This is a genomic window from Collimonas sp. (assembly GCF_039923675.1).
GTDB lineage: Bacteria > Pseudomonadota > Gammaproteobacteria > Burkholderiales > Burkholderiaceae_D > Collimonas.
Genome location: NZ_JBDTCG010000017.1, coordinates 113,503 through 171,173, shown reverse-complemented (window position 1 = coordinate 171,173; position 57,671 = coordinate 113,503). Strand labels below are relative to the sequence as shown.

51 protein-coding genes (2 of these 51 only partly in view) are annotated in these 57,671 nt (G+C 60.0%); 35 read left to right on the top strand and 16 right to left on the bottom strand.

Going from position 1 to position 57,671, the window contains the following annotated elements; translation table 11 throughout:
• The 18 genes from ABI171_RS04565 to ABI171_RS04480 all read left to right on the top strand — a co-directional run.
• Positions 1-526 carry the 3' portion of a 2-hydroxychromene-2-carboxylate isomerase gene (locus ABI171_RS04565; RefSeq protein WP_348091420.1) on the top strand. It extends 80 nt beyond the left edge of the window, so only the last 526 of its 606 coding nucleotides appear in the window; its start codon lies off the left edge, out of view; it ends in the stop codon at positions 524-526.
• Positions 523-933, top strand: coding sequence for a YchJ family metal-binding protein (locus ABI171_RS04560; protein WP_348091419.1), 411 nt, complete (start codon positions 523-525; stop codon positions 931-933). Before ABI171_RS04565 ends, ABI171_RS04560 begins: the two co-directional genes overlap by 4 nt.
• A 44-nt stretch (positions 934-977) precedes the next feature.
• Positions 978-2,672: an AMP-binding protein gene (locus ABI171_RS04555; RefSeq protein ID WP_348091418.1), complete on the top strand. Its 1,695-nt coding sequence runs from the start codon at positions 978-980 to the stop codon at positions 2,670-2,672.
• Positions 2,673-2,768: 96 nt separating this feature from the next.
• Positions 2,769-4,391 carry a carboxyl transferase domain-containing protein gene (locus ABI171_RS04550; RefSeq protein WP_348091417.1) on the top strand — a complete coding sequence of 541 codons (1,623 nt, stop codon included), beginning with the start codon at positions 2,769-2,771 and terminating at the stop codon, positions 4,389-4,391.
• A 34-nt stretch (positions 4,392-4,425) separates the two neighbouring features.
• Positions 4,426-5,280 (top strand): hypothetical protein, encoded by an 855-nt coding sequence (locus ABI171_RS04545; RefSeq protein WP_348091416.1) that lies wholly within the window; start codon positions 4,426-4,428, stop codon positions 5,278-5,280.
• Positions 5,281-5,305: 25 nt separating this feature from the next.
• Entirely contained in the window at positions 5,306-6,229 is a 924-nt protein-coding gene (locus ABI171_RS04540) for an alpha/beta fold hydrolase (protein WP_348091415.1), read from the top strand.
• Positions 6,226-6,741, top strand: coding sequence for a DinB family protein (locus tag ABI171_RS04535; protein ID WP_348091414.1), 516 nt, complete (start codon positions 6,226-6,228; stop codon positions 6,739-6,741). Before ABI171_RS04540 ends, ABI171_RS04535 begins: the two co-directional genes overlap by 4 nt.
• Positions 6,738-7,523, top strand: coding sequence for an enoyl-CoA hydratase/isomerase family protein (locus ABI171_RS04530; RefSeq protein ID WP_348091413.1), 786 nt, complete (start codon positions 6,738-6,740; stop codon positions 7,521-7,523). The genes ABI171_RS04535 and ABI171_RS04530 overlap by 4 nt, the downstream gene beginning before the upstream one ends.
• Positions 7,524-7,620: 97 nt before the next feature.
• Entirely contained in the window at positions 7,621-8,901 is a 1,281-nt protein-coding gene (locus tag ABI171_RS04525) for a cytochrome P450 (protein ID WP_348091412.1), read from the top strand.
• Positions 8,894-10,081 (top strand): 8-amino-7-oxononanoate synthase, encoded by a 1,188-nt coding sequence (bioF, locus tag ABI171_RS04520; protein WP_348091411.1) that lies wholly within the window; start codon positions 8,894-8,896, stop codon positions 10,079-10,081. Before ABI171_RS04525 ends, bioF begins: the two co-directional genes overlap by 8 nt.
• Positions 10,082-10,101: 20 nt before the next feature.
• Positions 10,102-11,472 (top strand): adenosylmethionine--8-amino-7-oxononanoate transaminase, encoded by a 1,371-nt coding sequence (bioA, locus tag ABI171_RS04515; protein ID WP_348091410.1) that lies wholly within the window; start codon positions 10,102-10,104, stop codon positions 11,470-11,472.
• Positions 11,465-12,220, top strand: coding sequence for a dethiobiotin synthase (gene bioD, locus ABI171_RS04510; protein ID WP_348091409.1), 756 nt, complete (start codon positions 11,465-11,467; stop codon positions 12,218-12,220). The genes bioA and bioD overlap by 8 nt, the downstream gene beginning before the upstream one ends.
• A 32-nt stretch (positions 12,221-12,252) precedes the next feature.
• Positions 12,253-13,308, top strand: a complete 1,056-nt coding sequence (gene bioB / locus ABI171_RS04505; protein ID WP_348091408.1) for a biotin synthase BioB — start codon at positions 12,253-12,255, stop codon at positions 13,306-13,308.
• 19 nt (positions 13,309-13,327) lie between these two features.
• The gene (locus ABI171_RS04500) at positions 13,328-15,346 is read left to right on the top strand and encodes an acetyl/propionyl/methylcrotonyl-CoA carboxylase subunit alpha (protein WP_348091407.1); all 2,019 of its coding nucleotides are present in this window, start codon (positions 13,328-13,330) and stop codon (positions 15,344-15,346) included.
• Positions 15,347-15,365: 19 nt separating this feature from the next.
• Entirely contained in the window at positions 15,366-16,307 is a 942-nt protein-coding gene (locus tag ABI171_RS04495) for a glyoxylate/hydroxypyruvate reductase A (RefSeq protein WP_348091406.1), read from the top strand.
• A 10-nt stretch (positions 16,308-16,317) separates the two neighbouring features.
• Positions 16,318-17,229 (top strand): hydroxymethylglutaryl-CoA lyase, encoded by a 912-nt coding sequence (locus tag ABI171_RS04490; protein ID WP_348091405.1) that lies wholly within the window; start codon positions 16,318-16,320, stop codon positions 17,227-17,229.
• A 48-nt stretch (positions 17,230-17,277) separates the two neighbouring features.
• A complete protein-coding gene (locus ABI171_RS04485) occupies positions 17,278-18,030 on the top strand; it encodes an alpha/beta hydrolase (protein WP_348091404.1) in 753 nt (250 codons plus the stop codon).
• A 53-nt stretch (positions 18,031-18,083) separates the two neighbouring features.
• Entirely contained in the window at positions 18,084-18,578 is a 495-nt protein-coding gene (locus tag ABI171_RS04480) for a YbaK/EbsC family protein (protein ID WP_348091403.1), read from the top strand.
• Positions 18,579-18,587: 9 nt separating this feature from the next.
• On the opposite strand, the gene creD is transcribed toward ABI171_RS04480, so the two are convergent.
• From creD to creB, 3 genes are all read right to left on the bottom strand, one after another.
• Entirely contained in the window at positions 18,588-19,919 is a 1,332-nt protein-coding gene (gene creD, locus ABI171_RS04475) for a cell envelope integrity protein CreD (RefSeq protein ID WP_348091402.1), read from the bottom strand.
• Between the two features lie 153 nt (positions 19,920-20,072).
• Entirely contained in the window at positions 20,073-21,524 is a 1,452-nt protein-coding gene (gene creC / locus ABI171_RS04470) for a two-component system sensor histidine kinase CreC (protein WP_348091401.1), read from the bottom strand.
• Entirely contained in the window at positions 21,521-22,225 is a 705-nt protein-coding gene (gene creB / locus ABI171_RS04465; protein ID WP_348091400.1) for a two-component system response regulator CreB, read from the bottom strand. Before creB ends, creC begins: the two co-directional genes overlap by 4 nt.
• A 98-nt stretch (positions 22,226-22,323) precedes the next feature.
• Here creB and ABI171_RS04460 point away from each other — a divergent pair, with 98 nt between their 5' ends.
• From ABI171_RS04460 to ABI171_RS04450, 3 genes are all read left to right on the top strand, one after another.
• Positions 22,324-22,539, top strand: coding sequence for a DUF1289 domain-containing protein (locus ABI171_RS04460; protein ID WP_348091399.1), 216 nt, complete (start codon positions 22,324-22,326; stop codon positions 22,537-22,539).
• Entirely contained in the window at positions 22,536-23,459 is a 924-nt protein-coding gene (locus ABI171_RS04455) for an MBL fold metallo-hydrolase (RefSeq protein WP_348091398.1), read from the top strand. Before ABI171_RS04460 ends, ABI171_RS04455 begins: the two co-directional genes overlap by 4 nt.
• A gap of 111 nt (positions 23,460-23,570) precedes the next feature.
• On the top strand, positions 23,571-24,530 hold the full coding sequence (locus ABI171_RS04450; RefSeq protein WP_348091397.1) for a nitronate monooxygenase family protein: 960 nt from the start codon (positions 23,571-23,573) through the stop codon (positions 24,528-24,530).
• A gap of 55 nt (positions 24,531-24,585) precedes the next feature.
• On the opposite strand, the gene ABI171_RS04445 is transcribed toward ABI171_RS04450, so the two are convergent.
• The 6 genes from ABI171_RS04445 to ABI171_RS04420 all read right to left on the bottom strand — a co-directional run bounded on the left by ABI171_RS04445 (position 24,586) and on the right by ABI171_RS04420 (position 30,566).
• Complete coding sequence (locus ABI171_RS04445; protein ID WP_348091396.1) at positions 24,586-25,407, bottom strand: FkbM family methyltransferase; 822 nt, start codon at positions 25,405-25,407, stop codon at positions 24,586-24,588.
• Between the two features lie 12 nt (positions 25,408-25,419).
• The gene (locus ABI171_RS04440) at positions 25,420-26,157 is read right to left on the bottom strand and encodes an alpha/beta hydrolase (protein ID WP_348091395.1); all 738 of its coding nucleotides are present in this window, start codon (positions 26,155-26,157) and stop codon (positions 25,420-25,422) included.
• Positions 26,157-26,912, bottom strand: coding sequence for an META and DUF4377 domain-containing protein (locus ABI171_RS04435; RefSeq protein ID WP_348091394.1), 756 nt, complete (start codon positions 26,910-26,912; stop codon positions 26,157-26,159). Before ABI171_RS04435 ends, ABI171_RS04440 begins: the two co-directional genes overlap by 1 nt.
• Positions 26,913-27,076: 164 nt before the next feature.
• A complete protein-coding gene (locus ABI171_RS04430) occupies positions 27,077-28,228 on the bottom strand; it encodes an MFS transporter (RefSeq protein ID WP_348099220.1) in 1,152 nt (383 codons plus the stop codon).
• A gap of 93 nt (positions 28,229-28,321) precedes the next feature.
• The gene (gene hisC, locus ABI171_RS04425; protein ID WP_348091392.1) at positions 28,322-29,410 is read right to left on the bottom strand and encodes a histidinol-phosphate transaminase; all 1,089 of its coding nucleotides are present in this window, start codon (positions 29,408-29,410) and stop codon (positions 28,322-28,324) included.
• A gap of 160 nt (positions 29,411-29,570) precedes the next feature.
• The gene (locus tag ABI171_RS04420; RefSeq protein ID WP_348091391.1) at positions 29,571-30,566 is read right to left on the bottom strand and encodes a proline dehydrogenase family protein; all 996 of its coding nucleotides are present in this window, start codon (positions 30,564-30,566) and stop codon (positions 29,571-29,573) included.
• Between the two features lie 213 nt (positions 30,567-30,779).
• On the opposite strand from ABI171_RS04420, the gene ABI171_RS04415 reads away from it, so the two are divergent.
• The 7 genes from ABI171_RS04415 (at position 30,780) to ABI171_RS04385 (ending at position 40,274) form a co-directional block, all read left to right on the top strand.
• Positions 30,780-31,631: a mechanosensitive ion channel domain-containing protein gene (locus tag ABI171_RS04415; RefSeq protein ID WP_348091390.1), complete on the top strand. Its 852-nt coding sequence runs from the start codon at positions 30,780-30,782 to the stop codon at positions 31,629-31,631.
• A gap of 297 nt (positions 31,632-31,928) precedes the next feature.
• Positions 31,929-32,978, top strand: a complete 1,050-nt coding sequence (locus ABI171_RS04410; protein ID WP_348091490.1) for a type II asparaginase — start codon at positions 31,929-31,931, stop codon at positions 32,976-32,978.
• A gap of 197 nt (positions 32,979-33,175) precedes the next feature.
• Positions 33,176-34,147: a glycosyltransferase family 2 protein gene (locus ABI171_RS04405; protein ID WP_348091389.1), complete on the top strand. Its 972-nt coding sequence runs from the start codon at positions 33,176-33,178 to the stop codon at positions 34,145-34,147.
• 129 nt (positions 34,148-34,276) lie between these two features.
• Positions 34,277-36,406 carry a DUF6311 domain-containing protein gene (locus tag ABI171_RS04400; RefSeq protein ID WP_348091388.1) on the top strand — a complete coding sequence of 710 codons (2,130 nt, stop codon included), beginning with the start codon at positions 34,277-34,279 and terminating at the stop codon, positions 36,404-36,406.
• Between the two features lie 72 nt (positions 36,407-36,478).
• Positions 36,479-37,459: an acyltransferase gene (locus ABI171_RS04395; protein ID WP_348091387.1), complete on the top strand. Its 981-nt coding sequence runs from the start codon at positions 36,479-36,481 to the stop codon at positions 37,457-37,459.
• 31 nt (positions 37,460-37,490) lie between these two features.
• Positions 37,491-39,617 (top strand): DUF6311 domain-containing protein, encoded by a 2,127-nt coding sequence (locus ABI171_RS04390; protein WP_348091386.1) that lies wholly within the window; start codon positions 37,491-37,493, stop codon positions 39,615-39,617.
• 78 nt (positions 39,618-39,695) lie between these two features.
• Positions 39,696-40,274: a DUF4337 domain-containing protein gene (locus tag ABI171_RS04385; RefSeq protein ID WP_348091385.1), complete on the top strand. Its 579-nt coding sequence runs from the start codon at positions 39,696-39,698 to the stop codon at positions 40,272-40,274.
• A gap of 92 nt (positions 40,275-40,366) precedes the next feature.
• Here ABI171_RS04385 and ettA read toward each other — a convergent pair whose 3' ends face one another.
• The 4 genes from ettA to ABI171_RS04365 all read right to left on the bottom strand — a co-directional run bounded on the left by ettA (position 40,367) and on the right by ABI171_RS04365 (position 44,018).
• Positions 40,367-42,034, bottom strand: a complete 1,668-nt coding sequence (ettA, locus tag ABI171_RS04380; RefSeq protein WP_348091384.1) for an energy-dependent translational throttle protein EttA — start codon at positions 42,032-42,034, stop codon at positions 40,367-40,369.
• Positions 42,035-42,155: 121 nt separating this feature from the next.
• Entirely contained in the window at positions 42,156-43,046 is an 891-nt protein-coding gene (gene rarD, locus ABI171_RS04375; RefSeq protein ID WP_348091383.1) for an EamA family transporter RarD, read from the bottom strand.
• A 154-nt stretch (positions 43,047-43,200) separates the two neighbouring features.
• Entirely contained in the window at positions 43,201-43,899 is a 699-nt protein-coding gene (locus ABI171_RS04370) for a diphthine--ammonia ligase (RefSeq protein ID WP_348091382.1), read from the bottom strand.
• Positions 43,896-44,018, bottom strand: coding sequence for a hypothetical protein (locus ABI171_RS04365; RefSeq protein ID WP_348091381.1), 123 nt, complete (start codon positions 44,016-44,018; stop codon positions 43,896-43,898). The genes ABI171_RS04370 and ABI171_RS04365 overlap by 4 nt, the downstream gene beginning before the upstream one ends.
• A 446-nt stretch (positions 44,019-44,464) precedes the next feature.
• Here ABI171_RS04365 and ABI171_RS04360 point away from each other — a divergent pair, with 446 nt between their 5' ends.
• From ABI171_RS04360 to ABI171_RS04330, 7 genes are all read left to right on the top strand, one after another.
• Positions 44,465-45,505, top strand: a complete 1,041-nt coding sequence (locus ABI171_RS04360; RefSeq protein WP_348091380.1) for a LacI family DNA-binding transcriptional regulator — start codon at positions 44,465-44,467, stop codon at positions 45,503-45,505.
• Positions 45,506-45,698: 193 nt separating this feature from the next.
• Positions 45,699-47,489: a hypothetical protein gene (locus ABI171_RS04355; RefSeq protein WP_348091379.1), complete on the top strand. Its 1,791-nt coding sequence runs from the start codon at positions 45,699-45,701 to the stop codon at positions 47,487-47,489.
• 155 nt (positions 47,490-47,644) lie between these two features.
• On the top strand, positions 47,645-48,796 hold the full coding sequence (locus ABI171_RS04350; protein WP_348091378.1) for an ATP-binding cassette domain-containing protein: 1,152 nt from the start codon (positions 47,645-47,647) through the stop codon (positions 48,794-48,796).
• Between the two features lie 101 nt (positions 48,797-48,897).
• Positions 48,898-50,136 (top strand): extracellular solute-binding protein, encoded by a 1,239-nt coding sequence (locus ABI171_RS04345; RefSeq protein WP_348091377.1) that lies wholly within the window; start codon positions 48,898-48,900, stop codon positions 50,134-50,136.
• A 110-nt stretch (positions 50,137-50,246) separates the two neighbouring features.
• Positions 50,247-51,191, top strand: coding sequence for a sugar ABC transporter permease (locus ABI171_RS04340; RefSeq protein ID WP_348091376.1), 945 nt, complete (start codon positions 50,247-50,249; stop codon positions 51,189-51,191).
• On the top strand, positions 51,191-52,042 hold the full coding sequence (locus tag ABI171_RS04335; RefSeq protein WP_348091375.1) for a carbohydrate ABC transporter permease: 852 nt from the start codon (positions 51,191-51,193) through the stop codon (positions 52,040-52,042). Before ABI171_RS04340 ends, ABI171_RS04335 begins: the two co-directional genes overlap by 1 nt.
• A gap of 15 nt (positions 52,043-52,057) precedes the next feature.
• Entirely contained in the window at positions 52,058-54,208 is a 2,151-nt protein-coding gene (locus tag ABI171_RS04330; RefSeq protein ID WP_348091374.1) for an alpha-galactosidase, read from the top strand.
• Between the two features lie 68 nt (positions 54,209-54,276).
• On the opposite strand, the gene ABI171_RS04325 is transcribed toward ABI171_RS04330, so the two are convergent.
• The 3 genes from ABI171_RS04325 to alr all read right to left on the bottom strand — a co-directional run.
• A complete protein-coding gene (locus ABI171_RS04325) occupies positions 54,277-55,515 on the bottom strand; it encodes a Bcr/CflA family multidrug efflux MFS transporter (protein WP_348091373.1) in 1,239 nt (412 codons plus the stop codon).
• A 210-nt stretch (positions 55,516-55,725) separates the two neighbouring features.
• The gene (locus ABI171_RS04320) at positions 55,726-56,964 is read right to left on the bottom strand and encodes an ArgE/DapE family deacylase (RefSeq protein ID WP_348091372.1); all 1,239 of its coding nucleotides are present in this window, start codon (positions 56,962-56,964) and stop codon (positions 55,726-55,728) included.
• 92 nt (positions 56,965-57,056) lie between these two features.
• Positions 57,057-57,671, bottom strand: the 3' portion of a protein-coding gene (gene alr, locus ABI171_RS04315; RefSeq protein ID WP_348091371.1) for an alanine racemase. Its footprint extends 489 nt past the window's final position; the window shows 615 of its 1,104 coding nt (coding positions 490-1,104); its start codon lies beyond the right edge, outside the window — the gene reads right to left on this strand; the stop codon is at positions 57,057-57,059.

Genomic DNA, 57,671 nt, shown 5'->3' with positions numbered 1-57,671 from the left:
GGCAAAGTACAAGCGCGATGTCGAATGGCATCCGATCCTGCTCGGGCCGGTATTCAAGACCACCGGCTCGGCGCCGTTGACGCAAGTGCCGATCAAAGGCGATTACGCGTTTCACGATTTCGAACGCAGCGCGCGCTTTCACGGCATTCCTTACAACCGTCCGAACGCCTTTCCGATTTCTACCCAGGCTGCGGCGCGCGCCGTGCTGTGGGTGCGCGGCAAGCAAGGCGAGGACAAGGCCAACAAGTTCGCCAAGCAGATTTACAAAGCCTATTTTGTCGATGGCGTCAATATCGGCGAACCGATGCACCTGCTGGAAGTCGGCCATCACAGTAGTGTCGACACCACCGGCATGATGGATGGCATCAACAGCCTGCCGATCAAGAACCAGCTGAAAGCAGAAGTGGATCTGGCGATGGCGCGCGGTGTGTTCGGCTCGCCGTTCATGATCGTTGACGGCGAAGCGTTCTGGGGTTTCGACCGTTTCGACCAGCTTGAAGCGTTTATGCGGGATGGCAAGATTTGACGGCTGCAATCATTGACTGCCCTTGCGGCGACGGCAAATACACGCAATGTTGCGGCCGCTATCACAACGGCGGCGAGATAGCGCCAACCGCGCAGGCGCTGATGCGCTCGCGCTATAGCGCCTACGTGATGGACCTTGGCGACTATCTGCGGGCGACATGGCACGGAAGCACTCGTCCGGCGGAGCCTGTCGTGGCGGAAGCCGGGGTCAAATGGCTGGGGCTGGAGCTGCGCAGGCATGCGGCTGACGGAGACAGCGCAACGGTAGAGTTCGTGGCGCGCTACAAGATCGGCGGCCGCGCTGAACGTTTGCACGAAGTGAGCCGCTTCGTGCGCGAGTGCGAAGCCGGCGCGGAAGGACCGTCGCGCTGGTTCTATGTAGATGGCAGTTTTCCCGGGAAAAAATAAAGCAATCGTGGAAAACATCAGCAACGCTAACAGGGGACAAGACGATGACGCATTTGGATTCCAGCATTGATCGCGGCAGACAGGACACGCCGCTGATCGAACAGACTATCGGTGATTTTTTTGACGATATGGCGGTGCGCGTTGCCGATCATGACGCGCTGGTGTCGCGTCATCAACATATCCGTTTCAGCTATCGCCAGCTGCAGCATGAAGCGCGGCGGCTCGCCAGCGCCATGCTCAAGCTCGGCCTGCAACCGGGCGACCGCATCGGCATCTGGTCGCATAACAATGCCGAGTGGCTGCTGACGCAGCTGGCGACCGCCTATGCCGGCATCGTCCTGGTGAACATCAATCCGGCCTATCGCGTCAGCGAGCTGGAATATGCGTTCAACCTCGTCGATTGCAAGGCTTTGATCTCGATGACCAGTTTCAAGACCAGCGATTACCTGGAAATGATCCGCACGCTGGCGCCGGAACTGGCGACGGCCAAGCCTGGCGAGTTGCAGGCGGCACGGCTGCCGACGCTGAAGACCGTGATCCAGCTTGGCAACGATGCTGTGCCAGGCATGCTGCGTTTTTCCGACCTGATCGCCGGCGGTGACGCCGCCGATCCGCAACTGGCCGCCATCGGCCCGACCTTGCGCGCCACCGACCCGATCAATATCCAGTTCACCAGCGGCACCACCGGTTTTCCGAAAGGCGCGACGCTGACGCACCGGAATATCCTCAACAACGGTTTTTTCATCGGCGAAGCGATGAAGCTGACCGCAGCCGACCGCCTGTGCATCCCGGTGCCGCTGTATCACTGCTTCGGCATGGTGCTCGGCAATCTCGCTTGCCTGACGCACGGCGCCGCCATCGTCTATCCCAACGACGGTTTCGATCCGCTCTCGGTATTGCAGGCGGTACAGGAAGAACGTTGCACCGGCTTGCATGGCGTGCCGACCATGTTCATTGCCGAACTCGATCATCCGCGTTTTGCCGAGTTCGATCTGTCGACCCTGCGCACCGGCATCATGGCCGGTTCGCCCTGCCCGATCGAAGTGATGAAGCGCGTGGTGCGCGACATGCATCTGGAACAGATCACGATCGCCTACGGCATGACGGAGACCAGCCCGGTCAGCTGCCAAAGCATGACTGACACGCCGCTGGAGAAGCGGGTGTCGACAGTCGGCACCGTGCAGCCGCATCTGCAGGTAAAAATCGTCGATCCGGAATCCGGCGCGATCATGCCGATCGGCAGCTCCGGCGAACTGTGCACCCATGGCTATTCGGTGATGCACGGTTATTGGGGCGATGCCGAAAAGACCCGTGAAGCGATCGATGACGAAGGCTGGATGCATACCGGCGACCTGGCGGTGATGGATGTCGAAGGCTATGTCAACATTGTCGGCCGCATGAAGGACATGGTGATCCGCGGCGGCGAAAATATCTATCCGCGCGAGATCGAAGAATTCCTGTACCGTCATCCGGCGATCCAGGATGTGCAGGTGGTCGGCGTGCCCGACCAGAAATACGGCGAAGAACTATGCGCCTGGATTATCCTGCGCCCCGGGCACAGTGCGGATGAACAATCGGTGCGTGATTTTTGCCAAGGCCAGATTGCGTATTACAAGGTGCCTCGCTACATCCGTTTTGTCGACGCCTTTCCGATGACGGTCACCGGCAAGATACAGAAATTCAAGATCCGTGAAGCGATGAAGGACGAGTTGCACCTCAACGATATCCACACGGCGTAAGGCAACTAAGAATTCCGTCATTCCCGCGTTCGCGGGAATGACGCAGCAGGACTATTTGAAATTGTTTGAATAATTAAACGAACAAAGGACATCGCAATGCCCCAGTTAGAAAGCAAGCTGAATCCACGCAGCGAAGAATTCCAGCAAAACACCAGCGCCCTCAACCTGCTGGTGGACGACCTGCGCCAGAAAGTCGCGCAGATCGCCGAAGGCGGCGGCGAAGCTGCGCGCAGCAAGCATGTGGCGCGCGGTAAATTATTGCCGCGTGACCGGGTGCAGATGCTGCTCGATCCCGGCACGCCGTTCATGGAATTTTCCCAGCTTGCCGCCTACCACGTCTACAAGGACAAGGACGGCCGCGACGCCGCCCCGGCCGCCGGTGTGATTACCGGCATTGGCCGCATCGCCGGCCAGGAATGCGTGGTGGTCTGCAATGACGCAACCGTCAAAGGCGGCACCTACTATCCGCTCAGCGTAAAAAAACATTTGCGCGCCCAGGAAATCGCCGAGCAGAATAACCTGCCTTGCATCTATCTGGTCGACAGCGGCGGGGCCAACCTGCCGAACCAGGATGAAGTGTTTCCCGACCGCGACCATTTCGGCCGCATCTTCTACAACCAGGCCAACTTGTCGGCCAAGGGCATTCCGCAAATCGCCGTGGTGATGGGCTCGTGCACCGCCGGCGGCGCCTATGTGCCAGCGATGAGCGATGAATCCATCATCGTCAAGAACCAGGGTACGATTTTCCTGGCCGGGCCGCCGCTGGTGAAGGCCGCCACCGGCGAAGTGGTCAGCGCAGAGGACCTGGGCGGCGGCGACGTCCACACCCGGCTCTCCGGCGTTGCCGATCACCTGGCGCAAAACGATATGCATGCGTTGTCGCTGGCGCGCACCATCGTTTCCAACCTGAATCGCCAGAAGCCGCAAGGTCCGTTGCTGCGTCCCGTGGTGGAACCCAAGTATCCGGCGCACGAACTGTATGGCGTGATTCCGGTCGATACCCGCAAGCCATTCGATGTGCGCGAAATTATTGCGCGTGTTGTCGACGGCAGCGAATTCGACGAATTCAAGGCACGCTACGGCACCACGCTGATCTGTGGTTTTGCGCATATCTACGGCATGCCGGTCGGGATCATCGCCAACAACGGCATCCTGTTTTCGGAAGCGGCATTGAAGGGCACGCACTTCATCGAACTCTGCTCGCAACGCAAGATCCCGCTGGTATTCCTGCAAAACATCACCGGCTTCATGGTCGGCCGCCGCTACGAAAACGAAGGTATCGCCCGCAACGGCGCCAAGATGGTGACGGCGGTGGCCACCACGTCCGTACCCAAGCTGACCGTGATCATCGGCGGCAGCTTCGGCGCCGGCAACTACGGCATGTGCGGCCGCGCCTACTCGCCGCGCTTCCTGTGGATGTGGCCAAACGCCCGCATCTCGGTAATGGGTGGCGAACAGGCCGCCGGCGTGCTGGCGACCGTCAAGCGCGATGGCATCGAAGGCAAGGGCGGCAGCTGGAGCGCCGACGAGGAAGAAGCTTTCAAGAAGCCGATCCGCGACCAGTATGAACATCAAGGCCATCCGTACTATGCCTCGGCACGTTTGTGGGATGACGGCGTGATCGATCCGGCGGATACGCGCAAGGTGCTGGGCCTGGGTTTGAGCGCCGCGTTGAATGCGCCGATAGCCGAGACAAAATTTGGTGTGTTCCGGATGTAAATCAGTAACTTAAAACAGGGATAAAAAAATAATCATGCTCACATTTTCAAACGCACGTTTTTTACTGCCGGCGCTTGCCTGCGTTGTGGCGGCCATGGTGTTGCCGACGGCGGCGCAGGCACGCAATACCAAACTGCTGTTGCCGGTGAGCGAGGCCGTCTCGCAAAAGGTGGTGCAACAGGCGGTCAGCAGCGATCTGTCGATTGTCTTCGGCGCCGCAGTGCCGCCAGGGACGACCTTGCTGTCGCAGGAGATCTTCGCCCGGGGAGAGGGCTATCCGAACTATCGCGGCATCGCTACAGACGATGCGGTCACCTGCAGAATCGCCTTGCAGAATGCGTTGCTCAATCTGGTCAAGCAGGCGCGCAATGCCGGCGCTAACGCAGTGGTTGGCATCGTCAGTTTCTATGACCATATCAGCGTCATGGACAGCACTACCCAATATGAATGCCATGCAGGCATGACGCGCTCTGTGGTCGATCTCAAGGCCAGCCTGGCCAAGACCGACCGCGTGTTTGGCGGCTATGCGGGAAGCGCTGCGCGGCTGATGCCGCCGGCGTCCGGTTATGCGGATATCAATGATGTGCAGCAGGTGCCGTTCCTGGATCAGCACGGACGTGAAACTTACCAGCTGTGGCTGACCAGGACCGGCCCGAGGGCCTTTGTGGTGGCGGAAGACGGCTATGTATGGCAGTCATGGGGCACTCCGCCCGACCCGGCCCTTCCGAAAGATCCTGCTTTGCGCGCCTTGCAGAATTGCTATAACCACGGTGCCAAGAACTGCCAGTTGTATGCGGTCGACAACACCGTGGTTTACCGTCCGTCCGGCGCTGCCGGACAAATGCAGCAATCGAATATACCGGCTGCCCGCGGCCAGGTTGGAGAATAAAACCAGTGTCAATCGAGGACTGATCATGGACCAATCCACACCGTCATATATCAAACGGACAACGCCGGTCATCGCGCGTTGCTTCGCCGTGTGCCTATGTGTATCGATTGGGCATGCTTCGGCGCAGCCTCTGGCGCAAGATATCAATGAGACGGTCACCAAGCTGCCGGTGACCGTCAAGAATTTATATGGCCGCGATGTGACCGGCGATATCATCGTGACGCAATTCAAGCCGGCCGGGCCGGGACCGTTCCCGCCGGTGATCATCAATCACGGCCGCAGCGGCACCGACCGTTCCAAGCCGCCGCGTTTCCGCTATACCCAGCAGGTGCGTTTCTTCACCGAACGGGGTTTCGCAGTGTTTGTGCCGACCCGGCTTGGCTATGGCGATACCGGCGTCGAGCCCGATCCGGAGGACAGCGGCGGCTGTGCGCAAAAGGACTATGGGCCGATGGCAGAGGCAGCCAGCACGGAAGTGCTGGCGGTGCTCGATTACGCCAAGCGGCAGTCTTACGTGAACCCGGAGCGGGTGCTGCTGGTCGGCCAATCGGTTGGCGGTTATACCACCACGGCTACTGCGGCCAGGATGCCGCAGGGCCTGGTGGCGGCGATCAATTTTGCCGGCGGCGCCGGTGGCGACCCGGACAAGCATCCGGGCGTGCCTTGCCAGGACGGCAAGCTGGAGAGCATGTACGCACAGTTCGGCAAGACCAGCAAGGCGCCGATGCTGTGGATCTACACGGAAAACGATTTGTACTTCGGTCCCAAGTACAGTCAGGAATGGCATGCCGCTTTTACCAAGGCCGGCGGCCACGCCGAATACAAACTGATGCCGGCCTATGGCAAGAATGGCCATCTTCTGTTCTCGTCAGGTACCACGGTGTGGGCGCCGGTGGTTGCCGATTTCCTGGACCGGGTGGGATTTTCAGCGGAGCCAACGGGTAAATGATGCAACACTATTTTGAATCGCTGGCCGGTTACCATGTCTGGGCCACAGCGAAATTGCTGGCACATGTCGATGCCATCGGCGAGACTGAATATCGCCGGGATTGCGGACTGTATTTCGCATCGATCCATGGCACGCTTAACCACATGCTGGTTGGCGAACGCAACTGGTATGCCCGCGTTGCGCGAGAAAATTCCAGCATTTCGCCGCTTGATGCCGAACTTGAAAGCCGACGCGATGTGCTTGGCCAAGCCCTGGGCGCGGCATCCAAACGCTGGGGCGACTGGCTAAGCATGCACCCGCAACAAAAATATGACGGCGATCTGCAATACACCCGAGCGTCCGGAGAGCCTGCCGTTGCGCCATTCGCGGCCGTGCTCGGCCACGTATTCAATCATGCCACCCATCACAGGGGCCAGATCACGGCGGCATTGACCGCCATGGGCCATCCATGTCCGGAACTCGATTTCATCTATTGGGCGATAGCCAAGCAACAAACGGAGAACAACCAGTGACTTACCAGACTTTAGCAATACAACAGGCCGCACAAGTGGCCACCATCACCCTCAACCGGCCTGAGGTGCGTAACGCCTTCAATGAAACCATGATCGCCGAGATCACCCACGCTTTCCTGGAACTGGGCCGCAGCGCCGAGGTGCGGGCGATCGTGCTGGCCGCGGACGGGCCGGCATTTTGCGCCGGCGGCGATCTTAACTGGATGAAGGCGATGGCGGATTACACGCCAGAACAGAACCGTGCCGATGCGGCGCAACTGGCGAGCATGCTGCGCACCATTTATCAATGCCCCAAGCCGGTGATCGCGCGGGTGCAGGGCGATTGCTATGCCGGCGGCCTCGGCCTGGTTGCCGCCTGCGATATCGTGGTCGCGGTGGAGGCGGCGCAGTTTTGCTTGTCGGAAGTGAAAATCGGCTTGATTCCGGCCACCATCTCGCCCTATGTCATCAAGTCCATCGGCGAGTCTGCTTCGCGCCGTTACTTTATTACCGCAGAACGGTTTTCCGCCGAAACCGCGCAGCGGCTTGGCCTGGTGCACGAGGTGAGCAGCGCCGAGAAGCTTGATGAAAATGTAAGCCTGTTGCTCAAGGCCTTGTTGGCGGCCAGCCCGAACGCCGTTACCGAAGCCAAGCGTCTGGTGCGTTCGATTGCGGGTCAGCCGCTGACGGAAGTCCTGATCGCCGACACAGTCGAAGAGATCGCAAAAATCCGTGCTTCCACCGAAGGAAGAGAGGGCGTACGGGCCTTCCTGGAGAAGCGTAAACCGTCCTGGTTGTTGTGATCGGATGGTGATCGCGCCGCGATCACATACAATCTCGTCCTTGCAGAGACGATTTTGCCCTGGTTGTTGCCCTGGTAGGTGCTGGAAATAATATTAAATGATTAACGAAGATTTTTTGAACGACCCCTATCCCGCCTATCACGCCTTGCGTGCCGAGGGCGCGCTGCATTGGAGCCCTGAGTTCTGCGGCGGCGCCTGGTTGTTGACCGGCCACGCCGACGTCGCCAGCGTGTTGCGCGATCCGCGCTTCTCGGTGCGGCGTGCCGGCGGCTGGGCCAACAGCAGCGGGCCGGGAGCGGTGACAGAATTGCGCGAATTCAAGCGCATTTTTTCGCGCTCGCTGTTGTTCGTCGATGCGCCTCAGCATACGCGCTTGCGGCAGGTGATGAATGCCGGTTTCAAGCCGGTGGCTTTGCAAGAACTGGCGCCGCAGATACAAGTTATTGTGGATCGTTTGCTGGATGAGGTGCTGGCGAAAGCTGGCCCGACCGCAGCCGGACAGTGCGCGGAATTTGTGCAGTTTGACTTCATGCGTGATTTTGCCCGTCCGCTGCCGGCACTGGTCATCGCCAGCATGCTCGGCATCGCCGCTGAAGACCGCAGCGACTTCGTCGCCTGGTCTGACGATATCGCGGCATTCATCGGCAGCCCGACGCCGACCCTGGAGATCGCCCGCGCGGCCCAGGTCAGCCTGATCGCGATGAACGAGTATTTCCGCCAGCTGCTGCCGCAACGCCGCGCCGCGCTGGGCGACGACCTGATGAGCCAGCTGATCCGCGCCGAAGCGAGCGGCGGCATCATCACTACCAAGGAATTGCTGGCGCAATGCTGCACCTTGCTGTTCGCCGGCCATGAAACCACGCGCAACCTGCTCGGCAACGGCATGCTGGCGCTGCTGCAGCATCCGCAGCAATGGCAAGCTTTGCAAGCCACGCCGTCTTTGCTGCCGTCAGCATTAAAGGAATTGCTGCGCTTCGACAGTCCGGTGCAATACACCGGCCGCCGGCTCAAGGTCGACGTCGAGATGCACGGCCAGCTGATGAAGAAAGGCGACCTGGTGATTCCGCTGATCGGCGCCGCCAATCGCGATCCCGCCAAATACACCGATCCGGACCGGCTCGATATCCAGCGCAACGAAGGCGCGCACCTGTCCTTCGGCTACGGCCCGCATGTCTGTATCGGCGCTACGCTGACTTATCTGGAAGCGGAAATCGCCATGCGCAGTGTGATGCAGCGTCTGCCGCAACTGCGTCTGGCAAGTAGTACGCAATCCTGGGGCGTGAATGCGGTATATCGCAGCCTGAACGCCTTGCCTTTGCAATTCGCCCACCCTGCGCCGGCTGTCAAACCGTCTGTAGTGGAAGCCGCATATGTCTGAGCTGCTGAACCAGATTCGGGAGCAACTGGCGGCGCTGCAAGAGCAGAAGCTGTTGCGCAAGCGGCGTATCGTCGACGGTCCGCAAGGTCCATTGCTGGAGGTCGACGGCCGCCAGTACCTGGCTTTCTGCAACAACGACTATCTCGGCCTGGCCAATCATCCGGCCTTGCATACGGCGGCGCAGGCCGGACTGGATAAATACGGCGTCGGCGCCAGCGCTTCGGCGCTGATCAGCGGCCACACCAGCGTGGTCGAAGAACTGGAACTGGCCCTGGCGGAATTCGTCGGCATGCCACGCGCGCTGCATTTTTCGACCGGCTACATGGCCAATATGGGCACCATCCCGGCGCTGGTCGGCGCCGGCGATGTGGTGTTTTCGGACCGGCTGAACCACGCTTGCCTGATCGATGGCGCGCGCTTGTCGGGCGCGCAGTTCCGCATCTATCCGCATGGCGATGTCGCCAGGCTGGAGCAATTGCTGGCGAAGAGCGAGCACCCGCGCAAGCTGGTGGTCACCGATGCGATCTTCAGCATGGATGGCGATATCGCACCGTTGCCGGAACTGTTGGCCCTGTGTGAAAAGTGCGATGCCTGGCTGCTGGTCGACGATGCCCACGGTTTCGGCGTGCTGGGACCGCAAGGACGCGGCAGCGTGTCGCATTTCGGGTTGAAATCGGAGCGTATCCTGTACATGGGAACGCTCGGCAAAGCCGCCGGCGTGGCCGGGGCGTTTGTCGCCGGCGATGCGATCCTGATCGAATGGCTGCTGCAACGCGCGCGCACTTATATATTCACCACCGCCAGCCCGCCGATGCTGGCCAGCGCCTTGCTGGCAGCAGTCAAGCTGATGCAGACGGAAGACTGGCGGCAAAGGCACTTGCAGCAGTTGATTGCGCGTTTGCGCAGCGGCCTGGCCAGTCTGCCGTGGCCATTGCTGCCATCGGAAACGGCGGTGCAAGCCTTGATCGTTGGCGATAACCAGCTGGCGCTGGATCTGATGGAGGGTTTGCGCGAACAGGGAATCTGGGTGCCGGCCATCCGGCCGCCGACTGTGCCGAAAGACACGGCGCGCCTGCGCATCTCGTTGTCGGCGGCGCACAGCAACGAACAAGTAGATCAATTGATCGGCGCACTGCATGTATTGGCAAAAAATATGCCGGCTTCGATGCGCGCAGCATAATAAGGTAATAAGGAAAACCGTTGAATAAAAACACCATCGCACCCAAGCCGGACCTGGTTCAGCGCAGCCTGAACAGTGTCTGGCATCCGTGCACCCAAATGCAGCATCATGAGTCGGTGCCGCTGATCCCGGTTAGCCGCGGGCGCGGCGCCTGGCTCTACGACACGGAAGGCAAGCGCTATCTGGACGCGATCAGTTCCTGGTGGGTCAACCTGTTCGGCCACGCCAATCCGCGCATCAACGCCGCCTTGAAGGATCAGCTCGACCAGCTGGAACACGCGATGCTGGCCGGCTTTACCCATGAACCTGTAGTGCAGCTATCGGAACAACTGGCGGCGCGCACCGGCCATGTGCTGGGACATTGTTTCTATGCCTCGGACGGCGCTTCGGCGGTCGAGATTGCGCTGAAGATGAGTTTTCACGCCTGGCGCAATGCAGGCTATGGCGACAAGCAGGAATTCGTTTGTCTCAAAGGCGGTTATCACGGCGAAACCATCGGCGCGCTGGCGGTCACCGATGTGCCGCTTTTCCGCGACGCCTATGGCCCCTTGCTGCGGCAGGCGCATGTGGTGGCGTCACCCGATGCGCGCGCCGCGCGCGACGGTGAAAGCGCCGCCGACGTCGCCCATCGCGCGGTGTCGACGCTGGAAAAGCTGCTGCAGCAACGCTCCAGCCATATCGCCGCCGTCATCATCGAGCCGCTGGTGCAATGCGCCACCGGCATGGCGATGCATGATCCGGTGTATTTGCGTGAATTGCGCGCCTTGTGCGACCGCTACAAAGTGCATCTGATTTTTGACGAGATTGCCGTGGGTTGCGGCCGCACCGGCACTTTCTTCGCCTCCGAACAGGCTGCAGCTCCTGGGGAATCGCCGATCTGGCCGGATTTCCTGTGCCTGTCCAAGGGCATCAGTGGCGGCTATCTACCTTTGTCACTGGTGATGACGCGCGACGACATCTACCAGGCTTTCTACGATACCGAGGTTGCGCGCGGCTTCCTGCATTCGCATTCCTACACTGGCAATCCGCTGGCATGCCGTGCGGCGCTGGCGACCCTGGCGATCTTCGAGGAAGACGATGTGCTGAATGCCAATCGTCGGCGGGCGGAGAAAATCACGGCAGCGCTGGCGCCATTGGCGCAACATCCGAAGGTAAGGCACTTCCGCCAGCGCGGCATGATCTGGGCGTTTGACGCCATCGTCGATAACAAGGCGCATGCGGCCACTTTTTCACGACGCTTTTTCAGTAGCGCGGTAGAACACGAATTGTTGATGCGACCGATTGGCAAGACTGTGTATTTGATGCCGCCGTACATTCTTGACGATGAAGAAATCGCCCTGCTAGGCGCGCGCACCGCTGCAGTATTTGAAAGCGTGATCGGCCATGACTGACGCTAATCCGGATCAACAGAAAGCCGCCTGGTTCATCGCCGGCACGGATACCGAAATCGGCAAGACGCTGATTGCCGGTGCGATGTTGCATGCGCTGACCGAAATCGGCGTGCGCAGCGTCGGCATGAAACCGGTGGCCGCCGGCGCGGAATTGCGCGACGGCGTCTGGCACAACGACGATGCAGACATCTTGGCGGCAGAAGGCAGCGTGGCGTTGCCACAGGAGCTGACGACACCGTATCTGCTGCGCCAGCCGACCGCTCCGCATATCGCTGCCGTACAAGAAGACCGGACCATCGAGATAGCGCACATTCTTTCATGCTATCACCAGCTCACCGGCTTGGCCGATGCGCTGGTGGTTGAGGGCGTCGGCGGTTTCCGCGTGCCGCTCAACGATCATCAGGATACCGCCGATCTGGCGCAGCAGCTCGGTTTGCCGGTGGTGCTGGTGGTCGGCTTGCGGTTGGGCTGCATCAACCATGCGCTGCTGACGGCCGAAGCGATTGCCGCGCGCGGTTTGCAGCTTGCTGGCTGGATCGCCAATACGGTCGACGTCCACATGCTCAACGGCGACGCCAATATTGCAGCGCTGAGCAGCCGTATCGCCGCACCTTTTCTGGGCCACGTGCCGCGCATGGACCCGTTGCCCGCCAAGGCGCTGGTCAAGGCGGCCGCGGGCCATTTGAATTTTTCATGTTTGCCGGGGTGGCCTGAATCCAGGTCTCAACTACGCGGCAGCCACTCTTAAACCTATTCCCTCAATACAAAGGAAATCTGATCATGTCATCGCAACCAATTACCTTCCAGCCAGCAGCCAAAGCCATGGTGTTTCCGGACGACGCCAAATGGCCGGTAGAAAAAGTACTGGACCTGTTCAACCTGCCGTTCAATGAACTGATCTTCAAGGCGCAGCAAGCGCATCGGGAAAATTTCGATCCGAACGAAGTCGAGCTGGCCACGCTGCTATCGATCAAGACCGGCGGTTGCCCGGAAGATTGCGGCTACTGTCCGCAAGCTGCGCGTTACGACACTGGCGTCACTGCGCAAAAAATCCTGCCGCTGGACACCGTACTGGAAGCCGCGCGCCAAGCCAAGGCCCACGGCGCCACCCGTTTCTGCATGGGCGCTGCCTGGCGCGAGCCGAAAGACCGTGACCTGGAAAAGGTCGAAGAAATGGTGCGTGAAGTCAAGGCGCTCGGCCTGGAAACCTGCGCCACGCTGGGCATGCTGGGCGAAGGCCAGGCGGAACGCCTGAAGGGCGCCGGTCTCGATTATTACAACCACAACCTCGATACCGCACCGGAAATCTACGGCGACATCATCACCACCCGCGACTACCAGAACCGCCTGGACACGCTCGACAGCGTGCGCGGCGCCGGCATCAAGGTCTGCTGCGGCGGTATCGTCGGCATGGGCGAATCGCGCTTGCAACGCGCCGGCCTGGTAGCGCAACTGGCCAATCTTGAGCCGTATCCGGAATCGGTGCCGGTCAACAACCTGGTGCAGGTTGAAGGCACGCCGTTGCACGGCATCGCACCGCTCGATTTGTTCGAATTCGTGCGCACCGTGGCGGTCGCGCGCATTACCATGCCAAAGGCGCGGGTGCGTTTGTCGGCTGGCCGTCGTCAAATGGGTGACGCAATTCAAAGCCTGTGTTTCCTGGCCGGCGCCAATTCGATTTTCTACGGCGACAAGCTGCTGACCACTGGCAATCCGGAAGTCGAGGAAGACCGTGCACTGCTGGAAAAGTTGGGCATGCATTCGCGTTCGTCAACCTTCGACGCACGTTGCGAAGTGACCGCGGATACCGATACCAATAACACCCAGCCACAATAAATATAGAGGGGGAGACAGTATGTTTACCAAGATCCTGATTGCCAATCGCGGCGAGATCGCTTGCCGCGTGGCAGCCACCGCACGACGCATGGGCATCAAGACCGTGGCAGTGTATTCCGACGCGGACGCCGGCGCCAAGCACGTCGCGGTGTGCGACGAGGCGGTATTGATCGGCCCGCCGGCAGCCAAGGAAAGTTATCTGCGCGCCGACAAGATCATCGAAGTGGCGCTGGCGACCGGCGCCCAGGCGATTCATCCCGGCTACGGCTTCCTGTCCGAGAACGCCCGGTTCGCCGAGGCTTGCGCCAAGGCCGGCCTGGTATTCATCGGCCCGCCGGCCAGCGCGATTTCGGCCATGGGTTCGAAATCGGCTGCCAAGGAATTGATGGAAAAAGCCAAGGTGCCGCTGGTGCCCGGTTATCATGGCGAAAACCAGGACGCCGATTTCCTGCAGATGGAAGCTGACAAAATCACCTATCCGGTGCTGCTGAAAGCCAGCGCCGGCGGTGGCGGCAAGGGCATGCGCATCGTCGAGAAAAGCGCAGACTTCAAGTCGGCACTGGCATCTTGCAAGCGCGAGGCGATCAACAGTTTCGGCGACGACAAGGTGCTGGTTGAACGTTATCTGACCCGCCCACGGCATATCGAAATCCAGGTGTTTGCCGATACCCAGAGTGATTGCGTCTACCTGTTCGAGCGCGACTGCTCGGTGCAACGGCGTCATCAAAAGGTACTGGAAGAAGCGCCGGCGCCGGGCATGACGGCGGAGCGCCGGCGCGCCATGGGCGAAGCGGCGGTGGCGGCGGCCAAGGCGGTCGGCTATGTCGGCGCGGGTACGGTGGAATTCATCGCCAACCAGGACGGTTCTTTCTATTTCATGGAAATGAACACGCGCCTGCAAGTCGAACATCCGGTAACCGAAATGATCACGGGTCTTGATCTGGTCGAATGGCAATTGCGCGTGGCTTCGGGCCAGCCGCTGCCATTGAAACAGGATCAGCTGAAACTCAGCGGCCATGCATTGGAAGCACGGATTTACGCAGAGAATCCGGACAAGGGCTTCTTGCCATCGATCGGCACCCTGCGCCATTTGCGGACACCCGCAGCAAGCGCCTTTGAAGTCAGCCAATCCAGCGCCAGCATCGTACGGATCGATTCCGGCGTACGCGAAGGCGACGCCATTTCTCCATTCTACGACCCGATGATCGCCAAGCTGATCGTCTGGGGCCAGGACCGCCAGCAAGCGCTGGCGGCGATGGCGAAGGCGCTCGCTGAATATCAGATTGTCGGCCTCGCCAGCAACGTCAAGTTCCTGCAGCGCCTGATTGGCAGCAAGGCATTTTCGGAAGCGGATCTGGATACCGGTTTGATCGAACGCCATCACGACGCTTTGTTCCCTGCCGCCGCGCCGGTGGCAATCGAAGTATTGGCGCTGGCTGCCGCATCGCTGCTGCTGTCCGAGCGCAATGCGGTGCATAACGCCGGCAGCGATCCCTGGACCAGCACAGATGGCTGGCGTCTTAACAGCAACCTGCAACGCCGGCTGGCGTTTGTCGACGGCGACAAACCGGAAGCGCTGGACGTCATGTACGAAACCGGACGCTGGTTGCTGCACCATGAACAATTGCAGGGACAGAATTTCCGCCAGATGAAAGTCTTGCATCAAACCGGCAGTGCAATTGAAATCAGCCTGGGCGAGCGCACCGTGGCTGGCACCGTGGTGCGCGAAGGCGAACAATTCCACGTTTTCTACGCCGGCAGCCAGTACACGCTGGGCTATGTCGATCCGCTGCTGCACGCGGGTGACGCCGAAGCCGAAGGCGGCCGTCTCACCGCACCGATGCCAGGCAAGATCGTCGCGCTGCTGGTAACGCAAGGCGAGCAAGTTAAAAAAGGCGCGCCATTGCTCATCATGGAAGCGATGAAAATGGAGCACACCATCGCCGCCCCGGCCAACGGCCTGGTAGAAGAATTGCTGTACGCAGTAGGCGATCAGGTCAGCGAATCGGCGCAACTGCTGGTATTCAAGCCAGACTGAATACGTTGAGGACCACACCTTGAAACTCTTGTGTTACGTACCACCGGGCAGCGACTTTGAAAACTGGATAGCCGACTTCAGCAAAGCCCTGCCGCAAGCCGAAATCCGTTTCTGGCAGGAAGGCGATGACGCCCCGGCCGATTACGCCCTGGTCTGGCGTCCGCCCGCAGTCATGCTGCAGGGACGCCATGATCTCAAGGCGATTTTCAACCTGGGCGCCGGCGTCGACGCTATCTTGAAACTGGGCGATGCGCTGCCGGCCGGAGTGCCGCTGATCCGTATCGAAGACGGCGGCATGGCGGTCCAGATGGCTAGCTATGTGACGCACGCGGTGCTCGGTTATTTCGGTCGCTATGACATCTATCGGCAACAAGCCGTGCGTCGTGAATGGCGGCCCTTGCCGGAACCGGACAAGCGCGAATTCAGCATCGGCATTCTCGGCCTGGGCGTGCTTGGATCGCGCATTGCCGCCGCATTGACGCATTTCGATTTTCCCGTGAATGGCTGGAGCCGAACGCCCAAGGATTTGCCGGGTGTGCGCAATTTTGTCGGCGACGGCGCGCTCGACGGTTTCTTGCGGGCGTCGCGCGTGCTGGTCTGCATCCTGCCGTTGACCGACGCCACGCGCGGCATCGTCAATCGGGAGAATCTGCTGAAACTGCGGAAGGGCGCGGAAGGCGCATACTTGATCAACGTTGCCCGCGGCGGCCACGTAGTCGAGGCCGATTTGCTGGCGCTGATCCAGGAAGGACAGATCGCAGCCGCAACGCTGGACGTGTTCGAGCAAGAACCGCTGCCGCCGGATCATCCATTCTGGCAGGAACCGCGAATCGACATCACGCCGCACATTTCTGCCATCACCGTCGACGAAGATTCGGTACAGCAGATCTGCGCCAAGATACAGTTGCTGGAACAAGGCAAAGCGGTGAGCGGCATCATTGATCGCAGTAACGGTTACTAAGAGGCAAACCATGACATTTCCCAGCAAAGTCAAAATCGTTGAAGTCGGTCCGCGCGACGGCTTGCAGAACGAAAAGGAAACCATTCCGGCCGACGTGAAAATTGCGCTGGTCGACCAGCTCACCAACGCCGGTTTCGTCAATATCGAAGCGGCGTCATTCGTGTCGCCGAAATGGGTGCCGCAGATGGCCACGTCGACCGAAGTGATGGCGGCCATCCAGCGCAAGCCGGGCGTGATCTATTCCGCCCTGGTGCCCAACATGAAGGGGCTGGAAGCCGCGCTGGCGGCCGGCGCCGACGAGATGGTGATTTTTGGCGCGGCGTCCGAAGCTTTCTCGCAAAAGAATATCAATTGTTCGATTGCAGAATCGATCGAGCGCTTCCGCGATGTCGCCAAGCTGGCCAAGCAGGAAGGCAAGCGCCTGCGCGGTAGCATCAGTTGCGTGTTCGGCTGTCCGTATCAAGGTGAAGTCGGGGTCGATTCGGTGGTCGATGTGCTGCATCGCTTGCGCGATCTCGGCTGCGATGAAATCGATATTGCCGATACCATCGGCGTCGCTACCCCGAATAAAGTCCATGCAGTGATGCAAAGACTGGTGCAGGAATTTCCAATCGAACGCTTGTCCGGGCATTTCCATGATACCTACGGCCAGGCATTGGCGAATATCTACGCCAGCCTGGAAGTCGGCATTTCGATCTATCATTCCTCGGTTGCCGGACTGGGCGGCTGCCCGTACGCCAAGGGCGCGACAGGTAACGTGGCCTCGGAAGACGTGTTATATCTGATGCAAGGCCTGGGGATTGAAACCGGCATCGACCTCGACATGGTGGTAGACGCCGGCCAGTTCATCTCGCGTCACTTGGGCCGTAAATCCGCCAGCCATGCCGGCAATGCCATTGCGGCCAAGCGCGCAGCGAGCTAATCTTTACAGCAAGACGCCAAGTTGGCGGGCAGCCTCGAAAGGAACATCTTGACTGAAGATCTCTCGGTATTGACGCGGCCCGCAAGTCCGCCGGACCAGGTTCTGGCATACGGCGCCGATATCGATCAGGTAGCGGAGCTGCGCTTTGGCGGCGAGGGTGCCGTCAAATTGCCGCTGTTGGTGGTGGTGCACGGGGGATTCTGGCGGCAGCAATACGATCGCAAGCATGCCGCATCCATGGCGGCCGCGTTTGCCGCGCTAGGCTGGACGGTGGTGACCGTAGAGTACCGCAGGATTCCGGGTAATCCTGATGCCAGCTTGCAGGATGTCGTGCGCGCAGTGCAGGTGTTGCCGGCGCTGCCAGCGTTGATTGCGCAACACAATGGCAAGGTGATCATGATCGGTCATTCAGCCGGTGGGCATCTGGCCCTGTACACAGCCGGGAAATACTTGCTACCGGCGTTGCACGGCGTGCTGGCGCTGGCGCCGGTCGCCGATCTGCGCCTGGCGCATGCACTCAGGCTTGGCAATGGCGCGGTCAGGGATTTTCTCGGGGTTGAAGCGATAGAACGCCCGGGCGCCGATCCGAAACTGCTGGGAACGCCGCCTGTCTTGGTCACCATTGTGCATGGCGTCGAGGACGCCGTCGTGCCGCAGGCGATTTCAGAATCTTATCTAGCGGCTTATCCGAAGACGCGGCTGGTGCGGCTGCAAGGCAGCGGCCATTTCGCCCTGATAGATCCTCTTAGTACAGCATGGCCGACAGTCGTCGCCGAATTGCAGCGACTGTGCGAGCAGTGAAGCAGCAGCGGCCTGGTTGTAGAATATTTGTTCAACCGTTGTAGAAAAAGCAAATGCAAATGCAAAACGACAAACTTCCCGACACCGCACAGCGCGTGGCCGACCTGCTGGCGCAGATAGGCCATGACAAGCAGGTTGTCATGCTGTCAGAAACCGGCAAGACTTCAGCCGAAGCCGCCGCGGGTCTAGGCTGTAGCGTGGCTGAAATCGCCAAGTCGATCGTGTTCCGGCGGCTGTCCGATGACGCCGCCGTGATGGTGGTCGCCAGTGGTAGCAATCGCGTCGATGAAGCCAAGGTTGCCGCTATCGTCGGGCCGCTAGGCAAGGCCGACGCGCGCTTTGTCAAGGAACGTATCGGCTACGCGATTGGCGGCGTTTGCCCGATCGGCCACGTCGGCAAGACCGTGATGCTGATCGATGAGGATTTGCTGCGGCTGGCCAGCGTCTGGGCGGCGGCCGGCCATCCGCACGCCGTGTTCAACCTGACGCCGCAGCAACTGGTGGCGATGACTGCGGCGCCGGTGGCGGATGTGGCGCTACGGGCCTGATCGGCCGGATCAATCGTCTTGCGCGATTTTCAGCGTGGCGGTCTGATACCAGTCGATCTTGCGGGTCACTGCCATGATCACGGCCAGGATAACGAACAGCATCAAGGCGCCCAGCAATAGCGCATTGTCTTCCGAGATCAGCAAACCGTATAAGGTTCCGTACAGCAGCGTCAGCATCGCGCCGAAACCCAATGCGCGCAGAAAGCTGCGTAATACCTGCGTCAGATAGAAAGTCAGCAAGCCGATGCAGGCGCCGCTGGCGATCAGATACGCAATCCAGAAGGTAATGTGCTCGGAAAGGCTGACCAGCAGCAGGAAGAATATCGCCAGTCCCAAACCGACCAGCAGATACTGGATCGGATGGATGGGTAACTGTTTGATGGTTTCAAAAATGAAAAAGCCGACGAAGGTGAGCAGGACGAACAGTAACCCGTACTTGGTCGCGCGGTCCGCTTGCGAGTAGATGTTGACCGGTTCCGCCAACTGGATTTCCAGGCTTTCTATTGCAGCTTTGCCGTCGCCGCCTGTACGTAATTCACGTTGCGCGCTGGACGCCAGCGACGATACCTCCCACAGTGCGTGGAATCCCTTGTCGGATATACTGCGTTCGCGCGGCAAAAAGCTGCCGCCGAACTGCGGGTGCGGCCAGCTCGATGTCAGTTCTATCCGGTTGTTGCCGGCAATCGGCGTGATTGCCAGTGTTTCCGTTCCGGCCAAAGTCATGTCCAGCGAAAAATCCAGGCTGCCGTTCGCGCTGATGTCGGCTTTCGGCAGGCTTGCATGCATGCCTTTGCCGAACGAGCCGGCGCCTTGCTCCAGCAGTAATGCCTGTGTTCCGGTTTTGATCGAGGGCGAGCCGACCAGGCCGCGCACGTCGCTAATGCCGATCGCCAGATAGGGCGTCAGTAGGCTTATCTGATCGGCAGCCAGCTTTTCCGGCGTCGGCAATTGGTAATCGATACTACCGCTGGCATGGCTTTGCAGCTCGTAGACATGGACTTTGTGCAAGCCGCGATAGCGTTCGGTGGGCAGCAGTTTTCCTTGCATCTGCAAATCCTTCGGGAAGAACCGGTACTCGCGCTCCTCGGTGCGGCTGCTGTAGGTTTTTTTGCCGTTGGTGTCCTGGCCTACCAGCTCGTCGATCTTGATTTTATACGGCACCACCAGCACCGGCCCGGTAACGGTCTGGCTGCCGGCATAGCTGGCGGCAATCGAGGCGATCGCTTCCTGCCGATGCAGTTGGCGGTCTTGCACGGTGTCGCGGATCAGGCTCAAGGGAATCAGGATCAGCAACGTCAAAATGAAGATTGCCAGCAATTTGAGTAGCAAAGGTCGGTTCATGGTCTCTCTCGGTTGGGTCACAGTGACGGACGGTCACGCTGGATCCCAGTGTAAGAAGAGTGTGTGAATCGATGACGGCGGGGTTGCGTGGCCGCTGTGGCGGCAATGTGAAGCGAGTGTGAAGTTGAGCCGGGCGCAGAATCAGGCGCAGAGTCAGGAGGAGTCCGCCGGCAGCGACAATTGTGCTTCGACGCCACCTTCGCCGCGGTTGTGCAGGCCGATCCGGCCGTGATGCAGCTGCGCTACCTGCTGCACGAAACAGAGGCCGAGGCCGGTGCTTTTTTCGTTGCTGTCCGGCCGCGGCAGGGAATAAAAGCGCTCGAATACGCGGCTCAACGCATAGGATGGAATGCCGGGGCCGTCGTCCAGCACCGACAGTTTGACGATTCCCGGGGTCGAGAAATCCGTCTGTAGCGTAATCACGCTACCCGCCGGCGAGAAATCGATAGCGTTCTCAAGCAGGTTGATCAGCGCCTGGCGCAGCAGAAATACCTCGCCGCGGATCTTCGGCTGCGCCTTGGGTCCTAGCTGTGACCTGCCGATGTGGATGCGCAAGCCTGCCTTTTGCAAGCGCGGTTCCAGCAGATTGACCACTTCATCCAGCAAGCCGCCGAGATCGATGGCGACGACATTGTCCAATGCCTGCCTGTGCTCGATGGCCGCCAGCGCCAGCATTTTTTCTATCAATTCCGCCAGCCGCTGCGACTGGCTGCGGATGTTGTGGGCGAAGCGCCGGCGCTGGGCATCGGGCAAATCTTCATCGAGCAATTCCGCCGCGCCTTGGATTGCCGCCAGCGGGCTTTTCATTTCGTGCGTCAGGCTGTGGATGTATTGTTCGACGTACTGCTTTCCTTCCAGTTTTTGCCGCATCGATTCCAGCGCCTGGCCCAGTTCGACGATTTCGCTTGCCCCGTTGGCCGGCGGCTGGGCGCGTTCGCCGGCAGTCACTGCACGCGCATAACGTTGCAAGGCGCCTAGCGAGCGGCTGATCCACAAGGTAACGGCGAGCCCCACCGCGAGCGACAGGAACAGCAGCAAGCCGCCCCAGCGCAGGATGGTTCTTTCGCTTTGCGAAATCGCCGGCTGCAAGGTGTTGTTGGGCTTGGCTACGGTCAATACGCCGATCATCTTGCCATCGTCGATGATCGGCGCTGCCACATGCATCACGGTGCTGCGTTCATCGCTGTCGACGTCGCGCGTCGAGCGCACGCCGTAGCTGCCTTGCAAGGTCAGGTAAACATCGTTGCGGCGCGAGTAGTCCTGGCCGACCGCGCGGCCGGTGGAATCGAACAGCACGATGCCCTTGAGATCGGTGACGTAGATGCGGTAATCCAGCGTGGTCTTGCGGAAGCTCCAGATCTTGGCGTTGATGTCGCGATGCGCGTATTCGCGCACGCGGCTGGCGAAGTTGCCGTCGGCGATGTGGTTCTGCTTCATGTCGTCGGCGGCCAGCTCGGCCAGGATATTGGCGGTGTCGACCAGCGTATCCTCCATCGCTTGCCGCACCGCCGGCTTCACTTCCGCCAGGAACACGCGTTGGATAAAGACGCCAGCCAGGCCGACGATCAGGAAGTAGCCGAGCAGGATGCGGACGCCGAGCTTCATGTTGCAGCGAGTTCCAGCGAATAGCCGAGGCCGCGATGGGTATGGATCGGATCGGCTGCGGGAGTCACGGCTTTCAGCTTGATGCGCAGGGTTTTGACATGGGTATCGACGGTGCGGTCGGTGCTGTCGGGCGCATCGTGCCAGATCGAGTCCATCAACTGGTTGCGAGTGAAAATGCCACCCGGCCGGCTCAGCAACATCTTCAGCAGCAGGTACTCATAGCGTGTCAATTGCAAGGTCTGCCCGGCGTAGCGGATCCGCATGCCGGCCTGGTCCACTTCAAAAGCACCCAAGGCGCCGGCTGCAGCTGTTGCTGCGCCGGCTTCGGCCGCTGGCGCATGGCCCAGCCGGCGCAGCACGACCCGGATGCGGGCCGCCAGCTCGCGCGGCGAAAACGGCTTGACCATGTAGTCGTCGGCGCCGATCTCAAGGCCGATCAGACGATCGATCTCGCCGCCGCGCGCGGTCAGGAAAATTACCGGCAGCGATGAAAACTTGCGCAGCGCGCGGCAGACGTCGAAACCGCTCATGTCCGGCAGGCCGACATCCAGCACCGCCAGGTCGAACCGGCCGCTACGGGCCTGTTGCAAGGCGGCGCTGCCGAGCAGGCAGTGATGGACCTGGAAGCCTTCGCTGCCAAGCGCATAGATGACCGTGTCGGCGATCGCGCTTTCGTCTTCGGCCAGTAGAATATTCAGCATGCAGATGATCGCTATGGAGGGCTGGGATGTCGCTTATTATAGGGACAAGCGGGATAAGCAGGAAAAATGACACAATCAACAGCATAATCAGAGACATAGTGAAAAACCTGCAAACCAAGACTGCCATCGCCATGCTGCAACCGCTGGACTATGGCGCCTCGCCGTGCATCAACGTCTGCGTGATGAATGCGGAGAGCGGCTTGTGCGACGGCTGCCAGCGCACCCTGGATGAAATCGCGCTGTGGGGCGGCGCCAGCGACGCGCAAAAGCGGACGATCTGGCAATTGATCTTGCAACGGCGCGGGGCTTCATGAGCGCGCCGTCATTGCCATCGACCATGCGGGTGTTGGAACGCGGCTGGCTGTCTTCCAACAACATCCTGTTTCTCGGCAGCGGGCAAACCGCGCTGGTCGACAGCGGCTATGTCACGCATGCGCCGCAAACCCTGGCGCTGGTGGCGCATGGCTTGCAGGGCCGGCCGCTGGACCGTTTGCTGAACACCCACCTGCATTCCGACCATTGCGGCGGCAACGCTGCCTTGCAGCAGGCTTATGCCTGCCGCACCTCGATTCCGGCGGGACAGGCCGGACAAGTGCAAGATTGGGACGGGGATGCGCTGACCTACAACGGCACCGGGCAGCAATGCGCGCCTTTCAGTTTTGACGATACCTTGCAAGCGGGCGATCTGCTGACTCTCGGCGACCTGGAATGGCAAGTGCTGGCGGCCGCCGGCCACGATCCGCATTCGCTGATTTTTTATTGTCCCGAGCAGGCCATCCTGATTTCCGCCGATGCCTTGTGGGAGAGCGGCTTTGGGGTAATTTTCCCGGAGCTTGACGGCGACTCCGGCTCGGGTTTTGCCGAGGCGCAGGCAACGCTGGAGTTGATCGCCAAGCTGGACGTCAGGCTGGTGATTCCAGGCCACGGTAGTCCGTTCACCGGCGTCGCCGCTGCGCTCGATACCGCGTTTTCACGGCTCGCCTATCTGGCCGCCGATCCGCAACGCAATGCCCGCAATGCGATCAAGGTCTTGCTCAAATTCCTGCTGCTGGAACGACAACGGATCAGGCTGGCGGATGTCGCGCAGCTGCTTTCCGGCTTACCTTTGGTAGCGGCCGCCAACCGGCTTTATCTGCAGAGCAGCGAAGCGGAGCTGGCCGAATGGACCGTCGCCCAACTGGTGCGCGCCGGGGCGGCGGAAGTACGAGACGGTTATTTGTTAAATAGTCAATAAAGCGCCATGGCCGATGACTCGGTTTAGAGGACAAAATCTAGCACGATCGTACTTTTTATTCCGGGCTTCCCCCTATAATCAAGGACTCCATTCCCAATTCAAGAGGTTGTTATGGCACTGCCAGCTGCGTTGCAAAACCTGAGCCTTCCCGTCATCGGTTCGCCGATGTTCATCGCCAGCGGTCCGGCCCTGGTGGCCGCGCAATGCAAGGCGGGCATCGTCGGCTCGTTTCCGGCGCTTAACGCCCGTCCGGCCGAATTGCTGGATGTCTGGCTGACCGACCTGCAGGCCGAGCTCGCCGTCTATCAGGCCGAGCATCCGAATGCCAAGGTAGGGCCGATCGCGGTCAACCAGATCGTCCATCAATCGAATGACCGGCTGGCGCACGACGTCGCCGTCTGCGTCAAACACAAGGTGCCGATCATCATCTCCAGCCTGCGCGCGCCGCCGCCGGAAATGATGGATGCGATCCACGGTTATGGCGGTATCGTGCTGCATGATGTGATTTCTATCCGCCATGCGCAAAAGGCGCTGGAAGCGGGCGTCGACGGCTTGATCCTGGTGGCGGCCGGCGCCGGCGGCCACGCCGGACCGCTGTCGCCGTTTGCGCTGGTGGGCGAAGTACGCAAGTTCTTCAAGGGCGTGATCGCCTTGTCGGGCGCCATCGCCACCGGCGATGCGATCCTTGCAGCGCAAGCCATGGGCGCGGATTTTGCCTATATCGGCTCGCGCTGGCTGGCGACCAAGGAAGCGCACGTCGACGATGCCTATCGCCAGGCGATAGTGGAATCGACCGCGGCTGACGTGGTGTACACCAACCTGTTCACCGGCGTGCATGGCAACTACCTGAAAAAATCCATCGTCAATGCCGGCCTCGATCCTGACAACCTGCCGGAAGCGGACAAATCAAAGATGAATTTCGGTTCCGGCGGCACCGGCGCCAAGGCCTGGCGCGATATCTGGGGCGCCGGCCAGGGCGTGGGCTTGATGGATGACGTGCCGAGCGTGGCGCAGATGGTGGATCGCCTGCAGACCGAATACCAGGCGGCGCGCAAACGTCTGGCGCTGTAGGCTTTATTGAAAGCGGATCAGGCTGGTTCAGTCTGATCCGATGAAAGCCAGGTCCTCAAGCGGTCAACAGCACCTGGCCATCTGTCACTGAAATATGCGCCAGCGTCGGGTCGCTTGCATGCACCGCAATGGTGTTCAGGCCAGCCGGGAACAACCGATAGCCAAGTTCTTTGAGGAAGGCTTCGATGGCCGCCGGATCAGACTTGAGGACCTCGATGATCATCGCCGGCCGGCATTTCTCTATGACCGAACGGGCTCCGCGCAACACGTCCAGTTCCATTCCCTCCACATCCAGTTTTACCAGGTCCAGCCGTTCCAGTCCCAAAGAATCCAGCGTGACCATCGGCACCGCCGCGCCGGCCGCACTATCGTAGGAAACCTGTTGGCCGATGAATTCGGTATTGGAGCGCTGGCGCAGCTCCAGGCTGCCGAAACTGGCAGGTTTGAGGTAATCCGGCTGCGGAACCATCAATTCACCGCACACTTCGCCGAGAGCGGACAGTTTCACCCGCGCGTTCAGGCAATTGTTCAAGACCACATTGCCTGCCAGGGCATAGAACACGACCTCCTGTGCTTCGAAGGCGGTTACCCGGCCCCAGCCATGCATGTGGCGCGCCCATTCAATCGTATGCACGCCGATATTCGCGCCGCCGTCGATGGCGACAACGCCGTCACCGAAATGACGGCGTCGGCAGGTGAGCAACGCCAGCGCGAATCCTATCTCGCCGGCGTCAAAGCTTGAATTGCTGAGGATCTGATAACCGACCCCGTAGCCGCCACCTTCGCTGAAGGTGTGATGGTCATTGCGGTTCACGATCATGCTGCCGTGATTGGATGCGGCCAAGACAAAGGCGATAGGGCGAAGTGGAAAAGACATGGCGGGTAATCCTTAAGGTGGCGTTACATCTTCATCAAGCTTTCCTATCCATTCGGACAGAATGTGCAGCAACTCTACCGGTTTTTCCATCGGCGTCATATGCCCGCAGTTTTCAATCACCACCATCTCGGCAGTTGAAATCTGATCCAGCATCTGCCGGGACTCAGCGACGCTGCTGAGCTGGTCGTTGCTGCTGGCGACGATCAGCGTCGGGCACCGGATTTCCTGTAGCTCGGCATAGCCGTCGCTGCGCAAGGCAGACAACTGGCGGATAAAGACTTCCTTGCCGTTGCGTAGCGCCATCGCTTGCAAGCGGTCCAGCAGGGTACGGTCGTGCGCCAGGTCAGGATGTAGCGAAGAGGCCAGCGCACGGCTGGTCAAACCTTTGAAAGGCACTTGCCGGGCCAGTTCCAGCTGTACCTTGTTGCCGGCAATTTCACGCGGATTCTGCTGGCGCGCCGAGGTGTTCAGCAGCGCCAGGGAAATCACCCGCTCAGGCGCCTGCTGCATGATGGCTTGCGCCACATAGCCGCCCATCGAGAAGCCGATCAGGACAAACCGTGGCGGCGCCAGTTGCAGCACCCGCGTCGCCATCGCGCTGATCGACTCATCCTGGCCGAGATCGCCGAAGTGCAGCCGGCCCAGTTGCTGCAAGCCGTCGCGCATGTCGTCCCACAGTGTCTGATCCAGCATGAAGCCGGGTAGCAGCAACAGTTGCTGCTGATCATTATTGTTCGCTGTTGACGCCATTATTTCTTGACCACTTCCTGTTCTACGATCATGTCGAGAGTCCATTTGATCGAGCTGGCGTCGGCGGGAGGATTGACAACCGGCTCTTCCAGGATGCGCAACCGATAACCGATGCCGGGCTCGAAATGGAAGCCTTCGATATTGCCATACCAGAGCTGCCACGGATCTTCCTTGCGCTCGCGGATCTGCAGGCAGGTGGTGCGCATCACGCCGGCGCTGCAAGGCGCTTTTTGCGCGGCCACGTAGACGAACTTGATTTTGGCCGAAGCGCTCGGTTTTTCGCGGGCGTAGAAGCTGAGCGTCTGGCCGTCCAGGGTTTGCATTTCCAGCACCGGACCGGCAATCTGGTAGTGATTGACCGCTTGCAGCTTGTCGAGGAAATCGGCTTCGAAATGCATCGCCGGCGGCGGGCAAGCCATGCGGGTCGTCACTGCTTCGACGATGCTGAGCCGGCCTGCGGCGCGTACCGAATAGGGCGCTGAAAACTGGTTGCAGCCGGCGCGGCCGCTGACTCTTCCCAAGCCGTTCTGTACATTGAAATTCAGGATTACCGGTTCGCCATTGTCGCCGTGCGGCACCGTATGGCCGGTCCAGCTGGTCAGTTCCCAGCGCGATGCCGACAGCGCAGGATCATTGCTCGCGACCGGATTGGACGGCGCGCCGGCGCAAGCCGCCAGGGTAAAGCCGACCGCGGCGCTCATGGCCAGGCAGCGGAACAGGGAACGTGACAGAAAAGAAGTTGTGACAAGCGTCATATGGATTCCATGTTCAAGGGGGCGTACAAACGCAAGCACCTATTCTAACTTAGAGGCTGTTGCAAAATTAACCTGGCGTTGTTGCACCTCCTAGCCGTACTACTCGTACTGTCTTCGTCGGCGCGCCTAGCCATCTTAATTTTGCAACAGCCTCTTAATGATATTTACTCAAGCCATTTGGCGCGGCTGGCCGCCACCGCCACCGCCGCGCACAGCACCCCGACCATGGACAGCGCCGCCGTCAGCCCGAAGCCATGCGCGATAAAGCCGATGGCGGGCGGACCGATCAGGCCGCCGGTATAACCCATGGTGGTGACGCCGGCCAGCGCCGTCGGACCATGCCGGCCGGCGGCGCTGAAGAGGAATGGAAACACCGTGGCGACGCCGACACCGGTCAGCGCGAAGCCGGCGATGGCGAGCGGGATGTCGCTGGCGACCAGGGCAATCAGCATGCCGATCCCGGCCGCTGCGGCGCCGCTGGCGACTATGCGGCGGGCGCCGAAGGCTTCCTTCAGCTTGTCGCCGACTATCCTGGTCAGCAACATCATGCCCGAAAAGAAAGCGAAGGCGAGCGGCGCCACGCCATCGCTGGCGAACAATTGGTCTTTCAGGTAAACCCCGCTCCAGTCGGCCACCGAACCTTCGACAATGGCGCCGCCAAAAGCCACCGCGCCGAGCGCGATAAGGGGACCGTGCGGCATCGCAAAATGCTTCTTGCCGGCGATGTATTGCGGCCGGTCGTTAGGCAAGCTGCGATAGCAAAGGCGCAGTGGAATCAGTGCGCAAATGGCAACCACGCAAAAATGCAGCAGGGGGCCAATGCCCATGCCCGCGATGGCGCTGCCGAGCAGGGCGCCGCACAGCGTGCCGACGCAATACCAGGCGTGCAGTTGCGACATGATCGAACGGCCGGCGACTTTTTCGGCTTCGGCGCCGAGCGTGTTGATCGCGACATTGAAGCAGCTGGAGCAGACTCCGAGGCAGAGCATCGCCAGCATCAGTATTGGCAGGCTGGGCGCCAGCGCCAGGCACGGGATGGTCAGCAGCAAGGCCACGCCGGCATACCAGCAGGCGCGGCGCGCACCGTAATGGCCCACCAGCCAGGCGGCCAACGGAAACGAGCTGACGGCGCCGATGCCGCCGCCCAGCAAGAACAGGCTGAGGCTGGCCGGATCCAGTTGCAGATGATCGCGCAGCGCAGGGATGCGCGAGACCCAGCTGGCGAAGATCACGCCTACCAGCAAGAACAGGAGCGGCAGGGCTACCCGGCGCATGCGCGTGTCAGTGGCAAGAGGTGGTGCGATTGAGTTGGACATTAGGTGATGAAAAAGGCACTGCCGCTACAGGATCAGGCGGTGCGGATTGTGAAATCAGCGCAGCCGGGAAAATCCGGCCACGCCGCTGCGGGATCAAAAATCGGCAGGCAAGGTTTTCAGATGCAATTGCAAAGCGTCCAGCAAGGCCTGGCAAGCGTCATCCGTGCCGACCGTGATGCGCAAGAACTGGGCAATCCGGGCGCTGCTGAAATGGCGCACGATGATGCCGTCGCCACGCAGAGTGGCTGCCAGCCTGGCGGCGTCATGGCGTGGATGGCGGGCGAAGACGAAGTTGGCGGCCGATGGCAGCACTTCGAAGCCGAGCGCGGCCAGTCCCGCCACCATTTGCTCGCGGCTGGCCATCACTGCCTGCCGGGTACGGTCGAAGTGTGCCTGGTCCTTGATCGCAGCAGTGGCGCCGGCGATCGCCATGCGGTCCAGCGGATAGGAATTGAAGCTGTTCTTGACCCGCTCCAGCGCCGTGATCAGGTCTGGATGGCCGATCGCAAAGCCGACCCGCAGACCGGCCAGCGAACGCGATTTGGACAGCGTCTGCACCACCAGCAGATTGGGATAGCGCGCCACCAGCGGAATCGCGCTGTCGCCGCCGAAATCGACATAGGCTTCATCGACGATCACCACGCAATCGGGTTGTCCCGCCACCAGCCGTTCGACTTCGGACAATGGCAACAAGCAACCGGTAGGGGCATTCGGATTCGGAAAGATGACGCCGCCGGCCGGGGTATTCAGATAATCGTCGACGCGCAAGGTGAAATCGGCGGCCAGCGGCACGGTGCGGTGGGCCACCTGGTACAGACCGCAATAGGTCGGATAAAAACTGTAGCTGATGTCCGGGAACAGGATCGCCTCTTCATGCTGCAGCAAGGCCTGGAAGGCATGCGCCAGCACTTCGTCGGAGCCGTTGCCGACGAACACATGGGCGGTAGTGATGCCATGGGCGGCATTTTGCTCCGCCAGCGCCCGCTTCAGCGCATCGGCTTCCGGATCAGGGTACAGCCGCAGGCTGTCGCCCGCCTCGGCGGCAATCGCCGCCAGCGCCAGCGGCGACGGTCCGTACGGATTCTCATTGGTGTTGAGCTTGACCAGCTTGCTCAGCTTGGGTTGTTCGCCGGGGGTGTAAGGCGTCAGGCGGCTGACGATGGGACTCCAGAATTTGCTCATGATGGTGACTGAATGCAGTGGCTAAAGAACGTAAGTGGGAACTGCGCCATGCGCTCGAGGCATGGCGAATCAGCCATATGGTAGCAAACCCGGCTGCGCCAGGCGGGTTTTAGTGGTTTGCCGGTGCTGTGTGTTGCCTCCGGGCCCGGCTATCCTAGGGTTACGGCTGATCAGGGCCGTGCACAACGTCGATCAAGGCCTGGAACAGCCGTTGCGGATCTTCCGCAATCCGGTGGCAGACATACATGAACCATTCCCTGCCGTAGACGATGTATTGCCGCGTGGCGTAACCCAGGTCGCGCATCTGCGCCGCCGGCGCCGCGCCCAGCCCGAGCAGGGTCTCGAATTCGATATGATCCGTCGCCAGGCCTTGCTGCCGGATGAAGGCGTGCGCCCATTCCAGTTGCTGGCGGTCCTGGGTGCCGATCGAGCAGGCATGGCCGCTGGCCAGCAGCGTTTCCGCATGCTGGCGATAAGCGACGCTCAAGCCTTCGCTTCCCCGCGGGTGGGCCAGCGTCTCCGGTTCATCGTAAGCGCCCTTGACCAGGCGGATCTTGCCGGGCTGTTGCAAGGCGTTTTGCAGATCGGCGCCGGTGCGCAGGCGGCGCGCCTGCAAGGTGATGCCTACGTGGTCGAACTGGCGGCAAAGTTCGGCATGTGCGGCCAGGATGGCGTCGGTGCGTTCCGAGCCTTCCATGCTGATGATCACTTCGCGGCCGATGGCGCGTGCGGCTATCGCGATCCTGGCGGCGTTGGCGATACCCAGCGCCGGATCGACCGCCAGGCCGATATGCGACAGATCGAGCGAAATCGTGCAGTTCAGCGCATGCGCCTTGATCGCTGCGACCAGTTCCAGGAAATGCGCCGTCTCGATCGCGGCCTTGGCCTCGTCGCGGGTGCTTTCCCCCATATAGTCGGCGCTCGCGGCGTGACCCTGCGCATTGATTTGCCTGATGGTGCGGATACATTCCGGCAAAGTGCTGCCACCTATGTAGCGTTCGGCGGCGCGTTTGAAAATGACTGACAGGAGCGGGTCGTTTTCTACACTCGCCTTGAGTTTTTCATCGCGCGCGATTTTTCGCAAGGCGTCGGCCGCCAGCAAAGGCAGAGCCTGAGACGTTGTCTGCGCGCCGAATGAGCTTGTCGGTGTCACCATGATGTGCTTTCCTTCAGGAACTATAAGGGATTGCTGGGCGTCATTCTGCTGCGATGAATCGGGATGCATGCTTGTCCGAGTATAAAGGAAAGACCAAGGATGCGAGTGCGGTGCGGCAGGTCCGAGAGGTTATCCGAGAGACAACTGGTAACATAGCGGGCTACATCTGCGGACCCGGTTCGCGCATTTTCATACAAGCAACAGGAGCTGCCCTTGAATATATTAGCCGTCAATCAACTGACCTCTATCTGGAATTTCCTTCTTGAGTCATCCTTGCACTATGGCCTGAACGCCGTACTCGCCATTTTCACGCTGGCCGTCGGCTGGTGGCTGTCGTCGCGTTTCGCCAATGCGCTCGACCGCGTCATGATCCGCGCCAGCCTTGACGCCACCTTGCGTCCGGTGCTGCGCAGCGTGCTGCTGTGGATAGTGCGGCTGGTGACGCTGGTCGCGGTGCTGGGGCAGTTCGGGGTGCAGACCGCGAGTATCGTCGCCATCCTCGGCGCCGCCGGCCTGGCCATCGGCCTGGCTTTGCAGGGCACCTTGCAAAACATCGCGGCCGGCATGATGCTGCTGTTCTTGCGGCCGTTCCAGGTTGGCGAATACATCTCCAACGGCAGCATCGAAGGCACTGTCGATGAAATCGGCCTGTTTGCCACCAAGCTGACCAAGGCCGACGGCATCTGCCTGTTTGCGCCCAACAACCAGCTCTGGAACAGTGCGCTGACAAACTTCAGCCGCAACAATACGCGCCGCATCGACATGCCGATCGGCATCAACTACAAGGATGAACCTGCGGTGGCGATCGCGGCACTGCAAAAGCTGCTGCTGGCGGACGAGCGGATCCTGGCGACGCCGGCGCCGCTGGTAGTGGTCACCGACCATGCCGAAAGCGCAGTCATGCTGAACATGCGCGCCTGGACCACCACCTCGGAATACTGGGCGGTGCGCTGGTCGTTGGCACAAAACGTGCAAGCCACCTTGGCGGCGGTGAATTGCTCGATTCCGTTTCCTACGCGTGAGTTGCTGGTCAGGCGCGAAGCGGAAGCCGGGATTGCCGGCTAAGTTGCCTGCTAGTTGCTGCGAGACCTGTTGCTGATACTGGTCAGATTTTCTTTTTGATAATAAAATTGCTGGTCTGCGATGTCTATAATGAATATGCATAATCCTATGCATAGTTGGCATAGGTGGCGCACCAGCTTTCCGTTACAGTTTCGCTGCGCGACGGCGCATTGCAGAATGAAGAACTGTCGCGTGACCGTTTTCCAGCTTTGGCTGTGGTCCACAATTATTCACAAAATCAGGAGATTTATGTTTACCCGCAAACCTACGCTGCGCAGTTTTCAATCCTACGCGCTGATGATGTTCGGCGCCTTGTTGCTATCCACTTCGGCGGCGCAGGCGCAAGACACCCAAGCCAAACTACCTAATGTCGTGATCCTGGCGACCGGCGGCACCATCGCCGGCACCGGCGCCGACAGCACCACCACCGTCGGCTACACTTCGGCTACCGTAGGCGTGGAAAAGTTGATCGCGGCGGTTCCTGAGTTGAAGAAGGTCGCCAACGTCAAGGGCGAGCAAGTATTCCAGATCGCCAGCGAAAGCATGACCAACGACCACTGGCTGAAGCTGGCCAAGCGCGTCAATGCCTTGCTGGCGCAACCGGATGTGGATGGCATCGTCATCACCCACGGTACCGATACGATCGAAGAAACCGCTTACTTCCTCGACCTGACAGTCAAGAGCCGCAAGCCAGTCGTGATCGTCGGCGCCATGCGGCCATCGACCGCGATCTCGGCCGACGGCCCGATCAACCTGTACAACGCGGTCCTGCTGGCCGGCAGCAAGGATGCCATCGGCAAGGGCGTGCTGGTATCGCTGAACGACCAGATCAACGCCGCGCGCGAAGTGACCAAGACCAACACCTCGACCACCGACACCTTCAAGTCGCCGGAACTGGGCATGCTGGGTTACATCCAGGGCAACAAGGCTTACTTCTATCGCCAGTCGACCCGCAAAAACACCGTCGATACCGAATTCGACGTCAGCAACCTGGACGTGCTGCCGCAAGTTGACATCATCTATGGTTACGCCAATATGACCCGCGCCGCGCTTGATGCGCAAGTCGCTTCCGGCGCCAAGGGCATCATCCAGGCCGGCGTCGGCGACGGCAGCGTCGCGGCGCAAATGAAAACGCCGCTGGTCGAGGCGCGCAAGAAGGGCGTGATCATCGTCCGCGCCAGCCGCGTCGGCCAAGGCATCGTCGCCCGCAATGGCGAAGCCAACGATGACCAACTGGACTTCGTGGTGGCCGATACGCTGAACGCGCAAAAGGCCCGTATCCTGCTGATGCTGGCGCTGACCAAGACCAACAACACCAAAGAAATCCAGCGCATGTTCTATACCTACTGATCACGCAGCAGGTTGGTGCGATCCGGAGAGCAAAAAGCCAGCTGATGATTTAGCTGGCTTTTTTGTCATACGTTTTTACCATTTGTTCAGCTTGCAAAGCAGAATGATATCTTGCAGCAGGAACAACAGTTTCACGCTGTTTCTCTCCGGAATGATGCTAAGATAGCTGACGCTTCAGCGATAAACCTACCAAAGCAATGCCTGTGAATCCACTCGATCAAACGCCCGGCAAGCCACTACTATCGCTAGTGGTACCCTTCTATAACGAGAGTTCAGCCGTTGCGTATTTTTTCCAGCGGATAGCGCCGGTTCTGGCTGCGCTGGATCGGTTTGATTGTGAAATCGTGTGCGTCAACGACGGCAGCACCGATGATACTTTGGCGCTGCTGATCGCCGCCGCCGACCAGGACCGCCGCATCAAGGTGATTGACCTGTCGCGCAATTTTGGCAAGGAGGCGGCCCTGACCGCCGGCCTCAACGAGTCGCTGGGCGATGCCGTGATTCCCATCGATGCCGACCTGCAGGATCCCCCCGAACTGATTCCGCGCCTGATCGAGCAGTGGCAGAACGGCTACGAAGTGGTGCTGGCCAAGCGCATCAACCGCGATACCGATTCCTACATGAAACGCAAGACCGCCAGTCTGTTCTACCGGCTCTATAACGCGGTCTCGGACATCAAGCTACCGGAGAATGTCGGCGATTTCCGCCTGATCGATCGCCAGGTGCTGGAATCGCTCAAGCAGTTGCCGGAGAATCGGCGCTTCATGAAGGGATTGTTTGCCTGGGTTGGCTACAAGACCGCCACGGTGGAGTACGCGCGCGAAGCCCGTAGTGCGGGAGAATCGAAGTTCTCTGGCTGGCGTTTATGGAATTTTGCCCTGGAGGGCATCACCAGCTTCAGTACCGTGCCCCTGCGCTGGTGGACCTATTTCGGCTCGGCGATTTCACTGTTCGCATTTATCTACGGCCTGGTGATCATTTTCAAAACGCTGATCCACGGCATCGACATGCCCGGCTATGCATCCATCCTTACGGTGGTGCTTTTTCTGGGCGGCATACAGTTGATCGGCATCGGCGTTCTCGGCGAATACATGGGCCGCACCTATCTGGAATCCAAGGGCCGGCCGATCTATCTGGTGCGCCGCCGTTATCAAAAAATAAAAAATTAGGACCATGCTGCGTCTAAGGGGGCGGTTCTTGACTACGCTGCTGTCGGTGCCGACTTATTCCGTCAATGCTCTGGACGTTCGGTTCGACATGTCCGTATCAAGATATCGCATCCAAATATTCCGAACACAATGATGAGAAAAATTCCTCCGGTTATCTGGGCGGCGTTGATAGGCATAGCCGCCTTTTTGTACTACACCGGCGGTGGCGCCATCGTTTCGCCGACGTCCACTGACTGGCTGATGCGTGGAGATTTCGGCCAGCATTTTCTCGGCTGGAATTTTTTCCGGCACACACCATTGCTGCAATTTCCGCCGGGCGCGAATTGGAAATATGGCGAGACCTTGGGCAGTTCGATTGTGTTCACCGATTCGACGCCGCTATTTGCCTTCCTTTTCAAACCGTTTACGGCCTTGCTGCCGGAGCCATTTCAATATATCGGTATCTGGCTGGCGCTCACGGTGATGCTGCAAGGCGTTTTTGCCTACAAGTTGCTATCGCTGTTTTCAGCGGATCGCCTTACAGTTTTACTGGCGACAGCATTTTTCGTTGTCGCGCCGCCATTGTGGTGGCGTATTTTTCTCGAGTCCGATGCCTTGTCGGCGCATTGGTTGATCCTGGCGGCGCTGTATCTGTATTTCAATGATCAATTGCGCAGGCGCGCCTGGCTGGTGTTGCTGTGCGTTGCGTCTTTGACCCATGCCTATCTGTTGGCCATGGTGCTGGCTATTTGGGTCGCCGACGTATTGCAGCGAGGTTTGAAAAAACAAATCTCATGTGGGGCGTTGGCTGTGCATGGGCTGGTGGTTGCCGCGTGTCTGGCGCTGAGCATGTGGCTTGCCGGCTATTTCATGCTGCACGATGGCCTGAGCACGCCGGTCGGTGGTTATTTTCGCATGAGCCTGCTTGGACTGATCGATGCGGGATCCTGGTGGTCGTCGATTCTTCCTGAATTGCCGCGAAGCGGCGGCGAATACGAGGGACTCAGCTATCTGGGCAGCGGGATGCTGGCATTGCTGGCGATTGTGCTGGCAGCCTTACTCATTTCCAAGAAGCGGCGGGCAACATTGACCTGGCGCTGGTGGACCCTTCTTCCTTTGCTTGCCGCTGCGTTGATCCTGACTTTGCAGGCCTTGACGGCATTTATCGGATGGGGGACCCACGATATCCTGGTCTACCATTTGCCGTCCGTGCTGGAACGTTTTTTTGGCGTATTCAGGGTTGCGGGACGCATGTTCTGGCCGGTGTTTTACTTGATTTATATCGCTGTATTCTGTGTCGCTTTCAAGCTGATCGGCAGGAAATGGCTGCCATGCCTGCTCGGCGCGCTACTGCTTCTCCAGCTGGTCGATGGCAACGAGGCCACCCAGAATATCCGTAAAGGCTTGCGCGATTATCAATGGACGTCGCCATTGCAATCCGATTTCTGGAAACACCTGCCCAAGAATTATCACCGGATTGCGATTGTGATGCCTAGCGCCTATGCCTATGATTATTTCCCGATTGCCCTGTTTGCATCGGAGCATGATCTATCGATCAACCACGGCTACTTTGCCCGCATGGACAAGAACAAGCTGCTCGCACTGCAGCAGCAAACCAGCGAGATGGTGTTCGGCGGTAATTACGATCCGCACACCTTATATGTCTTCCATGAAGATCCGCTTTCCGTCGCGTTCTGGGAACAGGCGAAGCGTAGCGCGCAGCCAGGCGACTTTCTAGGTGCATTCGACGGTTACCGGGTACTGGCGCCCGGTTGGAAGGATTGTCGGGAATGTCAGCAATTGCATTTTGCGGCCCCTCCGGTGCAGCCTTCGCCGCCGCTGCAATACACGCTTGGCACAGCGATCGATTTTCGCAGCGGCGGCAATGCAGCTCCTTATCTCGCCGGCGGCTGGGTCGGGCCGGAGGTATGGGGGAGCTGGACCAATACCTATCTGGCCGCGATGCGGCTCGGTATTTCAGGAACGATTCCGGCCGAATTGACGCTTGAAGTTTCCGGCCATTCTTACGTCCCGCCGGAGCACCCGCGGCAGACCATACAGGTTGCAGTGAACGGTCAGCACGTGGGGGAATTGCGTTACACCGCAAAGGATAATCAAAGCGTGCAAAGTCTTCGTATTCCCACGGAACTGGTCGCGAAAAACCATGGCGAGTTGTTGATTATATTTAGCATTGCCGAACCAATATCGCCGCTGCAGGTGCGGGAGAGCACGGACATGCGAACTTTGGGGTTGGGCGCTGTATCGATGACAATCCGCTGATGCCGGGTTCCGGAGCCTGCTTGCGGGATACATGGGATGCCGACTAATCAGGCGTAACTTTGGGAAGTTGAAATGGGAATTTACCGGCTGCTTCTTGCCATCGCGGTCTTGCTTTCGCATCTGGGCATTACCGTATACGGCCGCAATATAGGTGTGTTTGCCGTGGTCTCGTTCTTCATCCTGAGCGGCTATGTGATGACCGCTTTGCTGGATCGACACTATCGCCAATTTTCCAGCATCGGCAAATTCTACCTGGACCGTGCAATGCGGCTGTTTCCGCAATTTCTGTTTTATTTTTTCCTGACCTTGCTGCTGATCACAATCGCCAGGCCGTCGTCCCCTTTTATCGGCGACGTCACGCTACCGAAAATCCTGTTGAACGTGATCATGCTGCCGCTGAATTTCTTTCAATATTTTCTCAACTGCCAGATCATCCCTCAAGCCTGGTCGCTCGGCCTGGAGTCGCAATTCTATCTGGTGATCCCGCTGGTCGTTGTCTGCCAGGTCCGTGGCCCGGTGTTCGTGGCATCGCTGGCGTTTTTCCTGCTGGCTTACCTCGGCATCCTGGATTCGGATACCTGGGGTTACCGCATGCTGCCGGGAACCCTGTTCATGTTCATCCTGGGCAGCTATATTTACCGCACACCGGGCAAACGCAGCTTGTATGCCGCCTACCTGCTGGTCTGCGCCATGCTGGCCGGCGTCGTCATCCATCGCGGATGGCAACTGCCATTTACCTTCGAGGTGCTGGCCGGCCTGGTATTCGGCGTGCCAGCGGTATGGGTGCTGTCCAAGCTCAGTTTCGGATGGATCGAAGAGCTGGCCGGCAATCTCAGTTACGGCGTCTTCCTGAATCACTTTTTCGTTATCTGGCTATTCCAGGGTATCGGCATCAGCGGTTATTCCTGGTGGTATGTCTATGCGCTGATCGCCAGTTCGATAGCGCTGGCCTGCGTCTCCTACCTGCTGGTGGAACGGCCGGTCATCCGCCTGCGGCACGTCTTGCGCAAGCGTTCCGCTCCGATTGATTTACGCGGCGAGCTGCGCACCTGACAGGGAAGAGCAAATTTTGTCTCGCAAGACCATGATCAAAGAATTTCCACCGGCGATCTGGGCCGTGCTGATTGCTGTCGCCGCCTTTGTGTTCTACACAGGCGGTGCGATCATCTGGCCGACTTCAACCGCGTGGCTGATGCGCGGCGATTTCAGCCAGCACTTCCTCGGCTGGAATTTTTTCCGCCATACGCCTTTGCTGCAATTTCCTCTGGGTGCTAACCGGGATTATGGCGAAACCCTGGCCAGTTCAATCGTCTATACCGATTCGACGCCGCTTTTCGCATTTGTTTTCAAGCCTTTTGCAAGCCTGCTGCCGGAACCGTTTCAATACATCGGCATCTGGCTCGCGCTGTGCGTCATGTTGCAAGGTTTTTTTGCGTACAAGCTGCTGTCCTTGTTCTCGACTGAACGGCTGGCGGTTTTACTGGGCACGGCATTTTTCGTCATTGCGCCGCCGTTGTGGTGGCGCATCCATATCGAGCATGAAGCGCTGGCGGCGCATTGGCTGATCCTGGCGGCGCTGTACCTGTACTTTTGCGATGGTTTTCGCTGTCGCCGCTGGCTCATGCTGCTTGGCTTTGCCGCACTGACGCATGCCTATCTGCTCGCCATGGTGCTGGCGGTCTGGGTTGCCGATCTGTTTCAATGCTGTCTGAAAAGGCAAATGCCTTGGTGGATGGCATTGGCCAACGGCTTGCTGGCGGCCGCTTGCCTGGCGTTTGTCATGTGGATCACGGGTTACTTCATGCTGCATGATGGTGTCGGCGGTACGGCCGGCTTCGGCTACCTGCGCTTGAGTTTGCTGAGCCTGATCGATCCGATGGGCTGGTGGTCGACAATCTTGCCCGGTTTGCCGAGAAGCGCGGGAGAATATGAGGGATTCGGTTTTCTGGGAAGCGGCATGCTGTTGTTGCTACCGGTCACGCTGCTGGCGTTGATTGCCGCCAGACAGCGCCGCGCTGCGCTTGCCTGGCGCTGGACGACGCTGCTGCCCTTGCTGCTGATTGCGGCCATCCTGACCATGCAAGCGCTCAGCACCTACATCGGCTGGGGCGAGCGCGATCTGCTGGTCTATCGCCTGCCGGGCGCACTGCAGGCGCTGGCCAGTGTTTTTCGGGTGTCGGGGCGCATGTTCTGGCCGGTGTTCTACCTGATATACCTGGCGCTGTTTTATGCCTGCTTCAAGCTTGTCGATCGCCGCGTGTTGCCGTGTTTGCTGGCCGGATTGCTGGCTTTCCAGCTGATCGATGGCAATATCGCCGCAAAGAATATTCGTGCGTACATGCAAAACAGCGGCTGGACTTCGCCCTTGCAATCCGCTTTCTGGCCGCAAGCGTCCGCCAGCTATCGCCGTATCGCCCTAGCGCTGCCGGTCGCCGATCCTGTCGGCTATTTTCCGATTGCTTTGCTGGCGTCGAATCACCGCATGTCTATCAATAACGGCTACTTTGCCCGGCTTGACATGCAGCAGCTGGTCGCGCTGCAGCGCCAGACTGTCGCAACCGTGTTTGCCGGTGCATACGTTCCGCAGACTTTGTATGTTTTCCTGCGCGATCCGATTTCCGATATTCTCTGGCAGCAGGCCAGGAGCGGCGCGGGTCCGGCAGATTTCGTCGGCGAGATTGACGGCTACCGGGTGCTGGCGCCAGGCTGGCGCAGTTGTGACGATTGCAAGCGTATGAACTTGACGCCGCTTCCATTGACCGTAAAACAGCCGGCGGAATATGCGCTTGGCACCGTGATCGATTTTCGCAGCGGCGGCAATGCCGGTTTGTATCGTGCCGGCGGTTGGGCGCCAGCCGAAACCTGGGGTAGCTGGACTGACGGGAACGTTGCGGCACTCTGGCTTGGGGTAGCAGGACCGGCAGATGATCGAATGCTTGATATTTCCGGGCAAGCTTTCCTTACCTCGCTGAATCCGCAACAGACCATACAAGTCAGCGCCAATGGTCAATTATTGGGCGAATTACACTATACGCAAGATGCGGCCCAAGGTTTGCGCAGCCTGCGGATTCCAGCAGGGCTTTTGCAAAAAAGCCATGGCAGGCTATTGATTCTGTTTTCTGTCGCCGCTCCGGTGGCGCCGATGCAGGTCGCCGCATCCAAAGACTTGCGCCGCCTGGGACTGGGCACCATGTCGATGGTGATTCATTGATATCCGGCTCAGCGTGATTATCGAGTACATTGCCTTTACAATCGCAGTCTCATTCATTTATTTCCAAAGAACAACGCCATGGCCGAAGAATTCGAAGTCCCCAGCCCGCACGAACACCATCTGGAACACGTCACCGAACACGCACATGGCAGCGGCGACAATTTCGCCGGCAAGATTGCCGTCATGACAGCGATCATGGCCACCGTCGGCGCCATGTTCAGCTACCAGGCCGGCTCCACCGAAAGCGAAGCGGCGATGAACAAGAACAACGCCGCCATCAAGAAAACAGAAGCATCCAACCAATGGAACTATTACCAGGCCAAATCCAGCCGCCAGAACCTGGCCGAGCTGGCGACGCATATTCCCGGCGTCGACGCCGCGCATTACAGCGCCGAAGCGCAGCGCTACAAGAGTGAAAAGGAAGTCGTGCAGAAAAAGGCCCAGGAACTCGAAGCCGAGGCCAGCGCCTGGGACGAAAAGTCAGAGCAGGTGCTGCATCAGCATCACCGCTGGGCGCAGGCGATGACGGCGATCCAGATCGCGATTTCGCTGGCGGCGATTACGCTGTTGACGCGCAAGGAATGGCTGAAGAAGATGGCCTATGGCGCCGCGGCGATCAGCGTGACGCTGGGGACGCTGGCCTGGCTGCATATCTAGGCAGGGTGATGAGAGCAAGCCAAATGGCTTGATATAGTCGTAAAAAAGACGGGAAGCGCAGTGCGTTTCCCGTCTTTTTGATTACAACCCGATCAGCGCGTCACAGGCTTGTAGCGGATCCGCTTAGGCTTGGCGCCTTCTTCACCCAGGCGCTTGCGCTTGTCGGCTTCGTATTCCTGGTAGTTACCGTCGAAGAACGACACTTGCGATTCGCCTTCAAACGCCAGGATGTGGGTGGCGATGCGGTCCAGGAACCAGCGGTCATGGCTGATCACCATCACGCTGCCGGCGAATTCAAGCAACGCGTCTTCCAGTGCGCGCAAGGTTTCCACGTCCAGATCGTTGGACGGTTCATCCAGCAGCAGGACGTTGCCGCCTTGTAGCAGGGTCTTGGCCAGGTGCAAGCGGCCGCGTTCACCGCCGGACAGGTTGCCGACGACTTTTTGCTGGTCGCCGCCCTTGAAGTTGAAGCGGCCCAGATAGGCGCGCGATGGCATTTCAAAGCGGCCGACGGTGAGGATGTCGGCGCCGCCGGAAACGTCTTCGAACACGGTCTTCTGGTCCGACAGCGAATCGCGCGACTGGTCGACGATCGAGACGCGGGCGGTGGCGCCGAGCACCACTTCACCGCTGTCCGGCTGCTCTTTGCCGGTGATCATCTTGAACAGGGTCGATTTACCGGCGCCGTTGGGGCCGATGATGCCGACGATGGCGCCGGCCGGAATGCGGAAGCTCAGGTTGTCGATCAGCATGCGGTCGCCGAACGATTTGGTGACGTTCTTGAATTCGATTACCTCATTGCCCAGGCGCTCGGCGACCGGGATGAAGATTTCCTGGGTTTCGTTGCGTTTCTGGTATTCGTGTTCGCTCAATTCATTGAAGCGCGCCAGACGGGCCTTGCTCTTGGCTTGGCGGCCTTTCGGATTTTGCCGCACCCATTCCAGTTCCTTGGCGATGGTTTTCTGGCGCGACGATTCGGTGGCTTCTTCCTGCTTCAGGCGGTCGCCCTTTTGTTCCAGCCATGAACTGTAGTTACCCTTCCACGGAATGCCGTGGCCGCGGTCCAGTTCCAGGATCCATTCGGCGGCGTTATCCAGGAAGTAGCGGTCATGGGTGATGCCGACCACGGTGCCCGGGAAGCGTTGCAGGAACTGTTCCAGCCAGTCGACCGATTCGGCGTCCAGATGGTTGGTCGGTTCGTCGAGCAGCAGCATGTCAGGCTTCGACAGCAGCAGGCGGCACAGCGCGACGCGACGCTTTTCACCGCCGGAGAGGACGCCGATCTTGGCGTCCCATGGTGGCAGGCGCAAGGCGTCGGCCGCCATTTCCAGTTGCAGGTCCAGGTTGCCGTCGCCGGCGGTGGCCAGGATGTCTTCCAGCCGCGCCTGTTCCGCCGCCAATGCGTCGAAATCGGCGTTCTCTTCGGCATAGGCGGCGTACACCGCGTCCAGCTTTGCTTGCGCTTCAAACACTTCGCCCAGGCCGCCTTCCACTGCCTGGCGCACGGTTTGTTCCGGATCGAGCTGCGGTTCCTGTGGCAGGTAGCCGATGTTCAAACCCGGCATCGGCACTGCTTCGCCCTGGATATCCTTGTCGATGCCGGCCATGATTTTCAGCAGGGTCGACTTGCCGGAGCCGTTCAGGCCCAGCACGCCGATCTTGGCGCCCGGGAAGAACGACAGCGAGATGTCTTTCAGGATTTGACGTTTCGGCGGCACGATCTTGCCGACCTTGTTCATTGTGTAGACGTATTGGGCCATGAGGAGCAGTGATGATAAAAAAGTAATGCGGTGAATAGAATAGAGCGGCCCTTGCTAACGGGCCGGAACTGTCAAGAATAACCTATGCGCACCGGGTTGACGAGTTGTTAAGGCCAAGCCCTCAGGCCGCCGCGCCTGGGCGTATTTTAAACGTTCGCCACAGTCCCTCGGCCGAATACAGCGCCAAGGCGCACCAGATGACGATAAAACCGTTGAGGCGGTCGCCATCCAGCTCTTCGCCATACAGCCAGACGCCGAACAGCAATTGCAGCGAGGGTGTGATGTATTGCAGCACGCCGACTAGGGACAAGGGAATGCGGCGCGCCCCGGCGGCGAACATCAGCAAGGGGATCGAAGTGATCGGCCCGGCCGCCACCAGCAGCCATTTGGTAGAGGTCGAGGCGCTGCTGAAGGTGTTGTGGCCTTGCAGCGAGGTATAGATCAGGAAGGCCAGCGCCAGCGGCAGCACCAGCGCGGTTTCCAGCGCCAGGCCGGGCAGCGCGCCGAGGCTGGCGGTCTTGCGTAGCAAGCCGTAGCCGCCGAAGGTGACGGCCAGCGTCAGCGCAATCCAGGGCGGATGGCCGGCTTGCCAGGTCAGCCACAGCACGGCGCCGGCGGCGATGGCGATCGCCAGCCATTGCAGCGGCCGCGGCCGCTCGTGCAGGAACACCAGGCCGAGCGCGACGCTGACCATCGGATTGATGAAATAGCCGAGGCTGGCTTCGACGATGTGATTATTGTTCACCGCCCAGATATACGTGGTCCAGTTGGCGGTCAGCAGCAGGGCGCTGGCGACGAAGCCGCCGATCACGCGCGGCTGGCGCAGCACCGGCCCGACCCAGGCCCATTGCTTGCGCACGGTCAGCACGATCATCAGGAACAGGAAGGACCAGAGAATGCGATGGGCGACGATATCGACCGGCGGAATTTCTGCTTCGAGCGCCTTGAAGTAAATCGGGAACAGGCCCCACAGGACGTAGGAGGCGATGGCGTAGAGCATTCCTGCTTGCATATTTTTTATTTGCGGGACAGAGTTTAAGAGCCACCGTAGCGTGGCGAATTACTCTGTCCTCAACTGACTAGATGAAACGGTTAAATGGCAAAGGAAAACAACCGGAAGAAAAAAATGATAGGTGGCAATCCGCATTCTACGCAATAAATGGCAGTCATGAGGATGCCAGCAATTCTTGAAAATAAAACATGGTCGATCCCAGCTCCGGCGGCGCCTGGTAAGGGCTGATGCGGCTGCGCCGGAACCCTACAGGATGGGCAAACGCCGGGCCGTCGTAGACGAAAGTATGGAACTCGCCATTCTCGCCGCAAGCATCGACGCCGGCCGGCAGATCGGCCAGGAAGGCGGCATCGAATTCACGGCCGCAGAATTCCGGCGCCAGGTAATTGCCGTTGATGCAGACCACCACTGCCTTGAAGCCGAGCGCCAGGAATTCATCCACCAGCTGCCGGCGCGGCTGCAGCCATAAGGGCAGGCAAGCCTGCAAACCGGCTTGCGCGCAGACTTTTTCTTCCCAGTCGCGATGTGCCTGCAAGTCGATATCGCCGAACACCGCATGGCGCACGCCGTCGCCATGGGCGTCGCACAAGGCGGCAACGAATTTTTCTTCGTATTGCTGCCAGCTGGCGCTGTAGAACGCCAGCGAGACGCCGAGCGCATCGGCCTGGGCTTGCAGCAAGCTCGGCGGCACGCCATGCGAACGGGCGCGCTGGCCGCTCTCGTCAAGCGCGGTGATCAGGCGGTCGATCTGCATCCCGCTTTGCTGCGCGCGCCACAGCGCCAGGCAGGAATCCTTGCCGCCGCTCCAGGACACCAGTGCGCTAGCGGCTTGTTCTGTTGTGGTGTTGTTCATGCGCTGCGGCCGGCGTCGGCATTGATCGACGGCAGCGCTTGCCGCGTCTTGAAGGAAAGCGGGTGGTGTCCACTCGGGACATGGGAGGCGATGGCGTAATAGGGCATTCCTGCTTGCATGGGGCGCGGCTCAAGGTGAAAAAGTTGGTGAAGGAACGGCATCAAAGACGCCGCGCATTTGTTGCTGCTTGTCGCCTGCAAATTCAGGCGGCAAGCAGCATTTTACGCAATAAGCGACGGCTCGAAGTCTGCGGCAGACGGAGCAAATTTTCACTTTGCTGGAAATGACACGCCGCAGAGCGCGCTCAGGACAACTGCCGGCAGGCACGGAGCCAGTTTGCGCAAATTATTGCGTATCGGCATTAAAAAAACTTGACGAGGCGGATTGGAGTGCCTAATATCTAAAACAGGTTGAATCTAAAGCAGGTTAGTAAGAATCACGATATTGCTGAATGGCGAAATTTTTGGCAACTATCATTCGTACACGAATCATCACGGACATTTAAAAAGTCTTTTTTTTAAAACGCTACTAACACGTGTTAGTAACAATGATAGAAGCCGAAACCATGAGTAACGTAACCAGCAACCAGGTGGCAAAGCTCGCCGGCGTATCGCGTACGACGGTTTCCTTCGTCCTTAACGATGTGCCGGGCATGGGCATCAGCCAGGAGACCAGGGCGCGCGTATTGACCGCCGCCAGGCAGCTCGGCTATGTCGCCAACGCAATCGCCCGTTCGCTCGCCAGCGGCGCCACCAGGACAGTCGCGCTGGTGATGCCGCATCGCGACCACATCAACATCGACATCGATGCCTACCTGCCGCGTTTCCTGGCCGGAATCAACCTGACTTGCCACGCCAGCGGCTACAAGGTGCTGTTCGAACCGGTGGAAGAAAGCAGCCGCCCAGGCGTATTTGCGGACCTGGTCGACAGCAGGCGGGTCGATGGTCTGATCGTCCTCAATCCGCGCGGCATCGACGATGCCTATCTGTGCGAACTGGCCGGCAACGGCTTCCCGCTGGTGGTGTTCGGCTCCAACCTGTCGGCGCATCAGGGCGTATGCAGCATCGACGCCGACAACCGTGATGCGGCGCGCCGCGCCACCAGCCATCTGCTAACGCTCGGACACCGGCAGATCGCCCATCTCGGTTATGCATCGGATGAAAACCAGATTCCGCGCGAGCGTCTGCGCGGCTTCCACGACGCCATGCAAGCGCATGGCGCTGACATCAACCCGGCATGGATTGCGTATGGCAATTACAGCGCACAAAGCGGCTACGAGGCGATGCGCGGCATGCTGGCGCGCGCGCCGGGCATGACGGCGCTGTTTGCCGGCAACGATATGATCGCGTTCGGCGCGATGGCGGCATTGCGCGACGCCGGCTTGCGGATTCCGGAAGATGTGGCGATAGTCGGCTACGACGACATTCCACTGGCGGCCTTCGCCGCTCCGCCGCTGACGACGATGCGGACAGAACCATTCAAGGACGGCAGCGATGCGGCCGCCATCTTGCTGCAGGCAATCGCGGGTGAACCGCTGGACAAGGCCTATGTGCGGGATAGCGCGCCATTGATCGTGCGCCGCTCCTGCGGCAGCGTTGCAGCTTAGCGAGTGCCGCAGTGCGAGCCAGCGCGGTTCGCACCAGCGCATCTTTTCAACCAGGCACCGAAGTCATCTCGCTGAGAGTGGATCAGGCAAGGTGACGCAATAGCATCTCGTAGCCGAACAACTTCCACTGCAGCAGCTGTGTTCCACGTTTACCCATAAGATTTTCCCTCGAAAAAAAACAGGAGACGGAATAATGAACAAAGGCGTAACGAGATTGAAGAAAAACCGCACTGCAAAAGCTGACCGCCGCGTCACGGCGACAAGCGCTCCGCAGCGGTTGGGCAACATCGGATTTCAGAAAAAAGGCTGGCTGGCTGTTCTGGCGATCAGCGGCATCTTTTGCGGAAGCAGCGCACTTGCCCAAGAGTTGACTGCCAGCGCAAGCAGTGCGGGATCGGGACTGGCGACCGGTTTCAATCAGGCGGTGGCCGAAGCTCGCTCGCTCGATTTCACCAACGCCAACTATCCGCATTTTGTGGCGCTGGGATGGCCGAGCACGGACGCCAGGTGCAGCCAGTCGACCCTGCAGCCGGGATACCTGGCCTCGATTCTCAATCGCTGCGCCTACTATTCCAGAGACTATGTGCACTATGCGACCGGTGCCTACTTTCTAGGCATGTATGAGCAGAACTACCAGATGGCCGATCACTTTGCCACGCTCTATCACACCGACATCGTCAACGCGCCGTACTGGGCGATTGGCGCTAACGGCAAGCAGTACGAGCAGAACGACGAATCGCCGGCGCCATTCGAGATCGGTGAAAACATCGCGAACATGTACCGCCTCACAGCGGACCAGCGCTATCTTGGCGCCGACTTCACGAATTACATCAACAATCTCAACAACGGTTTTTCCAACACCGAGAGCAATAAATATATCAACGCCGACGGCTTCCGGATGGCGCGGCTGGATCACGGCGAAGCGGCGACATACAATGAATTCGTCGGCAATACCGGCGTGCCGTCGACCACGGCCATCGTGCTCGGCGGCGACATGGCGGCAAGCGAGATCGCCTACTATCGCAACGTGTCCGCCTATCCGGCCCTGAAAGCCGCCAGCGACGCCACGGACATGGCGGGAAAGTTCAACACGCTGTCATCGAACTTCAATTCGCACTGGAGCAACGTCGGCGGCAGCGGCCATTTTGCCGTCGCCCTCACTGGCGTGACGAGCACGGCTTATTCAAGCGCGAATTACAATACGTTAAGCTACTACGATCACTATGCCGAGGAGCCGAATCTGTTCCCCTTGTATAAGGGGATCATCAGCGATGCCGGCAACCTGACGGCGCAGGCGAATTACGTCGACAGCAACGCTGAAAGCCTTTATCAAGCCAGGTTCGCGCAGGATCCCAACCGCGGCCTCGACTCGCCCGGCGTCGAATCGCATACCTATCTGCCCACCGCCTTTTATAACGCCAGCATGCCGGACACCGCATGGAAGTGGCTGACCAGGCTGGCTGCGCGGCAGGTATTTGACAATGGCAATGCCTATCCCGAAGTCAGTTTCGCGCTGATATCGGACACCATCACGAAAGTGCTGGGAGTCGATTTCGATGCGCCTAACAACAAGCTGGTCACGCTTGCCAACAATCTTCCATCTGCATTCAAGAGCGGAGATTACGTCAAGGTCAGCAATATCCCGGTTCACACCAGCAATTACACCGTGCACGTTGGAGTAACCCAGGCGCTGGATGCTACTACCGGCTGGCCGGTGATCACGCTGGACTACGCAAAGGACCTGTCCGCCCAGCAGGACGGCACCGGGCTGTATTGGCTGCCCCGTTTCAAACTGAACTACGGCAGCCACTGCAGCGTGCTGACTACCTACGCAAATAATGCTACCCAGGCCAATACCTACAACCTGGCCTGGGACGGCAGCAGCCGCACCTATACCTGCAATGGCGACAAGGGCGGAATCTATCTCTACCCCAACGATCCCAACTATACCGTGACCAGGATGACGGTAGCCGCCACCCGTTGACCGCAAACGCATCAACGAAGAAGTCCAGTCAGACCTTTGGGTGCTGGCGCCATGGCAGATGCTTGTCGCGGCGCTGGCGCCGTCTTTGAGCAGACACCAATAATTACATGCGCATGACGCGCAGTGCAGCAGGCAGTACATGAGGAGACAAGAAAATGGCAAGCATCACCCTGAAGGGCGTGTCCAAAGCCTATGGCAAGCACGAAGCGGTCGTCCGTAATGTGGATCTGCATATTGCGCAAGGAGAGTTCTGCGTGTTTGTCGGCGCTTCCGGCTGTGGCAAATCCACACTGCTGCGGATGATCGCAGGCCTTGAAGAGATCGGCGGCGGCGAACTGCTGATCGGCGACCGCCTGATGAATCACGTGCCGGCGGCGCAGCGCGGCGTGGCCATGGTGTTTCAGAGCTACGCGCTGTTTCCGCACATGACGGTCTACGAAAACATGGCGTTCGGCCTGACGCTGGCCAAGGTCGACAAGGCCGTGGTGCGGGGAAAAGTCGTCGCCGCGGCGCACATTCTGCAGCTGGAGCATTTGCTGGCGCGCCTGCCCAAGGCATTGTCCGGCGGCCAGCGTCAGCGCGTGGCGATCGGCCGCGCCATCGTGCGCGAGCCGGGGGTGTTCTTGTTCGACGAGCCCTTGTCCAACCTGGATGCAGTGCTGAGAGTACAGACCCGCTACGAGATCGCCAAGATCCATCGTGAAATCGGCCAGGCGTCGACGGTCTATGTCACGCACGACCAGGTGGAAGCGATGACTCTGGCCGACCGCATCGTGTTGCTGAACTCGGGCAGCGCGCTGGCGCAGTCCGGCAGCGTCGCCCAGTGCGGCGCTCCGCTTGAACTCTACCATCGTCCTAAAAATCTGTTCGTCGCCGGCTTTATCGGCTCGCCCAAGATGAACTTCATTCCCGCCAGGCTGCTCGCCGCCAGTGAAAGACTGGCGCGCGTACAACTCGCCACCGGAGAACTGCTGGAAGCACAGGTCGATGCGCGCCGTTTGCCGGCTGGCTCGCCACTGACGCTGGGCATTCGCCCTGAAGACGCCAGCGCCGGCAACGGCAGCCAGCACGTGGTGCGTGAAGTGCAGTGGCAGGAGCGGCTGGGAGATGCAACCTATCTGTATCTGCGCAGCGGCGACGAACAAGCGCCCTGGATCGTCAAGGTGCCTGGCAACACCCACGCCGATCCGGGCCAGCGCGTTCCGCTATCGTTGCCGGGCTCGGCCATGCACATCTTCGATGAGCACGGAGAGGCGCTGCCGCGCTGCGTCGAAGCTGTCGATATATTGGCACCGCTCGCTGCATAGCAAGACGCCGCTGGTCCGGGCGAAAGGAAGTGGAAGGGGAGACCTTCCAAAAAAACGCGTCGTAACGGCGCCATGATTCGAAAAATAAAAAGGAGACTGTAATGAAAGCACGTTCTACATTGCTAGTGAAATTCTTGCCGTTGCTGTTTTCGGCAATCGCCTTGTCCGCCAACGCGGGCACGCTGGTCATCAATTCCGACGCCTCCGATCCGGCCGCCAAGGCTGCGCTGGACGCCATCATCAAAGGCTTCAAAGCTGAAAACGCCGATGTCGAGGTGAAACTCAACACCTTCGATCACGAGGGCTATAAAACCTCGATCCGCAATTTCCTCACCGCCAATCCGCCGGATGTGGTGAACTGGTATCCGGGCCACCGCATGGCGCCTTTCGTCGATGCCGGCTTGTTCGAAGACGTCTCTGACCTGTGGGCCAAGAACGGCCTGGACGATGCGCTCAAGCCGGCTGCCGCGGCGATGACCATCAACGGCAAGAAATGGGGCATCCCCTATCTGTATTACCAATGGGGCATCTACTATCGCAAGGACATTTTTGCGAAGCTGAACATCGCCGCGCCCAAGACCTGGAAAGAACTGCTGACTGCCAGCGCCAGGCTCAAGCAGAACGGCGTCACACCGTTTGCCATCGGCACCAAGCAGACCTGGACCACGGCCGCCTGGTTCGACTATCTCGACTTGCGCACCAACGGCTATCAATTCCATATGGATCTCACCAACGGCAAGGTGCCATACACCGACAAGCGCGTGAGCGCCGTGTTTGACCGCTGGGATGAACTGGTCAAGCCGGGCTACTTCCTGCCCAACCACGCCTCATATACCTGGGAAGAGGCGGTGCCGGCGATGGTCAAGGGAGAGGCCGCCATGTACCTCATGGGCAATTTCGCGGTAGCGCCGATGAAAGCTGCCGGACTCACCGAAAGCAATCTGGGCTTCATGCAATTCCCGGCCATCACGCCCGGCCTGGCGATGGCGGAAGACGCGCCTATAGAATCCGTGCATATTCCGGCTCGGGCTAAGAACAAGGTGGATGCTCGGCGTCTGCTGGCGTACATGGCGCGTCCGGATGTGCAGACCACGGTCAGCCAGATACTGGAAGAACTGCCGGTCAATGTCAAAGCCAGCGAACCGAGCGATCCCTACCTGAAAGCCGGCTTTGACCTGCTGAAGAATACCAGCGACCTGTCGCAGTATTACGACCGCGATGCGCCGGCCGAAATGGCCAAGGCGGGTATGGACGGTTTCCAGCATTACATGCTGAAACCGGAGTCGCGCCAGACGGTGCTGGAGCGCCTCGAACAGGTGCGCCAGAACGTCTACAAATAAGTAGCGCGGAAACTGGCCGCTGCGTAGCCTGCGGAGCGGCGGCCGCCAACTTTCAAGCTTGAAGCGAGCTTGATCCAGGCATTTTCTTGAACAGGTTCTTAGGAATTTTTATGTTGACAGCAACGCAAAGAAACCCTGCGGCGGCGACAGTCACGCCCGCGGCCGGGATATCTTTCTGGCGGCGTCACCAACGGGTAATCGCGCCGTGGCTGTTTCTGGCGCCGGCATTGATCTTGTTTACCTTGTACGTGATTGCGCCGATTTTCCAGACCATCTCTCTGAGCCTGTATGCCTGGGATGGTTTGAGCCAGGCCCGCTATATCGGTTTGCATAACTACATCGAGCTGTATAAGGATCCGGATTTCTGGCTCTCGTTAAAAAACAATCTGATCTGGCTGTTCGGCTTCATGCTGGCGCTCCCGGCCGGTCTCTTGATGGCGCTGTTCCTGAACCAGGCGGTGTTCGGGATCCGCCTGGTCAAGGCGCTGTTCTTCTTTCCGTTTGTAATCTCACAGGTGGTGATCGGGCTGGTGTTCAGCTGGTTCTACGATCCCAGCAACGGCTTGCTGTTCCATGTACTGCATTTTTTCGGCATCCCGCCGGTAGCGGTGCTGTCGGACGAAAGATTCGTCACCTACGGCATCGTCGCCGCCGGCCTGTATCCGCAAATAGCCTATTGCATGATCCTGTATCTGACCGGCCTCAACAATCTGCGGCCGGACCTGATCGAGGCGGCGCGGCTGGAGGGCGCCAGCGGCTGGCAGATGCTGTTCAAAGTGGTATTGCCGCAATTGCGAGCGGCTACCTTCATTGCGATCGTGGTCACCATCGTCGGCGCTCTGCGCAGCTTCGACATGGTGTCCATCATGACCCAGGGCGGCCCCTACGGATCGTCTCGCGTGCTGGCTTATTACATGTATGAGGAGGCGCTCAGCGAATATGGCTACCGCATGGGCTACGGCGCGGCCATCGCCACGGTGCTGTTCCTGATCATGCTGGTCTATATCAGCATGATGCTGTTCCGCATATACAAACAGGAAAAGGAGCATGGCTGATGTTTCCGACTCCAATCGATCGCAGCAGCCTGCCGCTGCAGTGGCTGTATCGCGTCTGCCTGGTGCTGGCGCTGCTGATCTGGCTGCTGCCGCTGGTCGCCGTTGCCCTGACTTCGGTGCGCGGCCCGGCCGACATCAACATGGGAAACTACTGGGGATTGCCGAGCCAGTGGCAGATCGGCGAGAACTACCGCGCGGTGTTCAGCAACACACCCTTAGCCGGCTATATCTTCAACAGCCTCCTGATCACGGTGCCGGTTGTCATCGGTGCGGTGGGGCTGAGCTGCCTGTCCGGGTTCGCCCTGGGAATCTATCGCTTCCGCTTGAATCTGCTGGTGTTCTTCCTGTTCGTCGGCGGCAATTTTGTGCCGTTTCAAATCCTGATGGTGCCGGTGCGCGACCTCAGCCTGCGGTTGGGGCTGTATGACTCGATCCTTGGCCTGGTGCTGTTTCATACCGCTTTCCAGGCGGGATTCTGCACCTTCTTCATGCGCAACTTCATTCGCGACCTGCCTTACGAACTGATAGACGCCGCACGCATTGAAGGGGCTTCCGAATTCCAGGTGTTCTGGAAGATCGTGCTGCCGCTGGTAAGGCCGGCGATTGCCGCCGTGTCGGTGCTGATTTTCACTTTCGTCTGGAACGATTATTTCTGGGCGACGGTATTGATACAGGGCGATCACGCCATGCCGGTGACGGCGGGGCTGAAGTCGCTCAATGGCCAGTGGGTGGCGCAGTGGAATCTGGTGTCGGCGGGCTCGATCATCGCCGCGCTGCCGCCGGTGCTGGTCTTCTTTCTCATGCAAAAGCACTTCATCGCCGGCTTGACGATGGGTGCGACCAAAGGATAGGCGAAGGTAGCAAGAATGACTGAATCACGATTTATGCACTTGAGCGGGCGCGACCTGAGCATGGTGTTGGAACGGGTTGCCGCTGCGCCTCCTGCCTGGCGTCACTTCGGCGCGAAGAGCCATGTCGGCTCGGACACCTGGGTGGCCACCGACGCGCGGCCGCATCCGCCGACATTGCTGGATAACGATCCGACGCTGAGCGTGCTGCCGACGCATGGCTTCGGCTGGTTCAATCAGCCGGCATTGGCCGGCAGCCGGCCTGGCGGTACGGGCGATCTTGACTGGGCGCACAGCTTCGTCCTCGACAAGGCGGATCAAGGACAGCATTCCTGGCAGCTCAGCCTGAGCGACCAGACCGCCGAGCTGGGTCTGATCGTCAGTTATACCCTGGATCCCGGCAGCGATGTCGTCAGCATCTGGAGCGAGCTGGAAAATCGCGGCGCCACGCCGTTCCGGCTTGACTGGCTGGCCGCCGCCTGTGTGCCGCTGCCGCCCGAGGCCGACCAGGTGCTGGGCTTTGCCGGGTGCTGGACGTTGGAGTTTCAGGAAATGCGCGAGACGCTCGGGATTGCCGCCTGGCGCCGCGACAGCCGGCGTGGACGCACTTCTCATGATGCCTTCCCCGGCGTGATTGTCGGCAGCGGCCTGGCCGACGATGCCGGCTGGACGCTCGGCGCGCATCTGGGCTGGAGCGGCAACCACACGGTGCTGATCGAACCGCTTAACGATGGCCGCCGCCAGCTGCAGATGGGAGAGTGGCTGGCGCCGGGGGAACTGTTGCTGGGCCCGGGCGAACGCTATCGCACGCCGACCGCGCATCTCTCATTCAGCGCGCTCGGCTTGAATGGCCTGAGCGCCAATTTCCACCGCTTCGTCCGGCAACGCGTGCTGAACTGGCCGGGGCAGCGCATGACGCCCAGGCCGGTGCATCTGAACACCTGGGAAGCTGTGTATTGCGATCACGATCTGCATGGCTTGAAGGCGCTGGCCAGCGCCGGCGCGGAGGTCGGGGTCGAGCGCTTCGTGCTGGACGACGGCTGGTTTCAGCATCGCAATAACGATAGCGCCGGACTGGGCGACTGGTGGCCCGACGCGCGCAAATATCCACAAGGATTAAAGCCGCTCATCGATCATGTGCGCAAGCTCGGCATGCAGTTCGGCTTGTGGGTCGAACCGGAAATGATCAACCCTGACAGCGACCTGTTTCGCGCCCATCCGGAATGGGTGCTGCAACTGGAGGGGCGCGCGATGGTGACCGGCCGCAATCAGCTGGTGCTGGATTTCGCGAATGCGCAAGTGACGGAGTATATTTTCGGCAAGCTCAGCGGCTTGCTGCGCGCCTATCCGATCGCCTATCTGAAATGGGACATGAATCGTGATCTGGCCGGCGTCGGACATCTGGGCCGCGCTGCGTACCGCCGCCAGGTGGAAGCGCTTTACCGCTTGCTGGGCGACTTGCGCCGCGCCCATCCGGCGGTGGAGATAGAAAGCTGCGCCTCCGGCGGCGGCCGCGCCGACTACGGCATGCTGGCGCACACGCACCGGGTCTGGACCAGCGACTGCAACGACGCCCTGACTCGCATCGACATCCAGCGCGGCTTCCTGCGCTTCTTTCCGCCCGAGGTAATGGGCGCCCACATAGGGCCGGCGGTCTCCCACACCACCGGCCGACGGCATGACATGGCCTTTCGCGCCGCGGTCGCGATGTTTGGCCATCTCGGGCTGGAACTGGATGTCAGGGTGCTGGATGCGGCTGAAAAAGCCGAGCTGCGCCATTGGATTTCCTTGTACAAGGAATGGCGCGACCTGGCGCATGGCGGCAGTTTGCGGCAGGGTGAGGCGGGTGGAGCAGATGGTGCGCTGGCGTGGCTGCAGGTTACCGCTGTCGACCAGAGTGCCGCCCTGTGTGCTGTTTACCGGCGCCGCGAAGACGTGACGCGTTATATGGCGCCGCTATGCCTTGCCGGCCTTGACCCTGCCCGCAATTATCGGTTGCATGCGTTGTCGATGCCGCATGCGCCGCACTACACGCGCCAGACCGAGCTCCTGCAAGCCTTGGCGGATGGCCAGCTGATATTGTCCGGCGCCACATTGCGCGACTTCGGATTGCCGCTGCCGCCGTTGCCGCCGGAGTCGGCGGTTGTCATCGGGATTCGCGCAGTGTAGGCCAGCCTAGTCGCATCTTCACGGCTTGAGGCAACAATCCGCAATTGCGGTTGTTGCCTCTTTTTTTTTCAGGCCTGGTTTTTTGCGTGCAACAGGCGCTGGTGCTCCGGCCTGGCCACGAAGCGATGCAGCAGCAAACCGCCGCCGCCGCAGATCGCCATCACTACCATCAAGGGCAATGCCGTGCCGTCATGCCACAAGCTCATGCTGATGCCGGAAGTGATGCCGAGCGCGAACTGCAAGGTGCCCATCAGCGCCGACGCCACGCCGGCTTGTTTGCCTTGTTGCGACAAGGCGATCGCTGATGCATTCGGGCTGATGAAGCCATAGCTGGCGAGGAAGCCGAAGAAGCCGATCAGCAGCACTGGCAGGCTGTTGACGCCGCAAGCCACCAGCAGCGCTACCGTCAGGCTCAGGATGGCCGGGATCCACAGCGCGCGGCCGAGAATGGTGTCGAGCGAGTAGCGGCCGACCAGGCGGGCGTTGATCTGTGAAGCGGCGATCAGGCCGAAGGCGTTGGTGCCGAAGACAAAGCCGAAATGCTCGGGCTTGATGCCGTGCAGTTCGATCAGCACGAATGAAGAGCCTGTGATGTAGGCAAACATGCCACCCTGGATCAGGCCGCCGACCAGGCTATAGGCGACGAACTGACGATCCAGCAAGAGCCTGCCGTATTGTTTCAGGGTGCGTCCCAGATGCAGTGGCTCAGCTTTGTGGCGGTCCAGGGTTTCCTGCATGGTGTAGTGGATCGCCAGCAGGCAGAACAGGCCGAAGCCGGCCAGGCCGCCGAAGATCACGCGCCAGCCCCACAGCTTGAGCACGGCGCCGCCGATCAGCGGCGCCAGGATAGGCGCCAGGCCCATCACCAGCATCATCAGCGAGAACGCCTTGGCGGCGCCGGTGGTGCCGAGGCGGTCGCGGATCACGGCGCGACCGATCACCATGCCGGCGCAGCCGCCCAGGCCTTGCAGGAAGCGGAACAGTATCAGCGCGGTGACATCTTGCGACACCATGCAAGCCAGCGAACCCAGCAGGTACAGGGTCATGCCGACATACAGCGGCGGCTTGCGGCCGAAGCGGTCGCTCAGCGGCCCGTAGAACAGCTGGCCGATCGCCAGTCCGACCAGGAAGGCGGCCAGGGTCAGCTGCACCAGGTTGCTGCCGACGCCGAACTGTTGCGCGATGGTGGGGAAGCTCGGCAAGTACATGTCGATCGACAGCGAGCCGATGGCAGTCAGGGCGCCCAGTAAAAGAAGCCAGCCGGGGAGCAGTTTCTCCGGGGCTGAGGTTGCAGGTGTATTTGTCATGGAACGCTTAGGAGGGCGCCAGTTGCCGGCGCCGGGTTAAATATTTGAAGCGGGTGGAATGCGCTGGCAGGAACTGCTGGGAGGCTGCACAAAATAAATGCTTTGGGCGCTCAAGCGAACGTCTATGTTACAGGAACATCGGGTTTTCTGTCGGCGGCGGCTGTTTTGCGCAGCCGCCGCATGCTGCGGCTTATTGCGGTTTATTGTGGCTTATGCTGCCAGGAAATCCAGCAAGGTCATGGCAATCACCTTGGTGGCCTTGCGCAAGTCGTCCAGCGCCAGGTTTTCATCGGCTTGCTTGGCGTTGGATTCCATCAGCGTGCGCGGACCGGCGCCGTACAGCACCACCGGAATGCCATGCTCGCCATACAGCCGGGCATCGGTGTAGAGCGCCGAGCCGTTGGCGGGAATCGCCTCACCGAGAACCGCCAGTGCATTCGCCTGCACGCTGGCCAGCAGCGTTTCATGGCCGGGCAGGGGCCGCAATGCGCGCGCCAGCAGCAGGCGCTTGATTTCGACGCGAATGCCGGGCAAGCCATCGACCGCGGCTTCGATCATGGCGCGCACTTCGGCCTCGACCGCGACCGGATCTTCTTCCGGAATCATGCGGCGGTCCATCTTCAGAACCACTTTGCCCGGCACTACATTGGTGTTGGTGCCGCCGTCGATGCGGCCGACGATCATGGTCGGATGGGTGATGCCGGGAATCGCCGAGCTGATTTTTTTCAGGTCGGGCAGCTTGGCGTAAATCGCCTGCAACACCTTGGTTGCGGCTTGCAAGGCGTCATGGCCGGTTTCCGGCATCGAGCCATGGGTCGCCTTGCCGTGCACCGTGACTTCGAATTGCAGGCAGGCGTTATGGGCGGTGACGACGTTGTAGCTGAAGCCGGGGCCGATCACCAGGTCCGGCTTGGTCAGGCCGTTTTCCAGCAGCCACGCCGGGCCGAGCAAACCGCCGAATTCCTCGTCGTAGGTGAAGTGCAATTCGAGTGCGCCCTTGAGCGGCACGCCCAGCGCTTCCAGCGCCCGCACCGCGAAAATGTAGGTGGCGAAATCGCCTTTGGAAACGGTGGTGGCGCGGCCGTAGATGCGGCCGTTTTCTATTTCACCGCCATACGGCTGTTTGCTCCAGCCCTCGCCTGGCGGCACCACGTCGCCATGGGCGTTGAGCGCTAGAGTCGGACCGGCGCCGGCATATTTGCGGCGGATGATCAGATTAGTGATGCTTTCCATGCCGTAGTCTTTGACGGCGGCTGCCGGCACCGGATGTTTCTCGGCTTGCCAGCCCCAGGCCGTCACCAGCTCCGCCACCGCATCGGCGTGCGGCGCGTTGTTGCCAGGTGGCGTGTCGGTGGGAATGCGGACGATCTTTTGCAGGAACCCGACCTCTTCGTCAAAGTGGCTGTCGATCCAGCTGGCGAGCTGTGCGGATAACGCTGTTGTAGTCATGGCGGCAGGGGAGAGTAGAGGAAGTAGTTGATTCTACGACTTTGGCGCCATGCCGGGGCAAGTCCCCGGCGGTTCACGTAAAACCCGGCGGCTCAGCCGAGATATTCCCGATGATAACGGCGGCCCAGGTCGGTCAGGATTTCGTAGCCGATGCTGCCGGCCAGTTTAGCCACTTCATCGACCGGGCGATGCGGGCCGATCAGTTCGACCAAAGCGCCGGCCTGCAAACGTTCCGCAGCGATACCGGTGACATCGATGGTGATCGAATCCATCGAAACCGTGCCGACCATCGGCGCCGTCTGGCCGTCGATGAAGGCGATGCCGCGGTTGCTCATGCTGCGCAGCCAGCCATCGGCATAGCCGACGCCGACCGTGGCGATTTGTCGTTCTTCGGTAGCGCTGTAGCTGATGCCGTAGCCCACATGGTCGCCACGCTTGATGGTCCGGGTCTGGATGATGCGGCCATGCAGCGCCACCACCGGTTGCAGCGGATTTTCAGCGCCGGCCACCGGCGCGATGCCGTACAGGGCAGCGCCGGGACGCACCAGGTCGAACTGGTAATCGGAACCAAGGAAGATGCCGGAAGAATTGGCCAGGCTGGCGGCGATACGCGGCAGGCGCTGGCGCCAGGTCTTGAAGCGTTGCAGCTGGCTGGCGTTCATCGGATGGCCATGGTGTTCGGCGCAGGCCAGGTGGCTCATCAGGAA

Excerpts from the sequence above, each read along its gene's own strand:
- ABI171_RS04355 (WP_348091379.1), top strand. The coding sequence starts at position 45,699 with ATGAACAAAGGCGTAACGAGATTGAAGAAAAACCGCACTGCAAAAGCT.
- ABI171_RS04365 (WP_348091381.1), bottom strand. The coding sequence starts at position 44,018 with ATGCAAGCAGGAATGCCCTATTACGCCATCGCCTCCCATGTCCCGAGT.
- ABI171_RS04550 (WP_348091417.1), top strand. The coding sequence starts at position 2,769 with ATGCCCCAGTTAGAAAGCAAGCTGAATCCACGCAGCGAAGAATTCCAG.
- ABI171_RS04370 (WP_348091382.1), bottom strand. The coding sequence starts at position 43,899 with ATGAACAACACCACAACAGAACAAGCCGCTAGCGCACTGGTGTCCTGG.
- ABI171_RS04345 (WP_348091377.1), top strand. The coding sequence starts at position 48,898 with ATGAAAGCACGTTCTACATTGCTAGTGAAATTCTTGCCGTTGCTGTTT.
- ABI171_RS04335 (WP_348091375.1), top strand. The coding sequence starts at position 51,191 with ATGTTTCCGACTCCAATCGATCGCAGCAGCCTGCCGCTGCAGTGGCTG.
- bioF (WP_348091411.1), top strand. The coding sequence starts at position 8,894 with ATGTCTGAGCTGCTGAACCAGATTCGGGAGCAACTGGCGGCGCTGCAA.
- ABI171_RS04555 (WP_348091418.1), top strand. The coding sequence starts at position 978 with ATGACGCATTTGGATTCCAGCATTGATCGCGGCAGACAGGACACGCCG.
- creB (WP_348091400.1), bottom strand. The coding sequence starts at position 22,225 with ATGCTGAATATTCTACTGGCCGAAGACGAAAGCGCGATCGCCGACACG.
- bioD (WP_348091409.1), top strand. The coding sequence starts at position 11,465 with ATGACTGACGCTAATCCGGATCAACAGAAAGCCGCCTGGTTCATCGCC.
- ABI171_RS04390 (WP_348091386.1), top strand. The coding sequence starts at position 37,491 with ATGATCAAAGAATTTCCACCGGCGATCTGGGCCGTGCTGATTGCTGTC.
- ettA (WP_348091384.1), bottom strand. The coding sequence starts at position 42,034 with ATGGCCCAATACGTCTACACAATGAACAAGGTCGGCAAGATCGTGCCG.
- ABI171_RS04480 (WP_348091403.1), top strand. The coding sequence starts at position 18,084 with ATGCAAATGCAAAACGACAAACTTCCCGACACCGCACAGCGCGTGGCC.
- ABI171_RS04440 (WP_348091395.1), bottom strand. The coding sequence starts at position 26,157 with ATGGCGTCAACAGCGAACAATAATGATCAGCAGCAACTGTTGCTGCTA.
- ABI171_RS04410 (WP_348091490.1), top strand. The coding sequence starts at position 31,929 with ATGTTCGGCGCCTTGTTGCTATCCACTTCGGCGGCGCAGGCGCAAGAC.
- ABI171_RS04435 (WP_348091394.1), bottom strand. The coding sequence starts at position 26,912 with ATGACGCTTGTCACAACTTCTTTTCTGTCACGTTCCCTGTTCCGCTGC.
- hisC (WP_348091392.1), bottom strand. The coding sequence starts at position 29,410 with ATGAGCAAATTCTGGAGTCCCATCGTCAGCCGCCTGACGCCTTACACC.
- ABI171_RS04540 (WP_348091415.1), top strand. The coding sequence starts at position 5,306 with ATGGACCAATCCACACCGTCATATATCAAACGGACAACGCCGGTCATC.
- ABI171_RS04525 (WP_348091412.1), top strand. The coding sequence starts at position 7,621 with ATGATTAACGAAGATTTTTTGAACGACCCCTATCCCGCCTATCACGCC.
- ABI171_RS04430 (WP_348099220.1), bottom strand. The coding sequence starts at position 28,228 with ATGTCCAACTCAATCGCACCACCTCTTGCCACTGACACGCGCATGCGC.
- ABI171_RS04450 (WP_348091397.1), top strand. The coding sequence starts at position 23,571 with ATGGCACTGCCAGCTGCGTTGCAAAACCTGAGCCTTCCCGTCATCGGT.
- ABI171_RS04350 (WP_348091378.1), top strand. The coding sequence starts at position 47,645 with ATGGCAAGCATCACCCTGAAGGGCGTGTCCAAAGCCTATGGCAAGCAC.
- ABI171_RS04490 (WP_348091405.1), top strand. The coding sequence starts at position 16,318 with ATGACATTTCCCAGCAAAGTCAAAATCGTTGAAGTCGGTCCGCGCGAC.
- ABI171_RS04325 (WP_348091373.1), bottom strand. The coding sequence starts at position 55,515 with ATGACAAATACACCTGCAACCTCAGCCCCGGAGAAACTGCTCCCCGGC.
- ABI171_RS04320 (WP_348091372.1), bottom strand. The coding sequence starts at position 56,964 with ATGACTACAACAGCGTTATCCGCACAGCTCGCCAGCTGGATCGACAGC.
- creC (WP_348091401.1), bottom strand. The coding sequence starts at position 21,524 with ATGAAGCTCGGCGTCCGCATCCTGCTCGGCTACTTCCTGATCGTCGGC.
- ABI171_RS04385 (WP_348091385.1), top strand. The coding sequence starts at position 39,696 with ATGGCCGAAGAATTCGAAGTCCCCAGCCCGCACGAACACCATCTGGAA.
- ABI171_RS04545 (WP_348091416.1), top strand. The coding sequence starts at position 4,426 with ATGCTCACATTTTCAAACGCACGTTTTTTACTGCCGGCGCTTGCCTGC.
- rarD (WP_348091383.1), bottom strand. The coding sequence starts at position 43,046 with ATGCAAGCAGGAATGCTCTACGCCATCGCCTCCTACGTCCTGTGGGGC.
- ABI171_RS04405 (WP_348091389.1), top strand. The coding sequence starts at position 33,176 with ATGCCTGTGAATCCACTCGATCAAACGCCCGGCAAGCCACTACTATCG.
- ABI171_RS04420 (WP_348091391.1), bottom strand. The coding sequence starts at position 30,566 with ATGGTGACACCGACAAGCTCATTCGGCGCGCAGACAACGTCTCAGGCT.
- ABI171_RS04500 (WP_348091407.1), top strand. The coding sequence starts at position 13,328 with ATGTTTACCAAGATCCTGATTGCCAATCGCGGCGAGATCGCTTGCCGC.
- ABI171_RS04340 (WP_348091376.1), top strand. The coding sequence starts at position 50,247 with ATGTTGACAGCAACGCAAAGAAACCCTGCGGCGGCGACAGTCACGCCC.
- ABI171_RS04455 (WP_348091398.1), top strand. The coding sequence starts at position 22,536 with ATGAGCGCGCCGTCATTGCCATCGACCATGCGGGTGTTGGAACGCGGC.
- ABI171_RS04360 (WP_348091380.1), top strand. The coding sequence starts at position 44,465 with ATGAGTAACGTAACCAGCAACCAGGTGGCAAAGCTCGCCGGCGTATCG.
- ABI171_RS04395 (WP_348091387.1), top strand. The coding sequence starts at position 36,479 with ATGGGAATTTACCGGCTGCTTCTTGCCATCGCGGTCTTGCTTTCGCAT.
- ABI171_RS04445 (WP_348091396.1), bottom strand. The coding sequence starts at position 25,407 with ATGTCTTTTCCACTTCGCCCTATCGCCTTTGTCTTGGCCGCATCCAAT.
- bioB (WP_348091408.1), top strand. The coding sequence starts at position 12,253 with ATGTCATCGCAACCAATTACCTTCCAGCCAGCAGCCAAAGCCATGGTG.
- ABI171_RS04330 (WP_348091374.1), top strand. The coding sequence starts at position 52,058 with ATGACTGAATCACGATTTATGCACTTGAGCGGGCGCGACCTGAGCATG.
- ABI171_RS04400 (WP_348091388.1), top strand. The coding sequence starts at position 34,277 with ATGATGAGAAAAATTCCTCCGGTTATCTGGGCGGCGTTGATAGGCATA.
- creD (WP_348091402.1), bottom strand. The coding sequence starts at position 19,919 with ATGAACCGACCTTTGCTACTCAAATTGCTGGCAATCTTCATTTTGACG.
- ABI171_RS04535 (WP_348091414.1), top strand. The coding sequence starts at position 6,226 with ATGATGCAACACTATTTTGAATCGCTGGCCGGTTACCATGTCTGGGCC.